Origin of the sequence: Microcoleus sp. EPA2, from assembly GCA_020882975.1 — a bacterium.
GTDB lineage: Bacteria > Cyanobacteriota > Cyanobacteriia > Cyanobacteriales > Microcoleaceae > Microcoleus.
The window spans coordinates 1-41879 of sequence record JAHRFD010000038.1 but is presented as its reverse complement, the minus strand read 5'-3'; the positions used below and the strand labels follow the sequence as shown (position 1 = coordinate 41879).

The following is a 41879-nucleotide window of genomic DNA, read 5'->3' as shown; positions in this document are numbered from 1 at the left end:
GCGAAGCTTTAGACAGCTATCAAACCACGACAATTCTCAAACCAGACTGGGCAGAAGCTCACTTCCACCTCGGCAATGCTTTTTGGCAACTCGAAAAATATAGCGAAGCTTTAGACAGCTATCAAACCACGACAATTCTCAAACCAGACTGGGCAGAAGCTCACTTCCACCTCGGCAATGCTTTTTGGCAACTCGAAAAATATAGCGAAGCTTTAGACAGCTATCAAACAGCTATAGCTCTCAAACCACAATTTCTAAAGAATTTCTTGACTAGGGCAGAAACCATTAAGCAACAGGGAAAATTGGATGAGGCAATAGCTTTATATCAACACGCTATTATCATGAAACCTGATTCAGGGGACTTACATCTACATTTGGGAAATATTTTATTACAACTCAAAAAAAATGATGAAGCTTGTCAAAGTTATGAACGTGCAATAGAACTGCAACCTGATTTAATAGAAGCATACTCTCAACGAGGGGAAGCTTTGGGGATACAAGGGCAAATAGACAATTTGGTAGATTGGTATCAAAAAGCTGTTCAAATTCACCCTAAGTCTGTGGAACTTCACTTTAAGCTGGGAAACGCACTTATGCTACAAGGCAAGCAAAATGAGGCTTTTCGCAGTTATTATCGGTCAAATCAAATAAAATTTATCGAAGATCGCTCTCACGGAAACATTGGAAGAATGTGTTTTATTACCCTGGCTAAATCCGCAAGTACATACATTTTTAATGCTTTACAAAACCTGATCAATAATTGCGATAATGCAGATAATCCGAGATATTTAACTATTTTTGAGGGAAATACTAGCTACTTACAATTATTGACTGAAGAACCCTATAAAAACTCAACTTCTAATTTAGTGTCAGCGCATTTGTATGCAGAACCCTATAACTTGTTAACAATAAGTTTAATTGCCGATCGATTAATTGTTAATGTTAGAGATCCCCGGCAAGTTACTCTTTCTCAAGTTCATCACAATAATCTCTACAGATATAACAGGAGTCCTGTACACATATTTAATTGCTCACAACTTCCCAAAAACTATTTTTGTATGTCCCTGACAGAACAAATAAGCTGGCAGATAGATAACTGGGCTCTACCGGGAGCAATCAAGTGGATAGAAAGTTGGCTTGATGCAGAAGAAAATCCATCATTTTATCCAAAAATTTTATTTACCAGCCAGGAAGATTTAGTAGAAAATTCACAGGAACTATTTAATACTATTTTGGATTTTTATGAAATTGATCGATCGCGATTTACTATGCCACCCCCTCCCAAATTTAAGCCAGGTACGCATTATCGCACAGGGAATGTAGATGAATGGCGGGATGTTTTCACACCGGAACAAGCAGAAAAAGCATCTAGTATGATTCCTAATCGATTGTTAGATAGATTTGGATGGTCCTATTGAAAAAAACTTGGATACTTTTCAAGTAAAGTTGTTATTATTTAACAATTTAGTACCAATAAAATTACTATTTATCTATACTCCAAGTTAATGTAGTAAAATATGATATGGGGAGCCATCAATTGCTGAATAATATGATTTGTAAAAGGATTGAGTAAGTGAGTTGGTTGTAAGTATTAAAAATGATTTAAAGGATAACAACAAAGGATAATAACAATGGCATTAAACTTTTTTCAAGCAGGCAACAAACTCAAACAGGAAGGTAAATTAGAGGAATCCATTGAATCCTATAAAAGTGCTATTGAGCAGAACCCAACTTTTTATTTGTCTTATCACAACATGGGGGATATCTTCGCCAAACTGGGTCGCCTAGATGAGGCTATCAATTATTATAATCGTGCCATAAAACTCAACCCCAATTCAGCTTGGTCTCACCACAATATTGGCGAAAATTTGGTAAAACTAGGTCAACTAGAGGAGGCAATCGCCACCTACCGCATTGCCATTAAACTGAAGCAAAATTTTCATGGATTTTACAACAGCTTGGGTAAAGCTTTTTATCAGCTTGCGTTGCAGATCAACACAGGAGCTTTACAGTCATATAGCCGATTAGGAGAAATTTTACTTAAAACAGAGCAGATCGACGACTATTCAAATGAGCCTTGCCATGTCAACGATGCAGACTTTATACAAGCAACTAATGACATCAACGATGAGTATTTTTTAGATAAAGTTTACCACACTTATCTAAAACGCGACCCCGACCACGAAGGAAAAAATCACTACCTCGACTGCCTCCATAATGGCATGACCCGTCAAGAAATCGTCGCTGGATTTCGAGACTCACCAGAATTTACTTCTCTGTTAATTTCCTCACTCGTATCATGCTGTTTGCGAGAGGCGATTGCAGCTTATCGCTGCGCAATTGAACTAAACCCAAAAGATCCCAAACCATACCAAAATTTGGGGGAGGTACTAAATCAGTTAGGAAAAGTACAGGCACAGCAAGGTAAGTTAGATGAAGCAATAGATAGTTACAAGCAAGCCTTAGTCATTTTTCCTAACTTGGCAGAAACCCATTATAACCAAGGAATTGCGTTTTCACAGCAGGGAAAACTAGCAGAAGCCGTTGAGAGTTACAAGAAAGCTATAGTCATTAAACCTAACTGGGCAGAGGCACATTTAAACTTAGCAGATGCACTGGTAAATCTGAGTAAATCAGCAGAAGCAGTTGATATTTACCAGAAAGCTATAGTCATTAAACCCGACTGGGCATTAGCTCACCTTCATCTCGGAAACGCTTTTTTAGCTCAAGGCAAACAAAATGAAGCAATAGAAAGTCACAGGCAAGCGATCGCTATCGAACCTGAATGGGCTTTAGCTTATTATCACTTAGGCAACGCTCTATTTCACAATGAAAAACAGGATGAAGCGATAGAAACTTACCGACGTGCGATCGCTCTTCAACCTGACTGGGTAGACCTCCATTTCCATCTAGGTAACATTTTAATAAAACTACTAAAACCAAGGGAAGCTATAGAAAGCTACCAACAGGCGGTTTCGCTCCGACCATACTGGGTTGAAGCACACTTTTACCAGGGAAATGCCTTCACGCACCTAGACGATTTTGAGCAAGCAAAAGCTTGCTGGCAGAGAGCCTTGGATATCAAGTCTGACTGTGACTGGGCAGAAATAGCTGACTCAATAGTATTCCACCTTTGGCCAAAGGGCAGATATTCAGATGCGATTTACTTCTGCCATCAAGCCACTAAGTTGCAACGATACTGGGCTAATTTTTATCAGTTGGAGGAACTAGGAATCCGATTTTTAACTAATCTTTGGCCTAGAAGAATCGGTCATTTTGCTTTGATAGATTGCTATGTGAAAGCGATTGTTTTAGGCTTGCTGACACCGCGCAAACCTATTCTGCTAGCACCTCCAGAGACGATGGCCAATCCTCATGCCTTCAATTACTGGCATTCGCACATTACCATAATTTCCGATCCGGTCGCCATAAATTCTGTTTCCCCCCTAGTGCGTTACTTAAAAGAACCCTTGATGTCCCAGACTTTATCTAGTGGAAAAACAGTGTGGGTACACGAGTTTATGGAAACAGTTCAAAAAAGATGGGAGGCAGAGTCTCGTTCACCACTCCTCACGCTGTCTGACCATGACTACGAACAAGGTTGGGCTTGTTTGCAGTCCTTCGGTATACCCAGGGATGCTTGGTTTGTTTGTCTTCATGTGCGAGAACCTGGGTATCTGAGCGAAGCTAAACATGGTCTTGCTTGCCATCGCAATGCTGACATCAATACCTACAGCTTGGCAGTGCAGACAATTGTAGAGCGGGGCGGGTGGGTCATCCGTATGGGCAATTATTCCATGACACCCATGCCTCCCATGGAGCGAGTAATTGACTATGCAAATAGTGATATTTGCAGTGATTGGATGGATGTATTTCTGTGTGCTCAGTGCCGTTTTTTCCTGGGGACAACATCTGGTTTATTCCATCTATCTTATGTTTTTGGTATTCCCTGTGCCTTAGCCAACTTTGTACCTATGGAAACTAGACCGCTTTCGGGCAAGGATATTTTCATACCTAAACTACTATGGTCTTTAAGCGAGGATCGTTTTCTGACCTTCGCGGAAGCATTGGCTCATCCTATTGGTCACTGTGAGCGGTCAGACATTTTTGCGTCATGGGGTATCAACATCGTAGACAATACACCAGAAGACATCAAAGACCTAGTAGTGGAAATGCTGGAGCGGTTAGAAGATAAGCTACAATACACGAAGGATGATAAATACTTGCAAGAGCAGTTCATCGCATTGTCAAATCAGGCAAAGGGGTTTGAAGGCTCTCTCAGTAGAATAGGAAAGGATTTCTTACGTAAATATTCTTGGCTTATGCCAGCAGCTACTAGCAAGATAAGTATCATCAATTAAGGGCGAGGAATCGGTATCAACAAACTTAAAAGATAAATGGTTAATAAAACGGCTGAAATCAAAACACTTAAGGAGATATAAATGAGACAGGATCATGCTAACGCAGTATATTGTTTAGCCAGTTTTTTTTACCAAGAAGGTAATTTGGACGAAGCTGATGCTATATACTCTCAGTTAATTAAACTCAACCCTGAGTGGTCAGAAGCAGATAATTTACTCACAAAAAAAATTGCCAATAAAGGCAATTCAAGAGAAATTATAGGTTCTAATCCTACAGCAGAAACACTCAAACCTGTTTTGGTAAAAGAGTGCTTAGAGTTGGAAAGCAACTCACAAATGTCAGCGAGATTAATCGGCGCAGAAGTTTACTTTAATTTAGGTAGAGAATTGGCAAAACAAGGTAAATTTGAGGATGCTATTCGCAGCTATCAACAGGCAATAGAAGTTCAACCTCAATTAACAGAAACACACTACCATGATTTTTGGGATGTTTATGCGGAGTACGTCAGAACAGTTTCAATTGCCAGAGGTTATAGCAGAGAAGTCGATCCCGATTTTGCTAGGCTTGGGTTTAAGCAAGGGTTATTACCTAAGACTGAAGTAGACAATTTATTAAAATCACTGAAGAAAGCACATACCAAAGAATTTAATCTTGATGATTGTCAGCCGGGATATTTACCTAGTAAGTTACCTCCTCAAGTTGTAGAAGCAATTAGATGCCACACATTTCTGGCTCTCGATTCGGAACAACTTAATAGCTTAACGCCATTGCTCCAGGGACTTGTTAAGCCGATAACAGATTGCTTGGGAACCCCTTGGCGCATTGTTAACACTATTGTTCAGAAAACACCTCCAGGGGTGATTGAAGGCGGCGCAAATGCTTGGCATAATGATGGTTTTCCATTGAGTGCTCTCAAGATTTTGATTTATCTTACGGGAGTTGGTTTAGAAATAGGAACTACAGAACTAAGGCTACAAAATGGTTCAAATACATTAATAGACGGTCTGCCAGGAACGTGGCTGCTTTTCAAAAATTCTGAGCTATTACATCGAGGCATAGCTCCAAAAAGAGGGGAGAGAATTATGATCCAATTGACAATTGCTCCTTCATTAAATCAAGATATAACACCTATCTGTCCTGGCTTAAATGCTAGGCATCCCCTAGTGCCTTGGTACTAGGTTTAAGAACAAAATAATAACGGTAAAGACAGGGGAAGTCACAGATTAAGTTAAACAAAAATTGGTAAATTAAGCCGTGAACAAAGTAAAAAATAATCTCCTAAAAATAAGACTTTACGTCAATGACAGAAATTAACCTCTTACACCTTTACCCCCGCAGCAAGCGTCCCATAGACGATCGCGCCAAACTCATTACCGAAGAACACCGATCGATCGCCCGCCAATTTGGCAAAGAGTTTTTCGACGGCGATCGCCTCTACGGATACGGCGGCTACAACTACCATCCTCGCTTTTGGCAAGAAACTGTTAAGCGCTTCCGCGACTACTACAACTTGCCAGATAGCGCCAGCATCCTCGATGTCGGCTGTGGTAAAGGGTTCATGCTGTACGACTTCAAACAGCTTATGCCCAACATCACTATCGCCGGCATCGATATCTCCGAATACGCGATCGCCAACGCTAAAGAAGAAGTCAAACCCTATCTGCAAGTCGGTAACGCCAAAGAATTACCCTACCCCGATAAATCCTTTGACTTAGTTATCTCTATCAACACCGTTCATAACTTACTACTCGAAGACTGTAAACAAGCCTTGAGAGAAATTCAGCGCGTCACCCGCCAACACGCCTTTATCATTGTGGATGCGTGGCACAATGATGAAGAAAAACAAAGAATGCTCAACTGGAACCTAACAGCCTTGACCTATATGCACGTCAATGATTGGGTTAAACTGTTTGCAGAAGTTGACTACCAAGGAGATTACTATTGGTTCATCGCTGAGTAGGGTTTTAATTTTCACAAAATATTAGGTATAGGTATAGGCATAATAAATTATGAACTTTATGCAAAAGTCAGAAACAGACTTAAGTGCTGCTTTTATTCAAAATGGCTATGTAATCAAACCCTGCGAAAATCCATCTACTCTGGATAAAATCAGAAACAAAACAGTAGATTTAGCCACTAATTTTTTAGGAGTGGCAACCCCGACCGATGCGGGAGAATTTTTAGATACAATTGCCTCTTTATTACCAATAGAAAAACTTAACTCTTTCCGCCTTCAGATAATATCAGGTTTAATGGCAGAACCTTGGTTTCGAGAAGCCTATTTCTCTTGCGCTCGTTCCCTAGTAGAAACTATTGTTGGTAACGAACTTGTGATGCAGCGCAACATCGGTTTAAGTATTCAACTTCCCGGTGATGACAGTTCTTTATTACCCCTACATTCGGATAGTTGGGGGTCAGAATGTTCTCCATTTGAAGTAGTATTATGGATTCCCTTAGTTGATTGCTATCGGACAAAAAGTATGTTCATTTTACCGCCCAATGCTGATGCTAGATGGCGAGAAAAAGTACATGAATTTGCAGAGACAGGAACAGAAAGTCTTTATCAAGCAATCGAACGCGAAGTTGAATGGTTGGAAGTTCCCTATGGCAATGTCGTTTTATTTACTCCGACTATTATGCACGGCAATCGACGCAACGAAGAATCTACAACCAGATGGTCTATGAATATTAGATTTAAAGGTTTATTTACACCTTACTCAGATAAACGTCTGGGCGAATATTTCGCACCCATCGCCGTGCGTCCCGCCTCAAAAATTGGGATGAAATTCACAATGCCAGGGGGGTTCAATGAGTAAAAAATCAGGTTATCGCGGTTACATTATCAGCCGTCCAGTACGAGGTGTAAATTACCCTCACCGCGTGCAAAACTTGGTAGTTCGCGACTACGCCACGCGACATAATTTAGCCTATAAACTCAGTGCCACTGAATACGCCATGCCTGGATGTTATATGATGTTGTACGATGTTTTGGCAGAATTGCCACAACTAGAGGGCATCATCCTATTTAGCCTGTTTGTGTTACCCCAGAAAACCGAGTCGCGATTGGAAATCTATGACCGGATTTTAGGTGCTGGATGCGAATTACACGCAGGGTTGGAAGAAATGGTACTTCAAGATAGAAACGAAATAGAAAACTTTGAGGAAATGATACAAGCAGCCTTAACTTTACCTAATACACCAATGGGAGGTTATTATCAAAAGTCAGAATACCTAAAACTAAACGACTTCTTTTTACAAGCCCTTAAGTAAACATATTATGCTATTCTAAACAGATTAGAGGAGTTAAGAACAGGATAAGTAAGCGTAACCATAGCTTAAAGTTAAAAAAAAATACAAGGAGTATAAACTATGACCTTAGCATTACAAGAACCCTTAATAGAAGACCATCTCGTTTTGTTAGGAATAAGCTGGTCGCAATTAGAGGCTTTGGATACGGTCTTAGCAGAAGTACCAGGGGTCAGACTGTTTTATTTAGACGGATTTTTAGAAATTATGACATTAAGTTTAGAACACGAAGAGACAAATGGAACATTGCGATCGCTGATAGAAGCTTACATGAGAGAAAAAAATATCCGGTTTTATATTAGAGGTAGTGCAACTTTAGGTAGTGAAGAAACTCAAGGTAGAAAAGAACCGGATGAATCTTACAATTTGGAGACTAAAAAACCAAATCCTGACTTAGTAATAGAAGTAATATTGACTAGCGGTGGATTGGATAAATTAGAGTTCTATAAAAGAATAGGAGTTCGCGAAGTCTGGTTTTGGGAGGATGGGGTAATAACTATTTACCATTTAAGGGAAGAATACGAAAAAGTTAGTCACAGTTTATTGTTGCCAGATTTGAACATTGATTTATTAAGCCGTTACGTTATCTACTACGATCAGTATGATGCTGTAACGGAATTTCTCCAAGCCCTTAGAAAGTGAGCGACTTATGCACTTAGGAATTGAAGGAAAATCAGCTTTAGTAGTTGGAGGCAGCCAAGGTCTGGGCCGAGAAATCGCCCTAACTTTAGCCAAGGAAGGAGTACAAGTGGGAGTTGTTGCCCGCACCGAAGCAGATATTATCTCCTTAGTTGTGGAAATGGGGGGTGAAGCTAAAGGTCATTGGGGCATTGCTAAAGACTTAGTACCCGATAGCGCACCAACCGAACTTATCGAAGAAATCCAGTCTGGTAACAAACAGATTGACATTATCATCCACAACTTAGGGGGAACTTTAGCAATTAGAGACCCCTTCTGCACAGTAACCGAGTGGCGTTCTGTTTGGCGGCTCAACTTTGAAATTGCCGCAGAGTTAAACCGCTATCTGATTCCCCCCATGCAGCAACGCCGATGGGGGCGAGTAGTGCATATTTCCTCAATTGCTGCTAATCTGAGTCGAGGAGCAGTTGCCTATTGTGCTGTCAAAGCCGCTCTCAACGCTTACACCCGGAACTTAGGGTGTACAGTAGCGTCAGACGGAGTGGTCATCACATCCGTGATGCCCGGAGCAATTCGTCATGAAGGTAGCCATTGGGATAAAATGTCCCAAGAGCAACCAGAGATGGTTGCAACCTATCTCGATCGGCGCATGGCAATTAAACGATTCGCTCAATTGGATGAAATCAGTGATTGGGTGGTTCTGCTATGTTCCGAAAAAGCTTCTTTCTGTACTGGTTCGGTAATGCCTATTGATGGAGGTTCTTGGTGATTGAGCTAACTAGCAGCAAGATAAATATAGAAAAACTAGAACGCCATTTCTATCAATATGGGTGGATAGTAGTGCAACTCCCAAATCCAGATCCAGTCTATGCCGCTCGTGCGTCACTACTTTCAGAATTGCGGCGGCTAACGGGAAGCGAGCGCATCACATTAGAGCATTATCACGAAGTTATTGGTGATGACAAAAATCATACAGAGTTGCAGTTCCAGCTAACTCAATTTTTTTGGTCTCAAAAGTTGGCGCATAAAGTCATCACCGCTCAACTTGATTTGTTTAAAGCATTTTTGGGACAAGATTTAAACATTCAGAGTAAGCCTCACCTGCGAATTACTCGACCTGGGAAACCCCAAGATAATATCGGCTACCATCGGGACACTTATTACGGCTGTTCCCCTTTTGAATTATCTGTTTTAGTGCCTTATACTGATGTTCCACCGGAGAGTGCTTTATCTGTTTTATCAGGCTCTCACATTCGTCCAGAGTCCGATTTTTCCCTCACGCAGATAGAAAATCCTGAAGTAAGCAAAGGTTCTGTCAAACATCAGTTAGGGTTTCTCTATGCTCCTAAACTAATAGATCCATCCTGCACCGCAGATATGCACCCAGTGCCGCTGGCTGTGGGTGAGGCGCTAATTTTCAGTCTGGCTACAGTGCATGGTAGCGTAGAGAATCGGGGTTTAGTTTGTCGCTGGAGTTCCGACATTCGGGTAGTAAATGCCCTAGCACCCCTTAACCCCTCTTTAAAAGCAGGCTACTATGAAAAACTGAGTCGTTCAGTTGTTTCTGAGACCGCTGAGGCTTACAATAACGCTCAATTGGCATCTTTAAAAGGAATGGAATGATTGGAACAGTGACTATATGATCGACAAAGCTCAACATCAACAATATCAATCTTCTCACTCTAAAATTCTGTCTCAGCAAGGGTATCTAGTTTGCCACAACGTTATAGACCAGTCCGTTATCCGCCAAATGCAGAATTACCTAGCGGCAAGGCTTGACAACCTGCGCGATCGCTTCCAAGAATGGTCTGGGGGAAAAGATGTAACATCGGTGGAAAGCTATCGGTATCACAGCGATCGTATTGTCGAGTATGAAGCAATGGGACTCCCAAAAGATTTACGCCATTTTTTGAGGGGGGAGTTTGACTTAGAAACTCGATTGTCCGCCGAAATTCGCGACTTTCTAGCTACCCTAAGTCTGCGAGAATTAGTAGCAGACGTTTTCGGCGAAACGAGATATTTTTTGCACTATCCTCCCATGCTCCGATTTAAAGTGCCTCGTGCCGACCAAACTATAGTACCACCCCATCAAGATAGTGCTTATAGTACCCATATAGAAAGATTTATTACTGCTTGGGTTCCTTTAACGCCAATCACAGAGGAAGTAGGTGGGGTGACATTTTACGAAGGGACTCAAGAGTTGGGCAACTTAACCCATGGTTCCAGCGGTGCTTGGGAAAGTAGAGCTTTTTTTGACGAGTCAACCTACGCTGCGTACTCACCGCAAATGGAACTAGGGGATGTGCTATTTTTTACGCCCACTATTGTTCACGCATCAGCTCTCAATACCTCAAATAATATTATCAGATTTAGTATTGACATGAGGGCTTTTAGCACGAATACTGTAAGTTCAAAATCTTTTTACGATCCCTGGTCTGGGGAAATCCATAAAACTAACTAAATGAGGTGGCTGAAAGTGAGTGAAGCAGAAAAATTTGACGGCACAAAAAAATACACAAAAGATCAAGAGATTGAAAGTCGCTTAGAAGATCTATTTTCTAAACACAAAGTTTCCCCTATAGAAATTATCAATGGGTTTCCGATTTACGCAAGGCGTACTGTTCTTAAAAAGTTTCTGGCTCACTACGAACTGTTTCGTCGCACTATTGATTTACCGGGGGACATTGTAGAACTAGGGGTTTTTAGAGGTCAGAGTTTGATGACTTTTGCCAATCTTCTGGAAGCGCGTAACATAGGCGATCGCACTAAGAAAGTTTGGGGTTTTGACAATTTTAAAGGATTCACAGGTTTACGCCCTGAAGATGGGCCTAACTACGAACAGTCTCACAAGGTAGAAGGGGGTTTTAGTCCAGAGAAATTCTATGAAGAATTACTGGATGTAATTGACATATTTGATGCTGACCGCTTTGTGGGCTGGAAAAAACGCATTGAACTGGTAGTGGGAGATGTAACCGCAACCATTCCAGAATTTGTTGCAAAAAACCCTGGTTTGCGAATTTCATTATTGCACTTCGACATTGATATGTACGAACCGACCAAAGTAGGTTTAGATTATTTATATCCATTAGTTGTGCCAGGGGGAGTTGTAATATTTGATGAATATGGCATCTTAGAATGGTCTGGGGAAAGTAAAGCAGTAGAAGAATATTTCAAGGGACAGCACGTAGAACTCAAGAAATTTGAATGGAATAATGTTCCCGGCGCTTACTTGATCAAACAATAGACAACTGAAGTAGAGAACTAAGTTTATGAAGTGCAATCTTTGCAGGTCCGATCGGGTAACAGAATTGGGAGATATTGGTCTTAAGCCAGCTTCGGTAACATCGGAACCAGACTTGTGTTCTCTACCAGCCAAAATCTATTACTGTCAAAACTGCCACCACCTGCAAAAAGCTCATAGCCAGAGAGAAGTTTCATTCATTAACTCTCTTTATCAAAATTATGAAACCTACAAAGTTTCAAGCGGAAAAGAACAACTTGTTTTTCCCAAAGATAGCCCACCGCGCGCCCGAAGTTATCATGCGATAGAGCAATGTATTTCGTTGTTACCAAAATCTGGAAACCTACTCGATATCGGTACAGGGAATGGCGCTATTTTGAAATCTGCTAGTCAACTTTTGCTGCAATGGCAGTTATTTGCATTTGACTTGGGAGACAAATCAAAAGAAGAAATTTTAGCAATTCCTGGGGTGGTTGAGTTTTATACTGAAAGCCTGGATAATGTTCCAAAACAAAATTTTAACCTAATTGTTTTGTGGCATTGTTTGGAGCATATCCCAGAACCCGCTCAATTTCTTACTCTGTTAAGGGAGTACCTGACAGAAGATGGCTTTTTACTTATACAAGTTCCAGATATTCATCGCACTCCCTTTGACTTTGCTACGATCGATCATTGGTCACATTTTACTAATTCTGCCTTAATCAAGCTTTGTCAGGAAACGGGCTATCAGATAGAACTTGATGGCTATGATTGGGTACACAATTGCTTGACTCTACTACTGAAGCGCGATGATGGCTCCATCCCCAAACAATCCTTGCCAGATTCAAGTTTTACACCCGATGGCTACTTTTACTGGCTCAAACAAACAGTAGCAGAGTTTGAAAGAGCAACCCAGAATCGGAAGTATGCTATTTTTGGTACTGGAATATCAGGAATTTGGGTATCAAGTCAACTGTCAAATCCGCCAAGTTGTTTCATTGATGAAGACAGCCAAAGGGTGGGCAACAACATTGGCAATATTCCCATTGTCAAGCCTCAAGATATCCCACCTGGAATGGACATTGTAATGCCTTTTACTCATGCTACGGGTAAGAATATCAGCAAAAAAATGCAACAGGAATATTTTACATCTCAATCTAGCAATTTTATTTTGAGTCAACCTTACTTGAAAGGAGATAGCCATTGACTACTGCAAAACGCTGCTTGGTAACAGGTGCCGCCGGCTTCATCGGCAGCCACCTGTGCGATCGCCTGCTTTCCCTCGGCCACACCGTCACAGGTCTAGATAGCCTAATTGTAGGTCGCCTCGCCAACCTAGAACAAGCAAAAAGCGATCACAAATTTACCTTTATCGAGCAAGACGCAGCCACCATCACCCCCTCCATCCTAGAAGGAATTGACTGGGTATTTCACCTAGCAGGGCTCGCCGACTTAGTACCGTCGATCGAAAACCCCAGCCAATACTACCACTCGAACGTTCAAGGTACTTTTAGCCTGCTAGACGCTTGCCGCCACGCTCAAATCCAACGCTTCGTCTACACCGCATCCTCCACCTGCTACGGCATCCCAGACCAATATCCCACACCCGAAACCTATCCCTGTGTTCCCGAACACCCCTACGGCTTGACAAAGTATTTAGGCGAGCAAATGGTCATGCACTGGGCCAAAGTTTACAAACTCCCGGCCCTTTCCCTGCGACTGTTTAACGTGTACGGGCCGCGTTCTAGAACCACAGGGGCCTACGGTGCCGTCTTCGGCGTGTTTTTAGCTCAAAAATTAGCAGGAAAACCCTTCACCCTTGTCGGCGATGGCACCCAAACCAGAGACTTTACCTTCGTCAGCGATGTCGTAGAAGCCTTTGTCACCGCAGCAGCATCGGATGTAACGGGTGAAATTATCAACATTGGTTCGGGTAATCCTCAAAGTGTCCTCACCCTCGTGGAACTATTAGGCGGCCCTATCGTCCACATCCCCAAACGTCCCGGAGAACCAGACTGCACTTGGGGAGACATCACCAAAGCTAAAACTCTCCTAGGATGGGAACCAAAAGTTCCTTTCCCCGAAGGAGTAGCACAGATGTTAGCAAACATCAACCTGTGGCGAGAAGCGCCAGTCTGGACTCCTGATTCCATTCAGGAAGCCACAAAAGCATGGTTTGACTATTTAGGAAAAACCTAAACTTATGGTTCAAAACACCGCCGATCGAGTTAATCTGCAAGTTGCAAAAGCACTTATTTATCAAGGATCTCGCCTGTTACTGCAACTGCGAGATAACATACCTGAGATTATAGCTCCCAATCATTGGGGACTGTTCGGCGGTACTGTTGATGATGGGGAAACTCCCGCCCAAGCGATGAAACGAGAAATCGAAGAAGAACTTTGTTGGATACCGCCCGAACCTAAATACCTGCTAACTTGGGAAGCACCCGATCGACCTTGCACCACCTATATTTTTGGTATTCCCTTGACAGTACCGACTAGCCAATTAACCTTAACGGAGGGGCAAGCCTTCCAACTATTTACGTTTGAGGAATTGACTAAAGTGCTGCTAGTGCCGAAAATTCCGCGGATGCTGCCACAAGTTGTCGAGGCGATCGCCTCTGATGAACTAACCGCAGCTTGGCAGGAGTTCAGCACTAAAAATTTAACATGGGCATGATATCAAATCCGTTAGTATCGGAATTAATATAACCCACAGTCAGGACACGGCAGTGGCGTGTCCATTAGTGTCAACTTAACATCAAACTCAGTCAGAGATTGTTGTTTAACTATCAAACTTCCATCCCCCCTAACCCCCCTTAAGAAGGGGGGGACAGGAGTCTACTCAAAGTCCCCCTTCTTAAGGGGGATTTAGGGGGATCTAGACTAGGGTAAAAACGAGATTTCTTAAGGGTTTTACTCTTAAGTTGACACCAATGGGCACGCTTGAGTGTCCCTACAATTAATCGGGGTAAGGAAACGGCATTGCCGTGTCCTCCGTTATTATCACTGACGGTGCAACCGGAATTGATATGACTCATCAACTAAAACCAAAACTGACAAATTAAATGCAAACCTTTCCCTCACAACTCCCCTTTGCCACCGATTACTTCCGCCAACTTGCAAATTTAAGCGAAAACTTTGAAGCGACTGACAAAAAATCTCAGCCTCTTTCCTTTGCCGAAGCAATTAGTCAAGCCGCAGCTTTGGTATCTCAACAAAGCCAACAGCAAAAAAAAGTAATTTTTATTGGCAATGGCGGCAGTGCAGCCGTAGCCAGTCACCAGGCGATAGATTACTGGCGAAATGGAGGCTTTCCCGCAATGGCTTTCAATGATGGAGCTCTCCTCACCTGCATCAGCAACGATTTCGGCTACGAACAAGTTTTCAGCAAACCCATTGCCACCTTTGCCCAATCGGGAGATATCGTATTTGCTATTAGCAGTTCTGGACAGTCTGCCAACATCCTAGCAGGTGCTCGTCAAGCAGCTCAAATGGGCTGTCACGTCATCACCCTATCAGCTTTTAAGCCAGATAATCCCCTGCGTCAATTAGGAGATATTAACTTTTTTGTCCCGACAATGGCCTATGGATTTGCAGAAATTACCCATTTGTGCATCTGTCATTGTATTCTAGATGGGTTGATGAAAGGTTCGTTATCAGCAACAGAAATTGAGAGTTCGGTAAGTGATGACAGCAAGCTATTTTCAAGCAGCGAACAAACTTAGGCAGGAAGGCAAATTAGAAGAGGCGATCGCCTCTTACCGCCAAGCGATCGAGCACAACCCCAACTTTTATTTGTCTCACCACAACTTAGGGGAAACATTAGCTAAACTCGATCGCTGGGATGAAGCCGTTACTTCCTACGATCGCGCTATTCAACTCAACCCTAATTCGGTTTGGTCTTATTACAATTTAGGGGAAGCCTTGGCAAAACTGTGCCGGTGGGATGATGCGATCGCCTCCTACAGTCACGCCATTCAGCTTTCCCCTGATTTTTATAGATTTTACATTAATTTAGGGGAAGTCCTCTGCAAACAGGGCCGTAGCGAAGAAGCAGCAGCCTTGTACTGTCAAGCTGCGGAATCCTTGGCAAAACAGCAGCGGTGGGATGAAGCCGACAATTATTACAGTCAGGCTATTAGGCTCAATCCATCAGTTAATGATGACTACCGCAATTTAGCAGAAACCCTGACAAAACGGCGACAGTTGGAAGTTGCGATCGCTAAAACAGGTAAATCCATTGAAAACGCTCCAGATAGTGCAGAAAGCTACTTTGAATTAGGCAAGCTATTAGCACAACAAAATCGACGAATACAGGCAATTGAAAGTTATAAAAAAGCGATCGCCATCAACTTTGACTTAGAAGAAGCACATATCAACCTTGTCAACTTACTGATAGATCAAGCTGAAATAGATGAGGCTAAACAGAAGCAAAATAAACCCTCTTTAGAACAAGAGGCACTTTTCAACCTCGGAAACTTACTGATACAGCAAGGTAAATTAGAAGAAGCAATTGAGATTTACCAAAGAGCGATCGACAAATGGCCAGACTGGGCTGATTGTTATATTAACCTAGCAGAAGCTCATGCCAAAATAAGCTGGAATTTGTGGGATTTGGGCAAATTAAATGAATCAATCAGTTCTATGCAACAAGCAATTGATATATATAATTCTCAGATGAGAACCCATCCCCTAAGTAATTTAGGTATCCGGTTTATAACGCCGGAGTATTTCACCCACTGGCCCTGGTTACAAGCAATAGGTCAACTAGCTTGCACTATAGACATTTATATCAAAATGGGTATTATTGGCTGGCGGCCCCAACACCAAACAATTATTTTAGCACCTTCCGAACAAGTAATCAACCCCTGTTTAGTCAACTACTGGCGTCGCTATCTATACATAATAACTGACAATTCCCTCATCGTTCGCCTGCTTCCAATGGCCAAAAAACTGCGGTGTTTAGAATACACTCTATTCTACATCAAATTGTCCGACAAAAAGATGGTAGATACGTCTTATGCCGTGCCTTTAGTTCAGAAGCAGTGGGAAGCCGAGAAACAACCACCTCTACTGACTTTATCACCATTGGATTACGAGCGTGGCTGGTGCAGCCTACAAGACCTTGGCATACCTAAAAATGCCTGGTTTATCTGTCTTCACGTTCGAGAAAATGGCTTCCACTCAGAGGCAGTAAGTAACTATCGCAATGCTGATATCAACACATACCTTTTAGCAATTGAGTCAATTGTAGCGCGGGGTGGCTGGGTCATCCGCATGGGCGACCCTACGATGAAACCAATGACACCTATGAGGCAGGTTATTGACTATGCTCGCACTGATGCGAAAAGTGATTGGATGGATATCTTTTTGTGTGCTTCCTGTCGCTTTTTACTTGGCACTAATTCAGGATTAAGTTATCTTCCCTCTATATTTGGTGTACCTGGCGTGCTAACCAATATATGGCCAATTTCAGCTAGTCCTTACCAAAGCCAGGATTTATTCATCCCCAAGCTGGCTTGGTCTGAAGTTGAAAATCGCTATCTCACCTTTGAAGAAGCACTAGCGCCTCGCTTCTTTTTCAACCTCAACAGCAAACTTCTTTACTCCTGGGGCATTAAAGTGGTGGATAATACGCCAGAGGAGATTAATGACTTGGTACTGGAAATGCTCGATCGACTGGAGGGTAAAGTGCAATATACAGAAGAAGACGAAATTTTACAGCAGGAGTTCAACTCTCTGCCAACACCTTATGGGCCGAGTGCTTTCAATAGCCGGATGGGACGCTCTTTCTTGCAAAAGTATTACAATTTGGGACTGAGGCAAACAGGCACTTGATGCGCGATACATCGGGAGTCTGTTGATACCCGTGCTGTGGGAACATCCTGAGAGGGGCTGCGGTCTGGTATGTTCGTGGGTGGTGATGGCTTGAGTTCCTTGGGACGAGAGCAAAACTTACTCCAAATTGTGGTAGGCTTCTGGAAAACCATTGTAAATAAAGATTAGTTGATGAAGTTTAAAACTGTGAAACAATGCAAGTAGTTATACTAGCCGGCGGTTTGGGGACACGTCTCCGAGAAGAAACAGAATTTCGTCCCAAGCCCCTAGTTGATGTGGGCGGACGACCGATTCTTTGGCACATTATGAAGACCTATGCCCACTACGGATTCCAGGATTTTATTGTGTGTTTGGGCTACAAAGGCAACATGATTAAGGAGTATTTCCTGAATTATGAAGCGATGAATAATGATTTTACTATTTGCTTGGGTCGCCAAAATCAGATTACTTATCACGAGGAACACCGCGAGCAAGATTTTCAGGTGACACTGGCGGAAACCGGACCAGATAGCATGACTGGGGGGCGGGTGAAACGGGTGGAGAAATACATTACTGAGGATACCTTTATGGTGACTTACGGTGATGGAGTTGCTGATATCGATATTGGAGCTTTGGTAGATTTTCATAAGTCTCATGGTAAGCTGGCAACTGTTAGTACAGTTCGCCCGATATCGAGATATGGTATTTTAGATGTGGACAACCAAGGCAAAGTTCTGGAATTCACCGAAAAACCTCAAATAGATGGCTGGGCTAGTGCTGGATTTTTGGTTCTTCACCGGAGCATATTTGATGCTTTAAGGGGGGATGATTGTTTTTTGGAGCGAGAGCCACTAGAGCAATTAGCAGCGCAGGGACAATTGATGGCGTATCGCCACGAAGGTTTCTTTTTTGCGATGGATACTTACCGCGAGTATAAGTATTTGAATGAACTGTGGGATAATGGAGAGGCTCCTTGGAGGGTGTGGGAATGAGTGAATTTTGGCGCGATCGATCGGTATTGGTAACAGGTTGCACCGGCCTTTTGGGTAACTGGTTAGTGGCTGAGTTGCTGGAAAGAGGGGCTTTGGTAACGGGATTAGTCCGTGACTTGGTGCCACAATCCCGACTTTATGCTGGAGAGTGGTATCGGCAAATTAATATCGTTCGCGGTTGTGTCGAAGATTTGCCAACGGTAGAACGCTCGATTAATGAGTATGAAATAGATACAGTTTTTCACTTAGCAGCTCAGACAATTGTGGGAGTTGCAAATAGAGAACCACTGGCAACTTTTGAAACAAATATTAAAGGTACTTGGAATATTTTAGAAGCTTGTCGTCGCGTCGGTGGCGTGAGTCGAATTGTCATAGCATCCAGCGATAAAGCCTATGGAGACCAGCTAGTGCTGCCTTATAGCGAAACTACTTCGCTGCAAGGAGAACATCCTTATGATGTTTCTAAAAGCTGTGCAGATTTAATCAGTCGGGCTTATTACGTCAGTTATGGTTTGCCCGTGTGCATTACGCGCTGCGGTAACTTTTACGGGGGCGGAGACTTGAACTTTAATCGCATTGTTCCATCTACAATTCGATCCGCATTGCGAGACAAGCCGGTAGTCATCCGCAGCGATGGTACTTTTATTCGGGACTATTTCTATGCGAAGGATGGCGTTTTAGCTTATCTCCATTTGGCTGAGCAAATGGACAGGAAAGAAATTTTGGGAGAGGCATTTAATTTCAGCAATGAACTGCAAATTTCTGTGCGGGGCATGGTAGATATAGTTTTGAAATTGATGGGTAAAACTCATTTAGAGCCAGTGGTATTGAATCGGGCAAAAAATGAAATTAAACATCAGTATCTTTCGGCAGATAAGGCGCGAAAAATGCTCGGTTGGGAATCTAAGTATCCACTCGAAGAAGGCTTGAAAGAAACAATAGAGTGGTATGAAAACTTTTTGATGAATGAAGATACCTGTGTCATCAACGCATGATAGATGGTACTCAAAACTAAAAAATCAAAAAAGGGGGGCTAATTCTGTGCCATCTAAATGTCGTTTTTGTAGTCACCGATTAGAGCATACTTTTGTAAATCTAGGGATGTCGCCACTGGCGAATGCTTTTGTTGCTAAAGAACATCTGAATTGTGCAGAAAAATTTTATCCGCTGCATACTTATGTCTGCGGCAATTGTTTTTTAGTCCAGTTAGAAGAGTTTGAATCCCCGGATAGCATCTTCAGCGATTATGCTTATTTTTCTTCTTATTCAGACTCTTGGTTGCGCCACGCTCAGAAATACACAGAGTTAATGGTGGAAAGATTTGGATTTGACGAAAACAGTCAGGTAATTGAAATCGCTAGCAATGATGGCTACTTACTCCAGTATTTTCAGCAACAAGGAATTCCCGTATTGGGGATTGAACCTGCTGCCAATGTAGCTAAGGTGGCCCAGGAAAAAGGGATTCCAACTTTAGTCAATTTTTTTGGTGTAGCAACGGCTAAAGAGTTGGTTTCAGAAGGGAAGCAGGCAGATTTATTGCTGGGCAATAATGTGTTGGCTCATGTGCCTGACTTGAATGATTTTGTGGCGGGGATGAAAATTATCCTGAAACCCAATGGCATCTTGACAATGGAGTTTCCTCATGTATTACAACTAATTCAAGACAACTTATTTGACACGATTTACCACGAGCATTTTTCTTATTTTTCGTTGTTGACAGTTGAGCAAGTTTTTGCTCGTCACGGTTTAACTTTGTTTGATTTGGAGGAAATACCTACCCACGGCGGTTCTCTGCGGATTTACGGTAGGCATAGTGAGGTCGATGGAACAATTAGCGATCGCATCACGGAATTGAAAGCAAAAGAAATTCAAGCAGGGCTCAACCAACTTGAAATTTATGTAGGATTTGGCGAACAGGTTAAGTCTACTAAACGTCAAATGCTCAGTTTCCTAATTGATGCCAAAAATCAGGGCAAATCCATTGCGGGCTATGGAGCACCGGCGAAGGCTAATACGCTGCTGAACTATTGCGGTATCCGCACGGATTTGATTGATTATACAGTGGATTTAAGCCCGCATAAACAGGGTTTGTTTTTGCCAGGAACCCAGATTCCAATATATCATCCAGACAAAATTCGGGAGACTAAGCCAGATTATTTGGCTATCTTACCTTGGAACATTAAGGATGAGATAGTAAGTCAGATGGATTATATCCGCGAGTGGGGAGGTAAGTTTGTGGTGTTGATTCCTCAAGTGGAGGTAATCGCGTGAAATTTACTGAAACCAAGCTTAAGGGAGCTTATGTTATTGAGGTAGAGCCCCTAACAGATGAGAGGGGATTTTTTGCCCGCAGTTGGTGTCAAAAGGAGTTTGCCGAACATGGTTTGAATCCTAAGCTAGTGCAGTGCAATATTTCTTTTAACTTGAAGAAAGGTACTTTGAGGGGAATGCACTATCAGGCTCAACCTCACGAGGAAGTGAAGTTGGTTAGATGTATTAAAGGAGGAATTTATGATGTAATTATCGATTTACGTCCAGATTCTTCGACTTTTAAAGAGTGGTTTGCAGTAGATCTAAACTCGGAAAATCGTAAGATGCTCTATATTCCCGAAGGTATGGCTCACGGCTGTCAAACTTTGGCAGATAATACGGAAGTTTTTTACCAGATGTCGGAGTTTTATTATTCTGAACTAGCCAGGGGAGTGCGATGGGATGACCCGACTTTTAGCATTGATTGGCCGGAGATATCTCACCGCGTGATTTCGGAAAAAGATAGAAATTTTCCTGATTTTGTGCTATGAAAAAAGTCCTAGTTACGGGTCCGGGAGGTTTTGTTGGCAGACACTCGCTCAAGACACTGGTGGAACGGGGGTTTGAGGTTCATGCTGTCGCTTCTAAGACTTTGCCGACTGTGAATTCGGATTGTACTTGGCATCTGGCAAATTTGTTAGATTATACATCTATTAAGGAGTTAGTTTGTCAAGTAAAACCTACACATTTGCTGCATTTTGCCTGGTGTTATACTGTACCTGGACAATACTGGAAATCTGAGGATAACTTTTTGTGGGTGCAGGCAAGTTTGGAATTATTGAGGCAATTTCGAGAGCAAGGAGGTGAAAGAGTAGTGATGGGTGGAACCTGTGCCGAATACGATTGGAAGTATGGTTATTGCTCGGAATTTGTAACGCCGAGAAATCCAGATACTCCCTACGGTATTTGTAAAAATGCTTTGCAGGAGATAGTTAGTTGCTATTCTAAAACAACAAGTATTAGCAGTGCTTGGGGACGTATTTTCTTTCCCTACGGTGCTTACGAGTACCCAAATCGCCTGGTTTCTTCGGTGATTCTTTCTCTGTTAAAGGGAGAGCCTGCACGCTGCTCTCACGGTAATCAAATCCGGGATTTTCTGTACGTACAGGATGTGGCTGATGCTTTTGTGGCTCTTTTGGAGAGTGAGGTGACGGGTGCTGTTAATATTGGATCGGGACAGGCGATCGCCCTTAAAGATGTTGTTTATAAGATAGCAGATCTAATCGGGCGATCGGACTTAATTCAGTTAGGTGCTATCCCGTCTGCTGCGAAAGAAGCACCTTTGTTAGTGGCTGATGTGACTCGTTTGTCTGATGAGGTGGGTTGGCAGCCAAAATTAAATTTGGAAATGGGATTAAGGCAAGCTATAATCTGGTGGAAAAATTCAAATTATACAGGATTAAAAATTGAGTAATTAGTGAAATTATTGAAAATAATGCTAAAAGATACGAAAAAATATAAATCTTTCCCTGTAAATGGATATTAAAGTATGCAAAAATGCCCTGTTTGCAGTTCTAGCTTAATAGCCCCATTTTTGGTTCGAGGTAGCGTACCCGTTCACCAAAACTTAGTGATGGCAGATCGAATATCTGCTATAGAAATAAATCGCGGCAATCTAACTTTAGCAGTTTGTGAAGAATGTGGATTTATTTTTAATCAGGATTTTGATGGTTCCAAGCTAAGCTATGGCAAGGAGTATGATAATACCCAGACTTATTCCCCTTCTTTTGAGAGTTATATTTCCGAACTTGCCCGCTCTCTAATCTCTGAGAAAAATGTTCAAAATTGCTCGGTTGTGGAAGTTGGCTGCGGCAAAGGTTCATTTTTAAGGAAGCTAGTAGAATCTGAGGAATGGGGAAATATCGGTTATGGGTTCGATCCAAGTTATGTCGGGGCAGAAACTGTTCTTGACGGCCGCCTGAAGTTTGAGAAGCGTTACTATGACTCAGAGTGTGCTAATATTCATGCTGATGTGGTGGTTTGTCGTCATGCGATCGAGCACGTTCCTGAGCCTTTGAGCTTACTCTTTTCTGTCCGACAAGCTTTGGTTCATTCTCCCCACGCGCGCGTTTTCTTTGAAACGCCCTGCGTCGAATGGATACTCCGCAATCAAGTAATATGGGATTTTTTCTACGAACACTGTTCCTACTTTACGGCAGAGTCTCTAGCGACGGCTTTTGAAGTATCGGGTTTTCAGGTTGAGAGCGTAGAGCATATATTTGAAGGGCAATATCTATGGTTAGAAGCTACGATTCCTGCCCAAAAACCGGCGGTTACGAAAAAACCAGGATTCATTTCAATTTTAGCTAACCAGTTTGCGACATCAGAACGTGAACTGATTAGCAAGTGGGAAATTAGGATTCAAGAATTAGCTAACCAAGGAAAAGTGGCTCTTTGGGGGGCTGGAGCTAAAGGTGTAACTTTTGCTAATATGATCGATCCCGATCGTAAATGGATTGACTGCATTATTGACCTGAACCCTAATAAACAAGGTAAATATATCCCTGGGGCTGCTCACCCGATTGTCAGCTATCAGGATATAGCCGAGCGAGAAATTACAACTGCTATCTTGATGAACCCGAATTATCATCAAGAAAATTTAGTCTTATTAAAGGCCTCCAACTTAAACATTGACCTATTAGTTGAGTGATTTATGAAATTGACAATTGATACGACTGAAAAAACACTCACTTGTGAGATTGATAACCAGAAGCAGGTATTAGATCTTTATACAAAAGAGGCTTTTGAATTGATATCGCTTCAGTGGGTTAAAGTTGGATGGAATCAGAAATATTCTTACACATTTAGTTGGTTGGGTCGCCCTTTGCTGCAACTCCCTGAAGATTTGATTCGGATTCAAGAAGTTATCTATCAGGTTAAACCCGATATCATTATTGAAACCGGGGTGGCTCACGGCGGCTCGCTGATTTATTACGCTAGCCTTTTTAAAGCAATGGGCAAGGGTAGGGTTGTAGGAGTTGATATTGAAATTCGCCCCCACAATCGCAAGGCGATAGAGAAACACCAACTGTCATCGTTCATTACTTTAGTGGAAGGCAGTTCTACAGATACCAGTATTGTAGATGAGGTGAAAAAACTGGTAAATCCAGGCGAGACTGTGTTGGTGAGTCTTGACTCGTGTCACACAAAACAGCACGTTGCTGACGAGTTAGAGGCTTATTGCAGTTTGGTGACACCAGGCTCCTATATAATCGCCACCGATGGGATTATGAAGGATTTGGATGATGTGCCGCGCGGGAATCCTGAGTGGAAGTGGGATCATCCTACTGCGGCGGCGGCTGAGTTTGCCGATCGGCATCCTGAGTTTGTATTGGAGCAACCTAAATGGCCGTTTAGCGAGAGCGATTTGACGGAGAATGTGACTCACTGGCCTGGAGCGTGGTTGCGGAGACTGTGAGGAGAAATGCTGGCTCGGTATTATGATAATTTTTGAGTGGGCTTTTTCCCTCTTAAAAATTATTAGGGAAACGTTTACGGTCTCTCCTGAGTTAGGTTTTGTATTAGTTTAAGTGCTTCATTATAAATTACTTCCCAGTTACAATCATAATTACTGTTATAATCGCCTGGACAATCTTGGTCGGCTCCAACGAATATTTTTGATCCTACTAGGTTTTCCCTACAATAAGCTGTGGTAAAAGATTTAACCCAGTCAGGATACAAGTCATATCGAGAATGAATAACTCCTGGCTTATCTGCTATCCATGAAGAAAATAGAAGCCCACCACTCAGAGGTTCAATACCACCATCTATGGCTTGATGCCACCAAATTACTGTTTCATAAGTTGTCGCACCAATGGCAGAGTACGTAGGAATACTAGATGGAATCAGGTTTTTTATCTGCTCCTCGACAGCCCTGTCTCTGTCAATATTTACACTTGTTACATCTGAAGAATATTCTTGACCAGGAATTGATGACCAGCCATCAAAAACTATCCCCAAGTTTTTAAACTCTTCATAAAGTTTTTTGATGATATTTGCCAGTCCTTCAACCTGAGATAACCATACTCGATTACTGGTACGAAATTGAATACCTATTATTGGAAAACACTTTTGTTTTGCTTCTTTAACTTGTTCTAGGAAACCAGGAGAGCATTTAGTTCGTGATACCTGGATAATTTTATTAATTAATTCTTGCTTCATATATGAACCAACTACCCTCAAAGCCAGATATTTATTATCTACTATTGTTTTAAAAGCGTCAAAAACAGCTTTAACTTGAATAACATTATTATTCTGTAGAACTTCAGGGAAAATATCTCTAGCACTAAAGTAGTCACCAGAGCCAATCAAAAATTTCTCTACTACTTTTTGAATTTGATCATGGTGCTGGATTATATCAATTCCGCCTAGTTCATTCCAAACATAATGACCAATGTTAAAATACAACCCAATTACATTGACTAATGGCTTGAGATGAGTATTCAAAATGTAAGATTTTACGGGCTGGTAATAGCTAACTATAAAACTCTTTAGTTTATTGATTGTTTCATCTAACTTCGCAGTCTGTATGGCTGCCACAAAAACTATGATTTTCTCTATTCCCGGTATGTAAATGGCAGTCTTTTCATTACCCAAACCGCCAATAATTAAATAAAATACTTTTTCTCCCACAAAGCGATAGCAAAAAGCTTGCAGATCGTGATGACCTATTTCCCAATAATTTACTAAAAATGAATGATTTGAGCGTAATATTTTCCCACTAAATGGACTAACTGTATAAACATAGCCTGTGGTTAATAAACTCTGTTGGTGGCTAGCAACAGGATAAATTTCATCATTATTATTTGTGAAATCACTGGTCGATGAAGATATTGAATCACTAAAATAATTAATATATTTATCTTCGAGTCGTATATCCTCTTTTTTTATTAATTCTAAGTTATTAATAGACAGGCCTTCTTGCTCCAGAATAAATCGCTCAGAATCTGTCAATGAAAACAGATTAATTACTTCATAATTACTTGTTTGACTAAAGTGCGTGTATGCAGACTCTAAGCTGATTTCTATTTGTTGTAAATTTTGAGGCTCTTCCTTGAGTATATCTGTTTGATTTATTTCATGCCATATTGTGTCGTACAAAGGATTAGGCAGGCATAAAATATCGGGAATTTTTTGGTTAATATCTGCTTTTTGCAACTCTAAAGTAATTGGGTTATAACAAGAATAACCTAAATTATGAATACTCTGAAATAAATCATCAGTTTGTTCTTGATTAAAATTTATAAACCATTCTACAAACAAAGCTGGTTTTGCAACATCAATAATCGGCTTGAGAGTTTTAATAACTTCCTTGTCATAACCTTCACAATCGATTTTAATAAAACTCAGTCTCTTTAGTATGTTGTCATACTCTTGACCAAACTGAGCCTGTAAAAAAGTCGCTAAATTAACTCCTTTAATTGGAATTACCCTAACATTAGGATTGGTAGTCTTCCACCCAAACAAGTCATCATAGCCACCATTACAACACTCTGAATCACCATAGGTAAATTCGTAGGTACCCTCTTTTTCCATAATGGCTAGATCGAAAATTTCAATATTTAGGGAATTTCTGTTAAGGTACTGGTTGAATTTGAGGATTTCATAAACGTAAGGATTTGGTTCAAAAGCCAGAACCATTCCAGTGGAACCTGTAAGGAGAGCCATTGGTAATGCAGTATCCCCAGAGTGAGCGCCAATGTCTATTGCAATCGTTCCTGGTAGGATATATTGACCCCATCTTTCTGTTTTGAGGCAATATAAAGCACCTGCTGCCCAATCTCGACTTATTTCGTTGGGATGATTCCACTCTGCATAAATAAATTGACCATAGTTACAGTGAGTATCTTTAACTTCTATTTTTTCAATTTTTCTTATGGAGGGTTTTTGCTGATAAGCTTCAATATCTTTCTGTAAATCAGTTTGATAGATTAAATTCAGTTCTATCCAGTTTACAGCAAAGAATAGACCAGTAGCCCAGAAACGAATTTCTAAATCTTGCTCTTTAAAATCTATAAAAAATTCATGTTCGGCTTGATGATTATTGTAAACATTCTCCTGATATATCACCAGACCTTTATTCACTGCCACATCAAACTTAAACCAAACCTTCCCAGAATTGCTACCTTCTTGGCTTACACTATAATCTGAGTTTCCCAGGTATAACTTAACTCGATATAAACCAGGCGGCAAGCTGACATAAGGTCCGTAGCAAATTTGCCCAGAATTTCCAGTCTGGTTAACTAGCTGTTGACCAGTGTGTGTTTGAAGAAGCTGTCCTGAAATTAAAGTATAATCTTCTGGGTTGATTTGGAAAGTCTTTATCCCATCCAAGTTGCTTAAAAAACATTTCTTGCTGGTGAATTCTGGGTAAATATTTACTAGCTGTCGCCATTGTGCAATAGCTTCTACCATATTCCCCCTTTCGGCCAAAGTATCACAAACTTTGAGCAGATTTTGAATCCCTTTTTCTAGTTGAATTTTCACTTGTTTTGCTTCATTATTAAGCAGATTGAGTTGAGTCTCAATTTGTTGAAAATCCCCCCCAATTTTAGCCATCAGTGCTGTCTGCCTAGGTTGAAGAAAATGTCGATACTTGTAGATATTTTTTCTTAAAAATTCCGGCACATCTTTACCGTCTATGTCTCTGACATCGAAATAAAACTCTCCTGATGATTCCATCTCCAAACTGGGTCTACATACGTCATATTTGATTTTTTCAATGCCTCTTGCTTGTGAATCATCACCTTCCTTATGGGCAAAACTTTGCAATTTGTACCGACGGGATAATTCTGAACCAAACCAACTAAATGACCAGCCACTCTTAAGTAGGTATGGATGTTCAAAATACTGGTTGCTATTGATGTATCCCGAACGCTTGTAAGCAGGATCGCCCATGTCTAACCCTGTGTTTATTTTGTCTGAATACCTAACTTTAGTGTAAGTTCTAACTTTATAATCTTTATATTTACAAGCAACAGTTCCGCACCACCACTCACTGAAGAGATTATCTAAATGACCGTGATACAAATCTTGAACAAATATGACGAATTCATGATCTTTCAGTAATTCAATAGCTTCACTCACTTTTTCATTTCTGGGAATTTCATCACAGTCATTAACTAGGATGATATCTTCATCTTTGCAGTCAAGACAATTTAATACCCTACTTATACAGTTTTTTTGGTGAACGTCAAGAGGCCATGCTTGCAGATGAACCGGTTGACTGTAGTCAATTTCAGGCATATCATCAACAACATAGTGAATGATTTTATCCTGATACTCAGCAAACTCATGGCTGAATTCTTGGTAATAAAGTGGTTTGGGGTTGCCACTAAATGTTTTTGTGGCTTCTACTAAAATAAACTTATCGACAACATCCTTGAGTTCTTCTATCCTAATCCTGAGAACATCTAATTCATTAAAAAAGGCAAAACAATCATAAATTTGAGGGCGTTTTTGATTAGCTTTTATATTATTGGGATTTAACTTAAAAGCCTTGTGGTAACAGAGGCTGGCCTCTGTGGCATTTCCTTGAGATGCTAGTGCTTCTCCTAAGTTATAGTAAGATTCGTCAGAGTTGGGACTCAATTCAAGAGAATGACGTAAAGTATCGATCGCGCCTTCTAAATTCCCCTGTTTAATTAATAATTCCCCTAAGCGATAATGAGCTTGCACATCATCAGGATTTAACTCAGTAAGGCGGCGATAAGGAGCGATCGCCTCTTCCCACTGCTCTTGTTTCACCAATGCTTCCCCTAACTGCAACCAGACTTCAAAGTTATCTGGCTGTATCTGTAGGAGCTTGCGGTATGCTGGCACATCATCAGGATTTAACTCAATCGCTCGACGGTAAGACGCGATCGCCCCTTCCAAATCCAACTGAGTTCGCTGTTGCAGCAATTCCCCCAGTTTATACTGAATCCAATCCGCCTCTGGCTCAAGCTCACTGGCGCGCCGGTAAGCCGCGATCGCCTCATCCAACTGACCCATTTTTGCTAAGCAATTACCTAGCCCCACGTAAGTCCCAAAATGTTGGGGATTAAGTTCGATCGCCTTACCGAAGGCTATAGCCGATTCTTCCCACTGTTCCTGTTGAGCTAGGGCATCCCCTAAGTGATGGTAACTCCAAGAAAAATCTGGTTTAAGTTCTATGGCGCGACGAAAAGCTGCGGTCGCTTCCTCAAATTGACATACTTTTGCTAGAGATTCCCCTAAATTGTGGTGAGACCAAGAGTAGTCAGGATTTAGCTCAATCGCACGGCGGTAGGCGGCGATCGCGTCTTCTAGTTTTCCCTCTTGCAGAAATTGATTGCCTTTGTCCCACTCAGTCACAGCCATTTGCTCGTTCATTTTGCCAAGTTACTTGAAAGTTATTAATATTATGTTTAGACCCAGCAGCTTTGCTGAATTTATAACCATTTGCTGAATTTATAACCATAGCAATCCTCGCATCATTTGTGAAATTTCTCTCTTACCCCCGGACCTTAGTAAGGTCCGGGTTGGGGTGGGGTAAAAACTTTACGACTCCTGCAAGGATTGCTATATCGACTTTTGTATCATACATCCTTGATTATTGTCAACATATCGTTAACTCGCTTGAGGTCTGGTATAATTGGGACGGTAACGGCTGGAGTCCACTAGGGGCGATCGGCAAAACTTGTTCCATGTAGTAAAATGAGGTGCAAAAGTCTGAATCGCGACGGTCATGGGCAAAGTAGCCCTAATACCTAAATTTACTGAAGCACAGATTATTTTATACAATACAAAAAAGTGATTTAATTATGGAAGCAAAATATCCGACAGCTAGTGATTGGTATAAAGCTCATCGCCGGGAGTTAAAAAAATATCGGGGCGAGTGGATAGCTTACAATCATCAGGGGATAATTAGTCACGATCGCGATTATGACAAAATGAAGAGTGGTATCGATCCAAGCTGGTCAAGCTTAGATTATGTAATTGAGCGTATATTTGAAAGCGAGTTTGTAGAACCTATCCGCTTTTATCCTGTGAGAATGAGGACATTAAAAGCTCACGATTGGCAACCTAAGTATGAGTTAATAATGAAGTCTCAGAACGCAGTAAAAGTGAAAATACTTGTTGATTCGGGCGCTGAACTCAGTTTAATTACCAAGAAATTAGGGAGGGATTTAGGCTGTGCTAAGGCGGAAGGAGAAATTAATAATAAAGCAGAAGGAGTAGGTGGCAGTATTGAATATCTATTACGACAGGTAGAAATGGAGTTGGATGGTCATATTTTCACCGCGCCTGTAGCTTGGGCACAAACAGATTTTTGTGAGGAGATTCTTTTAGGTAGGGAGGTAGTGTTTGACTTGTTTGATATAGAATTTAAGCAAGCTGACGAGACGATTATTTTTAAGCGACGAACATAGTGAACTGTTTTATTAATGAGTCCAGTGCTTTACTCTAATTCACAAGGCTGTGAGTCAATAGCATGGGTATGCGATCGCCTCTTCTAGTTTTCCCTCTTGTCGCAAATTATTTCATAAATGCAACGATAATTCTCAGTTATCAAGTTAAACCTGCAAAAAATAGAGCCTTAATCGAATTTAGGGAACACTTGAGCGAATGTCAAGTCAACTAGCAAAACTTGATTGCAGTGTATCCACAGATATATTAAACCGAGTAAGCACCAACATCATCTAAAAAATTCGAGGTAATTATATGAAAAAAGCAGTAATTTGTGGTATATCCGGCCAAGACGGAGCTTATTTAGCGAAATTGCTCCTCGAAAAAGGCTACTCAGTCTGTGGCACATCACGAGATGCGCAAATGTCAACCTTCAACAACCTCACGCGCTTAGGCATCCGCGACTCAGTAAAGCTAGAATCGATGTCCCTCAACGATTTTCGCAGCGTTTTGCAAGTCCTGAGCAAAATTCAGCCAGATGAGGTGTACAATCTAGCTGGTCAGACTTCCGTAGGGCTGTCCTTCGAGCAACCAGTGGAAACCCTAGAAAGCATTGCCACCGGGACACTGAATCTCCTAGAGGCCATCCGTTTTACAGGAGGAAAAATAAAACTATATAATGCCAGTTCTAGCGAATCCTTTGGCGACACTGGAGGCAAAGCAGCCGAGGAAAGCACCCCATTTCACCCTAGAAGTCCCTATGCAGTTGCCAAAGCAACAGCATTTTGGGAAGTCGCCAATTATCGAGAAGCTTACGATTTGTTTGCTTGTTCTGGTATCCTATTTAATCATGAATCTCCTCTGAGACCAGCCAGGTTTGTGACCCAAAAAATTGTATCAGTAGCTTGCCGGATTGCGGCGGGTAGTCCAGAAAAGCTGCAATTGGGTAATATTTCTGTACAGCGGGACTGGGGTTGGGCACCCGAATACGTGGAAGCAATGTATCTGATGTTGCAGCAGTCAGAACCCGATGATTATGTAATTGCTACTGGGGAGAGCCATGCCTTAAAAGAATTTGTTGCTCAAGCCTTTGCCACTTTGGGATTAGACTGGGAGGAACATACAGTCATAGATACCAGTTTGTACAGACCGACAGAAATTGCACTAGGCAAAGGCAACCCCGCTAAGGCGAAGGAAAAGTTAGGTTGGCAGGCAAAATATAAGATGCACGATGTAGTAAAAATGATGGTGGAGGCAAAGCAGGATAAATTATAAGCAATTTTAAAAATAGAAAAATCCCAGGTTTATCGTCGCTAATTTTACTCTGCTTGGGGATCATTTATGCGAAAATTAGCTTGACTTGCAGATTAACTGAAGGTGAGGTGTTTAATGTGGCAGCATAAAGATATCGGCTTAAGGACGATGGCGAGCTAGAAAATTATTTGTTTATGTGGTAAAGAGTAGGTCTTTTTCAACAACAGAAATATTCTTGAACAGGTGACAAAATTTGGCTAGCTTTTCGTCATAAATTCATCATAAAAAAGAGAAAACCTCGATACCAATATCTTAGTTAACCCAGCAGAATGGAAAGAATTAATACCTCGCAGCATTAATGGCAAGACAGCGCTCACCATCCATTAGTAACAGACTGATTGCAAAGCTATGATTACAAAATCGGGTTTTAATATAGAGAAAACGACCATTAAGCATCAGCCATTGATTGTCAATGACGAGCCAAGCTTAACCAATCCAGTTTCGCAAATGGCTACCGAGGCCCAGTGCCGATCGGACGCCTTCTACTATTGGTGTCAGGAAACTCGTCTGCCGCATCCTCCCATCTTTCATCGCAAGCTATGGGAATATGCCTATATCCTCCAATGTTTATCAGAGACGGGGATGATGTCACCAGGGAGGCGCGGACTGGGTTTTGGCGTGGGCCAGGAACCGCTAGTAGCTGTCATGGCTGCGCGAGGCTGCTCCGTGGTGGCCACAGACTTAGATTCAGAGGAGGCGACGAAGCAGGGATGGGCGGGTACGGGTCAATATGCAGCCACGCTAGAAGCGCTTAACGATCGCGGCATCTGCCCCCCGGAACGATTCGCCTCCAATGTAACTTACCGGGTCGCTGACATGAATAAAATAGATGCGGATTTGGTCGGCTTCGATTTTGTCTATTCGTCTTGCGCTTTTGAACACGTTGGCTCGATCGAGCTGGGGTTGCAATTTGTCAAAAATAGCATTAAGTGCCTGCGTCCAGGGGGAATCGCAGTACACACCACTGAATTCAACGTTCTTTCTAATGACGAGACGATCGACTACCAACAGACTGTACTCTTTAGACGGCAGGACATCGATCGGCTGGCCCTAGATTTAGCAACCGAGGGACACGAAATTGTCCTCAACTACAACGTCGGCAGTGGCCCATTCGATCGTCACATAGACGTACCGCCCTGGTCGGGGATACACTTAAAGCTTCAGTTAGAACAATATGTCACAACATCCTTGGGGCTGCTCATTAAGAAGGCTTCATAGATTAAATCGTTGTTCAATCCTATTCAGACATTTTTACTAACCAAAAAGCAATACGAATGTTAAATAATAAACTAAATAATTCTTTGGGTGTTAATTTAGTCGGTCATATAACGGGTGATTTTGGGCTGGCGGAAGCCGCCCGAGGAAATCTCAGAGCTCTAGAAGCAGCCAGAATTCCCTTTGCAGTTAAGGATCTGAAAATAGATTGGTTACCCAACTCCGATACCAGCTACAAAAAGTTTTCCGACAACAATCCATATCCAATCAATATAGTCCAAACTAACCCAAATTGGATCGAGCAGATTTTAGCAGGATACTTTCCCGGCATAGGTTCTGAATATTTCAAAGGCAAATACAATATAGGTGTCTGGTTGTGGGAATTGCCAGTTTTTCCTAGTGAGTGGCAATGGGCCTTTGATTTATTTGATGAAATCTGGACTACCAGTAATTTTTGTGCAGAAGCATTTGCGGCTGTCTCCAAAGTTCCTGTACTCAAAATTCCTGTGAGCCTTGCCTTTCCACAACCATTATTAACTAGAGAAAACCTCAACTTACCCAAAGATAAGTTTATTTTTCTATTCATGTTTGATTTTGGCAGTTCCTTTGAACGGAAAAATCCCTTTGCCACTGTTGAGGCATTTAAACGAGCTTTTGGTAAATCAAATCAAGATGTTTTGCTCGTTCTCAAATTTGCCAATGCTCATCTTTTCCCGGAACGGCGACAGGAATTAATTGATTTGGCTGAAGGTTGGTCATCCCTTCAGTTTATAGACGGACATTTGCAAAAAGCAGAGATTCATGCTTTGGTTAATAGTTGTGATTGTTATGTATCTCTGCATCGGGCTGAAGGATTCGGTTTAACCATGTCAGAAGCCATGTACTACGGCAAACCAGTAATCGCCACAGCCTATTCATCTAATATGGAATTTATGAATGTTGGCAATAGTTTTCCGGTTAAATACCAACTGGTGACAACAACAGAAGATTATGGAGCTTACCCTAAAGGTAGCGTCTGGGCGGAACCAGATATAGATCATGCTGCGTCTCTAATGAAGTCTGTATTTGAAAATTATCAGGAAGCTCAGAAAGTAGGAAAAATAGCATCTCAAGAAATTCGGTCTTTATTAAGCCCTAAAACCGTAGGTGTAAAAATCAAAAATCGCCTGGAATTCATCATGGCCAACCTCAATCAATCCCAATTATCAAATCGGTTCCATGAGCTTCAGGCAGAAAGAGATTTATTAGCTCGTCAAGCCCAAGCTTGGAGGCAGACAGCATTACAAATGCAAACAGAACTCAAACACTTGCCGTTTCATCATCATTAGTAAAAAAGTACAAAATTCGCTATGTTGCAGAAAACACAAAATTCTAATTTAGGCATCAATGTTGCAGGTCACGCTAGTGGCGAATTTGGCATTGGAGAAGGCATGAGAGGCACTCTGAGAGGACTCGAAGCCGTAGGCATTCCCTTTACCATCAGGGATATTAAAGTAGATTGGCACAGAAATCTCGATTCTACCTACACTAATTTCTCTGACGAGCAACCCTATGCTATCAACCTCGTTCATACACCACCTATCGGTGGAGTAATGGAAAGTTTAGGTTCAGATTATTTTCAAGGTCGATACAACATTGGTTACTGGGCTTGGGAACTGCCATTGTTTCCCCCTGGTTGGCTATATGCTTTTTATTCATTTGATGAAATATGGACTCCCAGCAATTACTCTGCTGAAGCCATTTCAGCGGTATCACCGATTCCCGTGGTCAAGGTTCCACACAGCATTTATCTTCCAGAAACATCCTTGGGTAGAGAAGCTTTAGGCTTGCCGAAAGACAAGTTTATTTTTCTGTTTTTATTCGACTATCACAGTCGGCTGAGTCGTAAAAATCCTCTAGGCACAATCGAAGCATTTAAACGAGCTTTTGGGAAATCAAACAAGGATGTCTTACTCCTTATCAAGTCTTCTAATGGGAAGTTTCATCCTGAACTGCAAGAGCAAATTTTGTCGCACACAGAGGGTTGGTCGTCAATTCAATTTATAGAAGAGCATTTGCATAAAGAAGAGCTTCATGCCTTAATTGACAATTGTAACTGCTATGTTTCCTTGCATCGCGCGGAAGGGTTTGGCCTGACGATGGCGGAAGCGATGTTTTATGGCAAACCAGTAATTGCCACTGCTCACTCGGCTAATATGGAATTTATGAATGTCGGTAATAGTTTTTTGGTCAAATACGATATGGTGACAATTATTGAAGACGATGGGCCATATTTTAAAGGAAATGTCTGGGCCCAACCCGATTTAGATCATGCGGCATCCTTAATGCAGTATGTCTTTGACAACTATCAGGAAGCAGAGCAAGTAGGAGCTAGAGCAGCCCGTGAAATTAGGTCTTTGCTGAGTCCACAAACTGTTGGTAGCAAAATTAAAATTCGTCTGGAAGACATTATGAGCAGGATAAATCATCCTACACGATCGACTCGCCTCCGTAAGATTCAAACAGAAACAGGTTTATATCAATCCCAAGTCCAAGTATGGAGGCAAACAGCACTGCAAATTCAAACGGAACTAGAGCGGTGTCAAAGGCTAGGTTCGATTAAGTAGTAGAATTGATCCGGTTTTCCAGAATAGTAAAAATGTTAGATGGAGATTAAAACTGGCTATGATAAGTGAAGGACTAAATTATTCTTTTGGAATCAATGTTGTCGGTCATGTGACAGGGGAATTTGGACTCGGAGGTGGCGTCAGGGGTACTCTCCGAGCCATAGAAGCAGCAGACATCCCCTTCGCAATCAAGGATCTGAGGGAAGATACGCAGCGAAACTTAGATTCTAGTTACACAAATTTCTCTGAAGATAACCCATATCCCATCAACCTCATCCATACCAACCCTCACAAATCATTACTGGACTTAATTAATCCTGCATATTTTAAAAATCGGTATAACATTGGATTCTGGGCATGGGAATTGCCAAAGTTTCCTGATTTTGGGCGGTTTGCCTTTGATATATTTGATGAGGTTTGGACTTACAGTAATTACACGGCTGAAGCCATAGCAGAAGTATCGCCTATTCCTGTTCTTAAGCTACCACCTAGCATTTCTATCCCTCCAAATTCATTGAGCCGAGAAGTCTTGGGATTACCCGAAGACAAGTTTATTTTTTTGTTTATGTTTGACATTGGGAGCGGCTTTGAACGAAAAAATCCCTTGGCTACTATTGAGGCATTTAAACGAGCTTTTGGGAAGTCTAATGATGATGTTTTACTGATCGTTAAGTATCGACCCCATCCACTGTTTCTCCATCTGCAAGCACAACTAAAAGCGCAAGCCGAGGACTGGCCATCTATTCAGTTTATAGAAGGGGATTTAAAGAAAGAAGAACTCCACGCCTTAGTTGACAATTGTAACTGCTATGTGTCCCTACATCGGGCTGAAGGATTTGGTTTGACGATGGCGGAAGCGATGTACTACGGCAAGCCGACTATCGCCACGGCCTACTCGTCTAATATCGAATTTATGAATGTTGGCAATAGTTTTCCAGTTAAGTATGAACTGGTGAAAACAACTCAAGATTATGGGCTTTATCCAAAAGGAAGTACCTGGGCGGAACCAGATATCGATCATGCTGGCTCCTTAATGCAGTATGTGTTTCAGAATTATTCGCAAGCACAGCAAGTAGGAGCGAGAGCAGCCTCCGAGATTAGATCTTTATTGAGTCCGCAGGCGGTGGGAAAAAAAATAAGAAGTCGCCTTGAATATATTACAAGGACAATAGAAGAGAAAAGCTGTTTTGAATCCCAAGCTCAAGCTTGGAAGCAAGCAGCGTTGCAAGCTCAGGTGGAACTAGATCGCTCAAAGATTTAACGGCAAAACACTCAGGAAGAGTCCCGTTACATGTAAATAATTCTAACAGTCCTCTGCTCGCATACAGCAGATGAAGAAACAGTAAGAGTTATTGGGATTGTCGTTGAGTTTTTCACTGCTGATAAACTCGTTTTTGAAATGCTCCATACTTGATGTTTCAATTGACCTTGATAGATCGATCACTCCCTTGCTCTGAATAATTTTGAAGTTGTGCTTCTCCAAAAGTTCACACAAATCTTCATAGTAGTATTCTATCTTGTGTTCTGGATGGATATAACTATTAGGAAACTGTAACTGGGTAGCTCGTCTGTTGGGGGTGTCTAGTGCCAGCTTACCACCCGGTTTTAATAACTTGTAGGCTTTTGAAAAAACTTTTTCAGCATCTTCAGAGGTGATGTGTTCTATTGATTCTCCAGACCAAATTAGGTCAAAACTACCTTCCTGAAAACAGTCTAAGTCAGTCATACTTCCATACACATATTCAATGTCACAGGTTTCGTATTTAACTTGTTTTGGCCATTCAGGCCCGGGAAACATCATTTTGTCGGGATGAAAATCTAAAATGTAGAGCTTTTGTGGCACATGAGGATAGCCAAAACTTAGCAAAGCACCTCTTGGGTCGCTTGAGGAATAACCGCCTAAGTCTAATATAACTTGAGCTGGTGGAACGAGTTGTTTTACCATTTCCATTCTGGCGTTGTGAAGCTTTTCATTAATTTGGTTTTCGCTTTCTTCACCTGAAATGCGTTTGTAAAATTCGCTTGACTTAATCATCGTTTGTACTACGTTTGCTCGACTCACACCAGCCTTTAGCAAACCTAACCAACCTTCTAACCCCTCTGGATCGGCTTCCCGTTCAAATATGACCCAATAAGCCATCCATAGATAGCTTTTGTCGCTTTTCGCATGAGTGGATAAAGTTTTTTGAATGGCTGCTTCCAGATGCTTTGCTGCTTCGGGGTTCATGATGGTTCTTTTGATAGGTATGAGTGTATTTTAATGGACTTTTTTAAGCATCAACCTGGAAAATACAGGCTAGTTTGCGATCGCGACTCGCTTGAATATCTCTAATTTATGGTTACAAAGGCAAAGCCATCAGGTCAAGATGTATTCTGTCAAAATTAACCTTTTCGGCTAGTCTTTGCCAGAAATCCATCACAAATGTCGTGTCAGGAGCTTCCGTAATTTTTCCGACTTCTTCAATGATAAACAAGCGATAATTATACTGTGTCAGTTGTTTTAAATACCCTTCACCAACAGCATAGGGATGAAACTCAGTAAAAATAATAGGTCGGTGTTTATTGATTATCCTCTCCATGCCGCGCAGCGCAATAGGTTCATGCCCTTCTATATCCATTTTAATTACATTAATTTCTTTTTCTGATTGCAGCAATTCATCAAGTATCACTGATTGCACTAATTGATAATTTACAGATTGCTCAGATAACTCGACAACCCAACCATTAGATCCTGATGTCATTAATCTGAAAATTTGTTGAGAATCTGAAACTGCAAAGGGATAAACTGTAATATTCTTAAACTGATTTTCAACGATACTTGCATATAGCAGTTGTCTATTGTATTGGTTGGGTTCAAAAGATATTACTTTCCCCTCATTTTTAACAATGCTTGCTGCTAGGAGAGTGAAATAGCCTATGTTAGCTCCCAGATCGAGAAAAACATCGCCTGATTTTAAGTGTTTAACAATAGCATCAGTCACATGAGGTTCATAGCCTCTGGTACTAATAATTGTTTGACCAACGGCAGTGTCATTAGTCATTGCATAGATTTTAAAATTTTCCAGTTCGATTAATACTTGACTTTCTGTACTTGCAAAGCTCTGCGTGCCTGCTGGTAAGCGGTGTTGAAATTCATTAGACTCAATCATCTTTGCAATTAAAATAGGTCTAGTCCATCCTTCTTTTAGCTGGTTTAAAAACATAGCTATTCCCTCTGGATCGGCTTCGCGTTCAAAGATTACTTGATATGCCATCCATAGATAACTCTTATCACTTTTAGCATGAGTGGATAAAGTCTTTTGGATGGATTCTTCTAGGCGCTGAGCTTCTTCAGGGTTCATGGTAATTCCTCTACTCTCTATCAATTGATTTGATTGCTTCTAGTGGTAACTGGGAGGTTTGAGCCTGCACAAACTTATAAAATACAGGCTCAATTGCACATAAAATTAGAAAATCTTGGGTTCCAACTCTAAGGCGTGACGGTAACAAGAACTCGCTTCATCTATTTGCCCTTTCTTCGTCAAAACTTCACCCAAATTATAGTGGAACCAAGAGAAATCAGGTTTTAATTCAATGGCGCGGCGATAACAAGCGATCGCCCCCTCCAAATCTCCTTGATGTCTGAGCATATCCGCTAAATTGTTCTGGATATAAGGATCGTCAGGTTTTAACTCGATCGCGCGACGGTAACAGTTCATTGCTTCCTCACGCTGACCTTTTGCACTCAAAGCATCCCCTAACAATTGGTAAGGTTTATACTGATTTGGTTGAACCTCAATAGCGCGGCGGTAACAGTTTATCGCCCGATCCATATCATTCTTTTGCGAGAATAGCAACCCCAACTGCAATTGTGCTTCACCGCATTCGGGGTTAACCTGCAACGCCATCTGATAAAAGACGATCGCCCCATCAACCCAATTCTGCCGCACCAAAGCATTCGCCAACTCCACATACAGCCCCGCATCACTCGGCGCAATCTCCAAAGCCTTATGATAAAGTTGCACATCATCAGGATTCTCTGCGATCGCCCTTCGATACAAACCCATCGCATCCTGCAAATCCCACTGCGATCGCATCCTCAAAGCATCAGCCAACTTCTGCGAAATCCACGGCAAATCCGGCTGAATTTCCACCGCACAGCGATAAGCAACGATCGACTCATCCCACCGTTCCAACTTCTCAAAAGCCGTCCCCATGTTGTAATAAGTCCACGCAAAATCGCGATTCAACTCGGCGGCGCGCCGGTAAACAGCGATCGCCTCATCCCACCGTTCCATTTCCAACAGCACATCACCCAACTTGCTGTGGGACCAGAAGAAACTCGGATTCAGTTCATTAGCCCGCTGATACGCAGCCACAGCCTCATCCCAGCGTTCCAATTTCACCAAAGCTTCGGCTAAATTGTTGTGCGCCCAAAAATGGTCAGGATTAAGTTCGATCGACCTTCGGTAAGCAGCAATCGCCTCATCCCAACGTTCCAATTTAATCAGCGCATCGGCCAAATAATTGTGAGACCAACTAAAATCAGGATTTAATTCTGTTGCTTTCCGGTAAGAATTTACAGCTTCTTCCCACCGTTCCAACTTCAGCAACACATCCGCTAAATTGTTATGAGACCAGCTAAAATCAGGATTTAATTCGATCGCCTTCCGATAAGCATCAACAGACTCATCCCACCGTTCCAACTTCACCAAACACTCAGCTAAATTGTTGTGAGACCAAGAAAGTCCGGGATTACTTCTAATAGCATTTTTGTAAGCATCTACCGCCGCTTCCCACTGTTCTTGAGCCTTGAGAATTTCCCCCAATTCGTGATAAGCAGCACCTGCATTTGGGTTCAACTCAACAGCGCGTCGGTAACAATCAATGCCCTGATTTACCTTACCTTGCTCGATCAAAGTTTTCGCTAAATTTTCCAAATCCTCAGCGGTGCCAGACTTAGGATCGATCGCAAAAGCTCGATACCAACACTCGGCCGCCTCCTGGGACTTCCCTAACTGCGTCAACAGCTTGGCAAAATTGCGGAAAGCACCGGCAAAATCTGGCTTCAGGGCGATCGCCTTTTCGTAGGCAGAAACCGCTTGCTGCCACTGTTCCTGTTGGGCACAAATGCTACCATAATTAGCATAAGCTTCCGCAAAATTCGGATTAATTTCTATTGCCTTAACATAGCAAGTTTTAGCATCATCTATTTTGCCACCAGCTTGCAAGGCATTACCCAACATTTTATATAGAGGCGCATCCGGCTTAATTTGTAGCGCTTTTTTGCAAGCCGAAATTGCCTGTTCCAATTTCCCCTGAGCAAAATAGCCTTCTGCCAGTATTTTATATGCTTCTGGGTCTTCGGTACTAATTCCCCCATTCACAGGTGGCTGAACTTGTTGTTTAATTTGTTGTTTAATTTGCTCAGGTATTTGTTGCAATATTTCTTTCGGTAGTTTTCGCAATATTTGTTCAGGTATTTGTTGTTGAACCTGTGGTTGTGGAACCTGTGGTTGTGGAACTTGTGGCGGTACTTGTTGCTGAACTTGTGGCGACTTAACAGCACCATTTGTCCCATTTGCCCCAGCCAAAGTCTGCTCTCCCTCGCTACCATTTCTCGCATGAGCAGCGTTCAATTCGATCGCCCTACGATAATATACAGTCGCTTCTTCCAACTTGCCTTGTTTTTTCAGCGCCTCACCCAAACTTTGGTAAGCCGTCGCCAAATTCGGGTCCAACTTAATTGCCCGATCGTAACAGGCGATCGCCTCCGGCAACCTTTCCTGGCGAAAAAAAGCATCGCCCATGTTCAAATGTTCCGACGGTTTGGCCTTTTGTGGTTCCAAAGAAAATGCCCGATACCAGCATTCCTGAGCTTCCGCCGGCTTACCAACTTCCCCAAATACTTTTGCTAAATTCCGGTATACTCCTGCGAAATTCGGCTTAATCGCGATCGCCTTTTGATAAAATGCGATCGCCTCCTGCCACTTTTGTTGCTGAGCACAAATGCTACCCAAATTGGCGTAAACCTCGGCAAAATTCGGTTCAATTTCAATAGCCTTGGCGTACCAGTGTCGTGCCTCTTCGATGCGGCCTTGAGCCTGTAGCGCGTTGCCCAAAGTCTTGTAAGCCGGTGCAAAATTGGGGTGAATCTTCAAAGCTTGCTCGCAGGAGGCGATAGCTTCTTCCAATTTCCCTTGGGATAAATAGGTTTCTCCCTGTTGGTTAAAATGAACGGCTGTGGATTCTGTGTTGACTGTCGTTGACATAGGGGTGGTGGCAACCGAGGCAGGAATTAACTAAGGTCTTCAAAACGCAAAACGATTATAGCCCGTCTTGACACCAAATCTAGCAATCTTGTTCCAGCAATGTTAAGTTTTTTTGATGGATACATTAGGTGTCCACCTAGGATCTAATGTGGGTGAGGGTTTTACCCCTAATCTGCCCTACCCACACACCATCGACATCAACCCGCCGAACCCCATCCGATCGATAGTCCCAATTAATCGCATCTTGGGAAAGATATACATTGAGATGTGGTAGGGCGGGGGCGGGTTGATTAAGTTTGTTTGTTTTTTACCTATATTATTCGTAAAACCCGCCCCTACCAGGAATTTTATGGTTGATTTTTTCGTACATTCCGTGGGGCGGGGGCGGGTTGATTAAGTTTGTTTGTTTTTTACCTATATTATTCGTAAAACCCGCCCCTACCAGGAATTTTATGGTTGATTTTTTCGTACATTC

Annotated in this window: 33 protein-coding genes; 29 read left to right on the top strand and 4 right to left on the bottom strand. The window is 41.9% G+C overall.

What is annotated here, in order from left to right:
- The 23 genes from AAFP14_RS23615 to AAFP14_RS23505 all read left to right on the top strand — a co-directional run.
- Window positions 1-1418: tetratricopeptide repeat protein (locus AAFP14_RS23615; RefSeq protein WP_341734628.1), on the top strand; the 1418-nt coding region annotated here is incomplete at its 5' end.
- Window positions 1419-1631: 213 nt separating this feature from the next.
- Window positions 1632-4361 carry a tetratricopeptide repeat protein gene (locus tag AAFP14_RS23610; RefSeq protein ID WP_341734627.1) on the top strand — a complete coding sequence of 910 codons (2730 nt, stop codon included), beginning with the start codon at window positions 1632-1634 and terminating at the stop codon, window positions 4359-4361.
- A gap of 81 nt (window positions 4362-4442) precedes the next feature.
- Window positions 4443-5540, top strand: a complete 1098-nt coding sequence (locus tag AAFP14_RS23605; RefSeq protein WP_341734626.1) for a tetratricopeptide repeat protein — start codon at window positions 4443-4445, stop codon at window positions 5538-5540.
- A gap of 122 nt (window positions 5541-5662) precedes the next feature.
- Window positions 5663-6322, top strand: coding sequence for a class I SAM-dependent methyltransferase (locus tag AAFP14_RS23600; RefSeq protein WP_341734625.1), 660 nt, complete (start codon window positions 5663-5665; stop codon window positions 6320-6322).
- 49 nt (window positions 6323-6371) lie between these two features.
- Window positions 6372-7178, top strand: a complete 807-nt coding sequence (locus tag AAFP14_RS23595; protein ID WP_341734624.1) for a sporadic carbohydrate cluster 2OG-Fe(II) oxygenase — start codon at window positions 6372-6374, stop codon at window positions 7176-7178.
- The gene (locus AAFP14_RS23590; protein WP_341734623.1) at window positions 7171-7632 is read left to right on the top strand and encodes an LIC12192 family sporadic carbohydrate cluster protein; all 462 of its coding nucleotides are present in this window, start codon (window positions 7171-7173) and stop codon (window positions 7630-7632) included. The genes AAFP14_RS23595 and AAFP14_RS23590 overlap by 8 nt, the downstream gene beginning before the upstream one ends.
- 99 nt (window positions 7633-7731) lie before the next feature.
- On the top strand, window positions 7732-8310 hold the full coding sequence (locus AAFP14_RS23585; RefSeq protein WP_341734622.1) for a Uma2 family endonuclease: 579 nt from the start codon (window positions 7732-7734) through the stop codon (window positions 8308-8310).
- 7 nt (window positions 8311-8317) lie between these two features.
- Complete coding sequence (locus AAFP14_RS23580) at window positions 8318-9076, top strand: SDR family NAD(P)-dependent oxidoreductase (RefSeq protein ID WP_341734621.1); 759 nt, start codon at window positions 8318-8320, stop codon at window positions 9074-9076.
- Complete coding sequence (locus AAFP14_RS23575; protein ID WP_341734620.1) at window positions 9073-9930, top strand: phytanoyl-CoA dioxygenase family protein; 858 nt, start codon at window positions 9073-9075, stop codon at window positions 9928-9930. The genes AAFP14_RS23580 and AAFP14_RS23575 overlap by 4 nt, the downstream gene beginning before the upstream one ends.
- A gap of 16 nt (window positions 9931-9946) precedes the next feature.
- Window positions 9947-10768, top strand: coding sequence for a phytanoyl-CoA dioxygenase family protein (locus AAFP14_RS23570; RefSeq protein WP_341734619.1), 822 nt, complete (start codon window positions 9947-9949; stop codon window positions 10766-10768).
- Between the two features lie 15 nt (window positions 10769-10783).
- Window positions 10784-11551, top strand: a complete 768-nt coding sequence (locus AAFP14_RS23565; protein WP_341734618.1) for a TylF/MycF/NovP-related O-methyltransferase — start codon at window positions 10784-10786, stop codon at window positions 11549-11551.
- 25 nt (window positions 11552-11576) lie between these two features.
- Window positions 11577-12734, top strand: coding sequence for a class I SAM-dependent methyltransferase (locus tag AAFP14_RS23560; RefSeq protein ID WP_341734617.1), 1158 nt, complete (start codon window positions 11577-11579; stop codon window positions 12732-12734).
- Entirely contained in the window at window positions 12731-13726 is a 996-nt protein-coding gene (locus tag AAFP14_RS23555; RefSeq protein ID WP_341734616.1) for an SDR family oxidoreductase, read from the top strand. The genes AAFP14_RS23560 and AAFP14_RS23555 overlap by 4 nt, the downstream gene beginning before the upstream one ends.
- A gap of 4 nt (window positions 13727-13730) precedes the next feature.
- Window positions 13731-14207 carry an NUDIX hydrolase gene (locus AAFP14_RS23550; RefSeq protein ID WP_341734615.1) on the top strand — a complete coding sequence of 159 codons (477 nt, stop codon included), beginning with the start codon at window positions 13731-13733 and terminating at the stop codon, window positions 14205-14207.
- A 388-nt stretch (window positions 14208-14595) separates the two neighbouring features.
- Complete coding sequence (locus AAFP14_RS23545) at window positions 14596-15255, top strand: SIS domain-containing protein (protein ID WP_341734614.1); 660 nt, start codon at window positions 14596-14598, stop codon at window positions 15253-15255.
- Window positions 15218-17368, top strand: coding sequence for a TIGR04372 family glycosyltransferase (locus AAFP14_RS23540; RefSeq protein WP_341734613.1), 2151 nt, complete (start codon window positions 15218-15220; stop codon window positions 17366-17368). The genes AAFP14_RS23545 and AAFP14_RS23540 overlap by 38 nt, the downstream gene beginning before the upstream one ends.
- Before the next feature lie 194 nt (window positions 17369-17562).
- The gene (gene rfbF, locus AAFP14_RS23535; RefSeq protein ID WP_341734612.1) at window positions 17563-18339 is read left to right on the top strand and encodes a glucose-1-phosphate cytidylyltransferase; all 777 of its coding nucleotides are present in this window, start codon (window positions 17563-17565) and stop codon (window positions 18337-18339) included.
- Window positions 18336-19334, top strand: coding sequence for a GDP-mannose 4,6-dehydratase (locus AAFP14_RS23530; protein WP_341734611.1), 999 nt, complete (start codon window positions 18336-18338; stop codon window positions 19332-19334). The genes rfbF and AAFP14_RS23530 overlap by 4 nt, the downstream gene beginning before the upstream one ends.
- Before the next feature lie 46 nt (window positions 19335-19380).
- Window positions 19381-20610 carry a class I SAM-dependent methyltransferase gene (locus AAFP14_RS23525; RefSeq protein WP_341734610.1) on the top strand — a complete coding sequence of 410 codons (1230 nt, stop codon included), beginning with the start codon at window positions 19381-19383 and terminating at the stop codon, window positions 20608-20610.
- A complete protein-coding gene (rfbC, locus tag AAFP14_RS23520) occupies window positions 20607-21140 on the top strand; it encodes a dTDP-4-dehydrorhamnose 3,5-epimerase (RefSeq protein ID WP_341734609.1) in 534 nt (177 codons plus the stop codon). Before AAFP14_RS23525 ends, rfbC begins: the two co-directional genes overlap by 4 nt.
- On the top strand, window positions 21137-22063 hold the full coding sequence (locus AAFP14_RS23515) for an NAD-dependent epimerase/dehydratase family protein (protein ID WP_341734608.1): 927 nt from the start codon (window positions 21137-21139) through the stop codon (window positions 22061-22063). The genes rfbC and AAFP14_RS23515 overlap by 4 nt, the downstream gene beginning before the upstream one ends.
- Before the next feature lie 75 nt (window positions 22064-22138).
- Window positions 22139-23299: a class I SAM-dependent methyltransferase gene (locus AAFP14_RS23510; protein ID WP_341734607.1), complete on the top strand. Its 1161-nt coding sequence runs from the start codon at window positions 22139-22141 to the stop codon at window positions 23297-23299.
- A 3-nt stretch (window positions 23300-23302) separates the two neighbouring features.
- Window positions 23303-24067 (top strand): cephalosporin hydroxylase family protein, encoded by a 765-nt coding sequence (locus tag AAFP14_RS23505; protein ID WP_341734606.1) that lies wholly within the window; start codon window positions 23303-23305, stop codon window positions 24065-24067.
- A gap of 74 nt (window positions 24068-24141) precedes the next feature.
- On the opposite strand, the gene AAFP14_RS23500 is transcribed toward AAFP14_RS23505, so the two are convergent.
- Window positions 24142-29001 carry an FkbM family methyltransferase gene (locus tag AAFP14_RS23500; RefSeq protein WP_341734605.1) on the bottom strand — a complete coding sequence of 1620 codons (4860 nt, stop codon included), beginning with the start codon at window positions 28999-29001 and terminating at the stop codon, window positions 24142-24144.
- Window positions 29002-29432: 431 nt separating this feature from the next.
- On the opposite strand from AAFP14_RS23500, the gene AAFP14_RS23495 reads away from it, so the two are divergent.
- The 6 genes from AAFP14_RS23495 (at window position 29433) to AAFP14_RS23470 (ending at window position 36414) form a co-directional block, all read left to right on the top strand.
- Window positions 29433-30041 carry an aspartyl protease family protein gene (locus tag AAFP14_RS23495; protein WP_341734604.1) on the top strand — a complete coding sequence of 203 codons (609 nt, stop codon included), beginning with the start codon at window positions 29433-29435 and terminating at the stop codon, window positions 30039-30041.
- 292 nt (window positions 30042-30333) lie between these two features.
- Window positions 30334-31293, top strand: coding sequence for a GDP-mannose 4,6-dehydratase (locus AAFP14_RS23490; RefSeq protein WP_341734603.1), 960 nt, complete (start codon window positions 30334-30336; stop codon window positions 31291-31293).
- Between the two features lie 486 nt (window positions 31294-31779).
- The gene (locus tag AAFP14_RS23485) at window positions 31780-32550 is read left to right on the top strand and encodes a class I SAM-dependent methyltransferase (RefSeq protein WP_341734602.1); all 771 of its coding nucleotides are present in this window, start codon (window positions 31780-31782) and stop codon (window positions 32548-32550) included.
- Window positions 32551-32606: 56 nt separating this feature from the next.
- Complete coding sequence (locus AAFP14_RS23480; RefSeq protein WP_341734601.1) at window positions 32607-33875, top strand: glycosyltransferase family 4 protein; 1269 nt, start codon at window positions 32607-32609, stop codon at window positions 33873-33875.
- Between the two features lie 21 nt (window positions 33876-33896).
- A complete protein-coding gene (locus tag AAFP14_RS23475; RefSeq protein WP_341734600.1) occupies window positions 33897-35153 on the top strand; it encodes a glycosyltransferase in 1257 nt (418 codons plus the stop codon).
- Window positions 35154-35211: 58 nt separating this feature from the next.
- Window positions 35212-36414: a glycosyltransferase family 4 protein gene (locus AAFP14_RS23470; protein ID WP_341734599.1), complete on the top strand. Its 1203-nt coding sequence runs from the start codon at window positions 35212-35214 to the stop codon at window positions 36412-36414.
- Between the two features lie 42 nt (window positions 36415-36456).
- Here AAFP14_RS23470 and AAFP14_RS23465 read toward each other — a convergent pair whose 3' ends face one another.
- The 3 genes from AAFP14_RS23465 to AAFP14_RS23455 form a co-directional block, all read right to left on the bottom strand.
- Window positions 36457-37380: a methyltransferase domain-containing protein gene (locus AAFP14_RS23465; protein ID WP_341734598.1), complete on the bottom strand. Its 924-nt coding sequence runs from the start codon at window positions 37378-37380 to the stop codon at window positions 36457-36459.
- 112 nt (window positions 37381-37492) lie between these two features.
- Window positions 37493-38494, bottom strand: a complete 1002-nt coding sequence (locus AAFP14_RS23460; RefSeq protein WP_341734597.1) for an FkbM family methyltransferase — start codon at window positions 38492-38494, stop codon at window positions 37493-37495.
- Between the two features lie 105 nt (window positions 38495-38599).
- Window positions 38600-41404 (bottom strand): tetratricopeptide repeat protein, encoded by a 2805-nt coding sequence (locus AAFP14_RS23455; protein ID WP_341734596.1) that lies wholly within the window; start codon window positions 41402-41404, stop codon window positions 38600-38602.
- Window positions 41405-41879: the final 475 nt, after the last annotated feature.

What these genes read in the sequence shown, in the direction of transcription:
- AAFP14_RS23610 (WP_341734627.1), top strand. Translation starts at nt 1,632, where the DNA reads ATGGCATTAAACTTTTTTCAAGCAGGCAACAAACTCAAACAGGAAGGT.
- AAFP14_RS23605 (WP_341734626.1), top strand. Translation starts at nt 4,443, where the DNA reads ATGAGACAGGATCATGCTAACGCAGTATATTGTTTAGCCAGTTTTTTT.
- AAFP14_RS23600 (WP_341734625.1), top strand. Translation starts at nt 5,663, where the DNA reads ATGACAGAAATTAACCTCTTACACCTTTACCCCCGCAGCAAGCGTCCC.
- AAFP14_RS23595 (WP_341734624.1), top strand. Translation starts at nt 6,372, where the DNA reads ATGAACTTTATGCAAAAGTCAGAAACAGACTTAAGTGCTGCTTTTATT.
- AAFP14_RS23590 (WP_341734623.1), top strand. Translation starts at nt 7,171, where the DNA reads ATGAGTAAAAAATCAGGTTATCGCGGTTACATTATCAGCCGTCCAGTA.
- AAFP14_RS23585 (WP_341734622.1), top strand. Translation starts at nt 7,732, where the DNA reads ATGACCTTAGCATTACAAGAACCCTTAATAGAAGACCATCTCGTTTTG.
- AAFP14_RS23580 (WP_341734621.1), top strand. Translation starts at nt 8,318, where the DNA reads ATGCACTTAGGAATTGAAGGAAAATCAGCTTTAGTAGTTGGAGGCAGC.
- AAFP14_RS23570 (WP_341734619.1), top strand. Translation starts at nt 9,947, where the DNA reads ATGATCGACAAAGCTCAACATCAACAATATCAATCTTCTCACTCTAAA.
- AAFP14_RS23560 (WP_341734617.1), top strand. Translation starts at nt 11,577, where the DNA reads ATGAAGTGCAATCTTTGCAGGTCCGATCGGGTAACAGAATTGGGAGAT.
- AAFP14_RS23550 (WP_341734615.1), top strand. Translation starts at nt 13,731, where the DNA reads ATGGTTCAAAACACCGCCGATCGAGTTAATCTGCAAGTTGCAAAAGCA.
- AAFP14_RS23545 (WP_341734614.1), top strand. Translation starts at nt 14,596, where the DNA reads ATGCAAACCTTTCCCTCACAACTCCCCTTTGCCACCGATTACTTCCGC.
- AAFP14_RS23540 (WP_341734613.1), top strand. Translation starts at nt 15,218, where the DNA reads ATGACAGCAAGCTATTTTCAAGCAGCGAACAAACTTAGGCAGGAAGGC.
- rfbF (WP_341734612.1), top strand. Translation starts at nt 17,563, where the DNA reads ATGCAAGTAGTTATACTAGCCGGCGGTTTGGGGACACGTCTCCGAGAA.
- AAFP14_RS23530 (WP_341734611.1), top strand. Translation starts at nt 18,336, where the DNA reads ATGAGTGAATTTTGGCGCGATCGATCGGTATTGGTAACAGGTTGCACC.
- AAFP14_RS23515 (WP_341734608.1), top strand. Translation starts at nt 21,137, where the DNA reads ATGAAAAAAGTCCTAGTTACGGGTCCGGGAGGTTTTGTTGGCAGACAC.
- AAFP14_RS23510 (WP_341734607.1), top strand. Translation starts at nt 22,139, where the DNA reads ATGCAAAAATGCCCTGTTTGCAGTTCTAGCTTAATAGCCCCATTTTTG.
- AAFP14_RS23505 (WP_341734606.1), top strand. Translation starts at nt 23,303, where the DNA reads ATGAAATTGACAATTGATACGACTGAAAAAACACTCACTTGTGAGATT.
- AAFP14_RS23500 (WP_341734605.1), bottom strand. Translation starts at nt 29,001, where the DNA reads ATGAACGAGCAAATGGCTGTGACTGAGTGGGACAAAGGCAATCAATTT.
- AAFP14_RS23495 (WP_341734604.1), top strand. Translation starts at nt 29,433, where the DNA reads ATGGAAGCAAAATATCCGACAGCTAGTGATTGGTATAAAGCTCATCGC.
- AAFP14_RS23490 (WP_341734603.1), top strand. Translation starts at nt 30,334, where the DNA reads ATGAAAAAAGCAGTAATTTGTGGTATATCCGGCCAAGACGGAGCTTAT.
- AAFP14_RS23485 (WP_341734602.1), top strand. Translation starts at nt 31,780, where the DNA reads ATGGCTACCGAGGCCCAGTGCCGATCGGACGCCTTCTACTATTGGTGT.
- AAFP14_RS23480 (WP_341734601.1), top strand. Translation starts at nt 32,607, where the DNA reads ATGTTAAATAATAAACTAAATAATTCTTTGGGTGTTAATTTAGTCGGT.
- AAFP14_RS23475 (WP_341734600.1), top strand. Translation starts at nt 33,897, where the DNA reads ATGTTGCAGAAAACACAAAATTCTAATTTAGGCATCAATGTTGCAGGT.
- AAFP14_RS23470 (WP_341734599.1), top strand. Translation starts at nt 35,212, where the DNA reads ATGATAAGTGAAGGACTAAATTATTCTTTTGGAATCAATGTTGTCGGT.
- AAFP14_RS23465 (WP_341734598.1), bottom strand. Translation starts at nt 37,380, where the DNA reads ATGAACCCCGAAGCAGCAAAGCATCTGGAAGCAGCCATTCAAAAAACT.
- AAFP14_RS23460 (WP_341734597.1), bottom strand. Translation starts at nt 38,494, where the DNA reads ATGAACCCTGAAGAAGCTCAGCGCCTAGAAGAATCCATCCAAAAGACT.
- AAFP14_RS23455 (WP_341734596.1), bottom strand. Translation starts at nt 41,404, where the DNA reads ATGTCAACGACAGTCAACACAGAATCCACAGCCGTTCATTTTAACCAA.